The organism is Tsukamurella soli (assembly GCF_039541155.1).
Taxonomy (GTDB): domain Bacteria; phylum Actinomycetota; class Actinomycetes; order Mycobacteriales; family Mycobacteriaceae; genus Tsukamurella; species Tsukamurella soli.
In genome coordinates this window covers 1-57,232 of the sequence record NZ_BAABFR010000013.1, presented here as the reverse complement: position 1 = coordinate 57,232, position 57,232 = coordinate 1, and the positions used below count along the sequence as shown (strand labels likewise).

The window sequence follows — 57,232 nt, the reverse complement described above, 5'->3', positions numbered from 1 at the left end:
TGCGTGAGCTGATCTCCAACGCGTCCGACGCGCTGGACAAGCTCCGCCTGGCCGCGTACCAGGACAAGGACCTCGGTGTCGACACGTCCGACCTGCACATCGAGCTGGTGCCGGACGCCGAGGCGCACACCCTGACCGTCAAGGACAACGGCATCGGCATGAGCCGGGCCGACGTCGTCGACCTGATCGGCACGCTCGCCAAGTCGGGAACCGGCGAGCTGCGGCGCAAGCTCGCGGAGGCGCAGGAGGCGAGGGACGCCGGTGCCTCGGCCGAGCTGATCGGCCAGTTCGGCATCGGCTTCTACTCCAGCTTCATGGTGGCCGACAAGGTCACGCTGGTGACGCGCCGCGCCGGCGAGGACGGCGCGACGCGCTGGGAGTCGGCGGGCGAATCCACCTACACCGTCACGGATCTCAGCGCCGATGAGGCGCGCGAGGGCGTAGATGAGGGCACGGTACCCACGCAGGGCACGTGGATCACGCTGCACTTGAAGGCCGAGGACGCCGACGACAGCCTGCACGACTACACCTCCGAGCAGGTTCTGCGGGCGATCGTTCGACGCTACAGCGACTTCATCGCGTTCCCGATCCGCCTCGGCGACGACATCCTCAACTCGATGCGCGCGCTGTGGACCCGCCCGCGCAGCGAGGTGACCGATGAGGAGTACACCGAGTTCTACCGGCACGTCAGCCACGCCTTCGATGAGCCGCTCGAGATCATCTCGCTCAAGGCGGAGGGCACCTTCGAGTACCAGGCGCTGCTGTTCATCCCCACCACGCCTCCGTTCGACATGTTCTACCGCGGCTACAAGACCGGCCTGCAGCTGTACGTCAAGCGCGTCTTCATCATGGACGACTGCGAGGCGCTGATCCCGCCGTACCTGCGCTTCATCAAGGGCGTCGTGGACGCACAGGACCTGTCGCTCAACGTCTCCCGCGAGATCCTGCAGCAGGACCGGCAGCTGACGCTGATCCGCAAGCGTCTGGTGAAGAAGGTCCTCTCCACTGTGACGGCGCTGCGCGAGAACGACCGGGCGAAGTTCGACACCTTCTGGACCGCCTTCGGTTCGGTGTTCAAGGAGGGGCTGCTCGACGACCTCGAGAACCGCGAGGCGGTGCTCGAGGCGTGCGTGTTCGAGACCACGGCGCTGCCTGCCGACGGCGACGGTCCCACCCGGACATCGCTGGCCGAGTACGTCTCCCGGATGCCCGAGGGGCAGGACAAGATCTACTACGCCACCGGTGAGTCGCGCCGGCAGATCGAGGCATCGCCGCACCTGGAGGCGTTCCGGGCCAAGGGATTCGAGGTGCTGATCCTCACCGACCAGGTCGACGAACTGTGGGTCACCGGCGTGGGTGCGTTCGACGGGAAGGACCTCGCGTCCATCGCGATGGGCGAGGCCGACCTCGGCGACGACGCGGCTGCCGCCGGTAAGGCCGACGAGTTCGCTCCGCTCACCACGTGGCTGTCGGAGGTGTTGGCGGACAAGGTCAAGGAGGTCCGGCTCACCTCGCGCCTGACCACCTCGCCCGCGTGCCTGGTGGGCGACTCCTTCGACATGCCGCCCGCGCTCGAGCGCATGTACCGCGCCAGCGGGCAGGAACTGCCGCACACCAAGCGGATCCTCGAGCTCAACCCGGAGCACGCACTGGTGGCCGCGCTGCTGGCCCGGGTGGCGGCCGACGGTGCCGCGGCCCCGTCGGCGCCGACCGCCGAGGAGGAGTCAGGCGCGGCCACCGAGAACGCGAGCGCGGCCGACGGCGAGAACGCGAGCGCGGCCGACGGTGAGAACGCGCCCGCCGACGCCTCCACCGATACTGCTCTGGTCGACGCCGCCGAACTCCTCTACGGCTCGGCGGTTCTCGCCGAGGGCGGCGAGCTGGACGAGCCCGCGGCGTTCGCGGCGCGGCTCAACCGCCAGCTCGTGCGCGGCCTGTAGCCGGGTTCATACCGAACCGCGGTCGGAGAGCCGCGTTCCGCGCGCGATGCGCCGAACGGCGGCTCTCCGACTGAGATTCTCCGGTGTTCAGGCCCGCCGGCGGTCGGCGCGGTCGACCAACCGAGCCACGGCGGCCTCGCTCGCGGTGCCCGGCACCGCCTGATAGGCCACGACCAGCTGCCCGGGTGCCGCGGCCACCTCCAGCGTCGCCCACTCCAGCTCGAGCACGCCGAGCTCGGGGTGGGCGATGGTCTTGGTGCCGTTCGCCTTACCCACCACCTCGCCCTCGCCCCACAGCCGGGCGAAATCGGGGCTGGCGACGGACAGTTCGCCCACCAGCGCCACCAACCGTGGATGCGACGGGTGGCCGCCGGACAGCGACCGCAGATTGCCCACGGTCTCGCGTGCCACCCGGTTGTAGTCGAGGTACACCTCGTGGGCGCGCGGGTCCAGGAACAGCGAGCGGGCCATGTTGTCGCCGACCTCGAGCCCGATCCCGCGGTGCAGCTCCGCGCCGGACGCGTTGGTGCCGATCAGGTCGAGCAGTGCGTTGGTGACGATCGTGGGATTCGGCCACGAGTTGAGCAGGCGCCGCAGCACGTCGGACAGCTCGTCGACCACGTCGCCGCCGCGGCCGTCCGGCAGCTCGGCGAGCTGGGCGAGATGCGCGACACCGTCGTCGTCCAGCTGTAGCACCCCCGCCAGCGCCGCGACGACGGCGGGCGACGGCCGGCGGTCCCGGCCCCGCTCGAGCCGTACCAGGTACTCCACGCTGATGCCCGCCTGCGCGGCGACCTCCTCGCGACGTAGCCCGGGCGTGCGGCGCGTGCCCATGGTGCGTAGGCCCAAGGACGCGGGGTCGACGCGCTCGCGCCGCGCCCGCAGGAACTCGCCGAGCACGTTGTCGCTCACGGATCCGACCCTACCGAGTACGGGCCGCGACAGCCTGGTAGTGCGACTACCCGGGAGCCGCGCGGCCTGTATGGCGGGGCGGCGGCCGGGCACCGTCGTCAGGCATGACAGAGACCACGAATCCCATCGGTATCCCACTCGACCTCACTGGGCGGACCGCCCTGATCACCGGTGCCGGCAGCGGCATCGGGGCGGCCACCGCCGTCGCACTGGCCGGCGCCGGGGCCCGCGTGGCACTGCTCGGCCGCCGGGCCGATCGCCTCACGCAGGTCGCGCGGGGCATCGACGGTGCCGCCTACGCCGCAGCGGATGTCACAGACCGCGCGGCCCTCCGCGAAGCCGTCCGTGAGTTGCGTTCCACCGTAGGACCGTTCGACCTGGTATGTGCCAACGCCGGCGCGATGCTCGCGGCGCCGTTCGACACCGCCGACGAGCACGAATGGGAACGCATGGTCGCCACCAACGTGACCGGGCTGCTGACCACGGCACGCGCGACCATCGACGACCTGCTGTCCGCGGCCGCCGACGGCCGCCCGGCCGACCTGGTGCTCACCAGCTCGATCGGGGCGCACATGGTGCTGCCCGGGTATGCCGTGTACACCGCCACCAAGGCAGCGGTGACCCATCTGACCACCAACCTGCGGGCCGAGTACGGGCCGCGCGGCGTGCGGGTGCGGGCGATCGAACCGGGCATGACCGAGTCCGATCTCGGTCAGGATATGGCCGACCCGAGCGCGCGCGAGTTCCTGCAGGAGTTCATCGTCGACAATCCGCCCATCCCCGCCGCCGCGATCGCCGAATCGATCCGATGGAGTGCGGCACTTCCCGCCCAGGTCAACGTCGCGTCGATGATCGTCATGCCGACGGTGCAGGGATAGTGCGGCGCGGGCCGTTATAAGGCAAGCCTGCCTTAACTGATATCCTGCGTGCATGGCGAAGAGTCCTCTCGACGGCGGAGTCGCACGATTCCGTGGGGTAGCGAACGACGAAGGACGACAACGCATCCGGCCGGTCCTCGCTCGGCGTGATCCGTCCGAGGCCCCGCTGCCTGCCGCTGCGGTCGTGCGATGACGACGGTGGTCACCGGCGCCGCGTCGGGTATCGGCCGGGCGACGGCGCTGCGGCTCGCCGCGGGCGGGCCGGTCACGCTGGTCGATCGTGATGCGTCGGGACTGGCGGAGACCGCGTGCGCGGTGGTCGCTGCGGGTGGCGCGGCGACCACGTTCGTCGTGGACCTGGCCGACGCCGACGCGGTGGCGTCGGCGGTTGAGGAGATCGAGACCGTCGCACCGGTCACCGCGTTAGCGCACTGCGCGGGCGTCCTGGTGACCGGGCCGGTCCTGGACGCCACCGCCGACGACTGGCGTGCGGTGTTGGACGTGAACCTGATGGGAGTGATCCACACCGTCACCGCCGTCGCCCGGCGGATGGCGGAGCGCGGATCCGGTGCCGTCGTCGTGGTCGGCTCCAACGCCGGTGTCGCCCCCAGGGTTGGACTGGGTGTGTACGGCGCCGCGAAAGCGGCCGCGCACATGGCCGTTCGCGCTCTCGCTCTCGAACTGGGCGGCCGCGGCGTGCGCGTCAACGTGGTGGCGCCCGGGTCCACGGACACGCCCATGCAGGCCGCCTTCGGGGGCGCCGGTGCCGCGGCCGCCGCGGTGGCCGGGGATCTCGCGCGGCACCGGCTGGGGATCCCGCTGGGGCGGATCGCCGATCCCGACGACATCGCCTGCGCCGTCGAGTATCTGCTGTCACCCGGCGCCCGCCATATCACCGCGCAGGTGGTCACCGTCGACGGCGGGGCCACGACGTGACCGGTCGAGTCCCGCAGAGCCAGTGTCAACCCTGAGTGAGGAGCCATGAGCCTACCCGACGCCGTCGCCTACGAGCTGCCGCAGCTGGACGTCCCCGAGCGGGTGTCCTGGACAGTCGAGCCGCGCCGCGCGGTGCTGCTGGTCCACGACATGCAGCGCCACTTCATCCGGGCTTTCGCGCCGGGCGACGATCCGCTGCGCACGGTGGTGCCCAATATCGCCGCCCTGATCGAGGCGGCCCGAAGGGCGTCCGTGCCGGTCGTCTACACCGCACAGCCGGGGGACCAGGATCCGGCGGAGCGTGCTCTGCTGACGGACTTCTGGGGCCCGGGCCTGGTTGCCGCCGACGCGGACATCATCGACGCGCTGGCGCCGGAGCCCGGCGACACCCTCCTCACCAAGTGGCGCTACAGCGCGTTCGCCCGCACGGACCTGGCCGAGCGGATGACGGCCTGGGGGCGAGACCAGTTGATCATCACCGGCGTCTACGCCCACATCGGCGTGATGACCACGGCCCTCGATTCCTTCATGCAAGACGTGCAGGCCCACGTGGTGCGCGACGCCGTCGCCGACTTCACCGCCGACGACCACGTCCGGGCCCTGCAATATGTTGCCAGCCGATGCGGGAGGGTCTGCACCACCGACGAGATGCGGGCCGCGCTGGCTTGACCCTGGAGAGCCGATGGCGCCCTGTTCAGCGGGTCGTCGAGGCCGGGTGACTAATATTACGATATTAGGTGAGCCTGTCATAAGTTGGTAGCATCGCAGGGTGTTCTCCGATGGTTTCACGAACCGAGCAGCGTCCGGCGACGTGTCCGCACCGCGGTTCCTGCTCGCCTCCGGTGGCGACGTGCTGGAGGCGCGCGGCGCGCTGGTGAGCTACCGCGACACCGCCGCTGCGCTGGCCGCACTGCATCGGTCCGAGCAGCGAATCATTGTGGGGGCCATACCGTTCGACCTCGATGATCGGGTCGCTCTGGTGGCGCCCGAGGAGACGGCGCATCGGCGCGTCGGCCGTCTGGACGCGGGGGGAGCGCTGCCACCGCTGGTGGTGACGGCGCAGCGACCGGCGCCCGACGAGCACCTCACGCGGGTGGCCGAGGTGATCCGACGCATCGAACGTGGCCGCCTGGACAAGGCGGTGCTGGCGCGGGCCGTGGAGTTCGCGGCCGCGGCGCCGGTCGACCCGGTGCGCCTCGCGCGCGAGCTGGCCCGGCGCGACCCGGCGGGCAATGCGTTCCTGGCCGATCTGTCGGCCGCCGGCGGCGAATACGTCGGCCGATTCCTGGTGGGCTCGAGCCCGGAGGTGCTCGTGGAGCGGCGCGGCGCCGTCGTCACCTGCCACCCGCTCGCGGGCACCGCGACCCGCCCGGACGGCCTCCTGGACTCCGACAAGGACCGGGCCGAGCACGCCTACGTGGTCGACGCGATCGCGGAGGTGCTGGCACCGCTGTGCGACACGCTGGACGTCCCGCCGCGGCCGTCGCTCACCCGCGCCGGCGACCTGTGGCACCTCGGCACGGTGATCACCGGCCGGCTCCGCGACCCGGGCACGACCGCCCTGGACCTCGCGCTGGCCCTGCACCCCACACCCGCCGTGTGCGGGATCCCGCGCGTCGCCGCCGCCCGCGCCATCGCCGAGGTCGAGGGGCCCCGGGGCTTCTACGCGGGCGCTGTGGGCTGGACCGACGCCACCGGCGACGGGCAGTGGCGGGTGTCCATCCGGTGCGCCGAGATCGCACCCGACGGCCGGTCGTTGCGGGCGTGGGCCGGTGGAGGCATCGTGGCGGCCTCCGACCCCGCGACCGAGCTGGCGGAGACCGCGAACAAGCTTCGGACGGTTCTCGGACCGTTCGACATCGAGCAGTGGGTGGCGTAGTGCAGGCGATGGTGTTGGACGGCGTCGTCCCCTACCCGGACGAGTTCGCCGAGCGGTATCGCGAGAAGGGCTATTGGACGGGGCAGACGCATTCCGACCTGCTCTTCGCTTCCGCCGCCGATCACGCCGACGAGGTCGCGGTGATCGCGGGTGACAGACGGATCACCTACGCGCGGCTCGCGGCCGACGTGTCCCTGCTCGCAGGCGGATTCGACGCCCTGGGAATCCGGCGGGGCGATCGAGTCGTGGTCCACCTGCCGAACGTTCCCGAGTTCGTCGAGGTCGTGTTCGCCCTGTTCGACATCGGTGCGATCCCGGTGCTCGCGCTGGCGTCCCACCGGCGCTCCGAGATCGAGTACTTCATCGAGCACACCGGGGCACGGGCCTACGTCACGATCGATCGGCACGACGGGTTCGACGGCGCCGCGACGGCGGCGGAGCTGCGGGAGACGCAGCCCACCCTCGAGCACACGGTGATCGTCTCCAGCCATGGTGGCGGCACCGACCTGGCGCGGCTGATGGCGGGCCCGGCGCTGCCGCGGGCGCGGCGCTCCCTGCCGGAGGACGTGGCATTCCTGCAGCTCTCGGGTGGGACCACCGGCCGGCCGAAGCTCATTCCCCGCACCCACGACGACTATCTGTACTCCGTGCGCGAGAGCGACGCACTGTGCGGGGTCACCGATCGAACGGTGCAATTGGTCGGGTTGCCGATCTCGCACAACTTCACCATGAGCTCCCCCGGGATACTCGGTGTCCTCGCCGCCGGCGGGACGCTGGTCCTGGCCGCGAACGGGACCCCGGACGTGGCGTTCCCGCTCATCGAGGAGCACCGGGTCACGCAGGCCGCGTTGGTGCCGTCGCTGGCGCTGGCGTGGTTGAACTCCGCACTGCGATCGCGGTACGACCTGGGCAGCCTCGAGACGATCCTGGTGGGCGGCGCCAAATTCAGCGCGGCCGCGGCGCGGCGGGTGGGCCCGGAACTGGGATGCGGGCTGCAGCAGGTGTTCGGCATGGCGGAGGGGCTGGTCAACTACACCCGTCGCGGCGACGACGAGGACACGATCGTCGCGACGCAGGGCAGGCCGATCTCGCCGGACGACGAGGTGCGCGTCGTGGACGACGACGACCGTGACCTGCCCGACGGCGAGGAGGGGCATCTGCTGGTCCGCGGCCCCTACACCATTCGCGGGTACTACCGCGCCCCCGACCACAACGCGAGGAGTTTCACCGCCGACGGGTTCTACCGCACGGGCGACGTGGTGCGGCGCGATGCGCGCGGATATCTCACCGTGGTGGGGCGTTCCAAGGACCAGATCAATCGCGGGGGCGAGAAGATCTCGCCCGAGGAGATCGAGAACCTGATCCTGGGGCACGACGCGATTCACGACGTGTCGGTGGTGGGCGTCCCCGACGAGTCACTCGGGGAACGCACCAAGGCGTACGTGATCCGGCGCGACGAATCCGACGGGCAGCCATCGGTTCTCGGCCTGCGGCGGTTCCTGCGCGACCGTGGCCTGGCGCCGTACAAGATCCCGGACCTGATCGAGTTCGTGACCGAGTTCCCACTGACCGGTGTGGGCAAGACCAGCAAGCGCGACCAGCGCGTGAAAGGACGATGAAGATGTCTCGACCCGTGATCGATCGGGCCGTCATCCGCCGAACGGTCGCCGCCGCCCTGGGCGCGTCCGAGGACGAGTTGGACGACGACGAGAACCTCATCGCCCTCGGCTTCGACTCGATGACACTGGTCCGGATCGCTGCCGAATGGCGTTCCGACGGTGTGGACGTCGGGTTCGCCGACCTCGCCAAGGCCCCGACCATCTCCGACTGGGTCGCGCTGATCGAGCGCAGCGGGGTGGTCGACGGTGACGCCGCTCAGCCGGACGACGCCGCCGACGATCCCACCTTCCCGCTCGCGACCATGCAGCACGCCTACTGGCTCGGCCGGGCCGAGGGGCAGGCGCTCGGTGGGGTCGCCGCCCACCTGTACGCCGAGTTCGACGGCGCCGTCGCGGACGTCGAACGGCTTCGCCACGCGGCGGAGGCGCTGATCGCGCGGCACCCGGCCCTGCGCACGCGGGTCCTGGACGCGGGGGTGCAGGAGGTGACGGACCGGTCGGACCGCCCGGCGTTGTGGGTCGCCGACCTGCGTGCGAAGGATCCGGAGGAGGTCGCGGCCGAACTCGAACGACGGCGCGACGCGTGCTCGCACCAGCTGCTCGACATCGGGACCGGCCAGGTCATCGACATCGGCCTCACCCTGCTGCCCGGGGGGCGCAGCCGGCTGCACGTCGACGTCGACATGGTGGCCAGCGACGCGATGAGCTACCGCATCATCCTGTCCGACCTGGCGCTGCTCTACCGGGGCGCCGCCCGGGTAGACGAGCGGCTCGAGTACGACTACCGGACGTATCTGCGGCAGCACGACGCGTCCACAGAGAACGCGCGGGACCGCGAGAAGCGTTGGTGGGCCGAGCGCATCGTCGACTACCCGGCGCCACCGCAGCTGCCGCAGGCCGCCGAATCGTCTGCCGCGGATCTGCGCCGGTCGATCCGTCGCGACCACATGCTGGCGCCCGCCGCGCGAGCGGTCCTGTACGGGCGGGCGCGCCGGTACGGTGTCACCCCGGCGATGGTGCTCGCGACCGTGTTCGCGGACGTCCTCGGCCGGTGGTCCGGGTCGCAGCGATTCCTGCTGAATCTGCCGTTGTTCGATCGTGAGCCCCTGCATCCGCACATCGGCAGCGTGGTGGGCGACTTCAGCAACTCGATCCTGCTGGACGTCCGGGTCGATCCCGCGGCGAGCTTCATCGACCGGGTCACCGCGATGCAGGACAACCTGCACGAGCACGCGGCCCACGCCGTCTATCGCGGCCTGGACGTGCTTCGTGATCTGGGACGCATCAACGGGGCGCCGGTGGTCGCGCCCGTCGTCTACACCAGCGGTCTCAACCTGGGAGACCTGTTCGCCCCGGCGGTGACCGAGGAGTTCGGCGAGCCCTGCTGGATCATCTCGCAGGGCCCGCAGGTGGCCCTGGACGCCCAGGTGGTGGAGCTGTCCGGCGGGATCCTGCTGAATTGGGACGTGCGACGGGATGTGTTCCCGCCCGGCGTGATCGACGTCATGTTCGCGGCGTATCGGGACCTGATCGACCGGCTCGTCGCCGACGACGCCGACTGGGCGTCGAGCATGGAGATCCCGTTGCCCGCCGCGCAGCGGGAGGTCCGGGCGCGAGTCAACGACACCGGCATGGAGCTGCCGGCGCGCACCCTGCACGGCGAGTTCTTCCGCCGCGCCGGGGAACAGGGCGGCGAACCCGCCGTGCTGTGGGGCGAGTCGGGTGCCTACACGTACGCAGAGCTCGCAGACGCGGCGCTGCGCGTGGCCTCGGCGCTCCGCGCTGCGGGCGTCCGCCGTGGGGACACCGTGGCCATCCGCATCCGCAAGGGCCACCTGCAGGTCCCCGCGGCGCTCGGTGTGCTCGCCGCGGGCGCGGCGTACCTGCCGATCGGCGAGGACCAGCCGCCCGCGCGCCGCACCGTGATGCTGGAACGTGGCCGCGCCGCGGCGATCATCGTCGACCGCGACGTCACCGACCTGCCGCAGGGCCTCGTCGCCGTGTCGCTCGACGACGCGCTGGCGCACCCCGCGACGCTCGACGAGCCGGTGCTGGTGGACCCCTCGGACATCGCATACGTGCTGTTCACGTCCGGCTCCACCGGCGAGCCCAAGGGCGTCGAGCTGCCCCACAAGTCGGCCGCCAACACCCTGTACGGGGTGATCTCCGTCTTCGGTCTCACGGGCGCCGACCGGACCCTCGGACTGTCCGTCCTGGAGTTCGACCTCTCGGTGATCGACATCTTCGCCGCGTTGTCGCTGGGCGGTGCGTTCATCGCCGTCGAGGGCGACGCCGCCAAGGACGCCGTGGCCTGGGCGGACCTCGCCGATAGGCACCGGGCCTCCGCGATCACCTGTGCCCCCGGCATCCTGCGGATGCTGCTCGACGTCGCGACGGCGGAGCAGCTCCGGCATCTGCACGCCGTGATGCTCGGCGGGGACTGGGTGACCGTCGACCTGGCGGAGCGGCTGTTCGAGCTGTCTCCCGAGGCCCGTTTCGCGGGCCTGGGCGGGACCACCGAGACCGCGGTGCACTGCACCGTGTGCGAGGTCGGCCACGAGATCCCCGAGGACTGGCGGACCGTGCCCTACGGGACGCCCCTACCGAACTTCGTGTGCCGGGTGGTCGACGAGTCGGGTCGGGACTGCCCCGACTGGGTGGTGGGTGAGCTGTGGATCGGCGGCCCCTCCGTGGGCGCGGGGTACCGTGGCGACCCCGAGCGCACCGCGAGCCGATTCGTGCAGCACGCGGGCCGGCGGTGGTACCGCACCGGGGACCTGGCGCGATACCTTCCGGATGGTGGCCTCGACTTCCTCGGCCGCGCGGACCACCAGGTCAAGGTCCGCGGTTACCGCGTCGAGCTCGGCGAGATCGAGGCCGCGCTGCGCGGCGTCGACGGGGTGTCGCAGGCGCTGGCGGTCACCGTCGACGGGGCCGCCCGGCGGCTCCTCGCGGTCGTGACACCGGCGGGCGACCGTCGGTTGGACGGTGTCGCCCTGCGTGATGAGCTGTCGGATCTGCTGCCGCCGTACATGATTCCCGAGCGGATCGACGTCCTGGAGCGGATCCCGTTGACCCGCAACGGCAAACTCGATCGACGGGCCGTCGTGGCCGCACTACCGACTGCGGGCGACGTCGGAACCGCGGTCGCGCCGTCCTCGGCACTGGAGGCAGCGCTCCTGCACATCGTCTCCGGTGTGCTGCTGCCGAACGGACTCGACTCGGTGGACACCGACTTCTTCGCCGCCGGAGGGGATTCGATACTCGCCACCTCCGTGGTCGCACAGGTCCGGTCGCTGCTGCAGGTCACCACCGTCACCGCCGCGGACTTCTTCACCACCCGGACGGTTGCGGGCCTGGCTGCCCTGCTGGGCGATCGGGCGGTCGAACCGCAGCAGCTGCAGGCGGCCGCCGAGATCTACCTCGACGTCATCGGGCTCGACGAGGCGCAGGCGCTGGAGGCGGTGAGCGAGTCGCAGTGATGTAGGCCGGCTCCCGCGCGGGGAGGGGAGGAAGCGCGGTGGTCGGTGAGACGCTATTCGACGAGGCGGGCGGCGTGGCCGACGGTGTCTGCGGCCACCGTTGCGGCGCGGTGGAGACGCGCCGCAGCAGGAGTCGTGATCTCCTGCGCCGCAGGCACTCCCGTCATGCGGTGCTGCTGCAGGATGGTGGCCGTGGTGGGCGCGAGCAGAGGTAGCAGTAGGTCCGCGAGCGACGGGACGGTGAGGCCCGCGATGACCGCGCGCGTCGCCGGCCGCACCGCGGCGGACACGACGTCGGGTTGGTCGAAGCCGCCGAGGCGGCGCATCCAGCGCGGCAGGGTCGCGATCGTGGCCGGCGCCGCCAGGTGGCTCGCGCCCCAGAACACCGGCCCCGCCGCGCCCAGCGGCGTGTGCAGCACGTAGTGCATAGCACGCTGGGCACGCTCGGAGCAGCACAGCTGCGGCCGCACCGTGTCGTAGTAGGCGTGCAACTCGGCGCGGCTGCGGGGCACGTCCTCGGCGTCGCACGTCTGCAGCTCGGCGGCGACGGCACAGTCGGCCCAGTACCGCGCCTCGTCGGCGGGGGATAGGCGCCCGGGACCGTACATCTCGTAACACTTGAGCACCGAGTGCCAGCCCGTCACGTGGATCCACAGCTGCGACACCGGGTGGTCGGCGCGGTACCGCCGACCGGTGATCGGTTCGATGCCCGTGGCCCTCGCGTGCACGCCGAGCAGCGCCCCGGACATCGCGAGCGCCGTTCGCGAGTCCCCCACCGCCACCGTCAGGAAGTAGCCGAGCGTGCGGTCGAGGCGACCCCGGGGGTCGGTGTACATCCCGGCCTGATCGGCGACGGCGGCCGCGAGGTAGGGATCGAACTGCTCGAGCACCACCGACCGTTGGAAGCCGAGCAGTGCCGTCGGATGTGTCCACACCCGCCAGGTCACGGAGTCGGGGCCGAAGAAGCCGTAGTCGGCCGAGCGCAGCACGGGGACATCGCCGGGAGGATTCGGGCACTCGGATGTGTTCACTGGTCCTCCATCAGGCGCTCGCGAACGCGTGGTACATGGCATTGCCGAAGAACCGGCTCAACTCGTCGACGCGGTCGTGTCGACCGGCACCGTCGGGCTCGGGCGAGGCGAGCAGCAGGCGTACCGCCGCCTCGCAGGACGAGACGAACAGCTCGATCAGCATCGGCTGCTTGCGCTCGGCGGCGGCGATGTGCCAGCGCGACGTGAGCGTGGGGCCGATCCACGCCGACGCCTCACCCGCGACGTGGGCCCGCGCGGCAGCCACGCGCGCGGCGACCTCGGGGTCGTAGCCGGTCGAGAACACCAGCCGCCACGCGTCCGGTCGCTGTGCCACCGCGGTGAGCAGCGCCTGATAGCCGGCGACGAACGCGGCGACCATGTCGTCGGCGCGGGCCGAGTGCAGCGCGTCGAGTGCCATGGACGTCAACATCTCGGTCTCGCGGTCGAGCAGGGCCGTGATCAGCTCGATGCGGTCGCGGAAGCACGCGTACACCACCGGCCGCGTGACGTGCATCCGGTCGGCGACGGTGCCGACGGTGACCGCGCCGAGACCGTCGGAGGCGGCGATCTCCAGGGCCGCGTCCAGAACCTGTGGGCGCCGGCGCTCCGGACCCAGGTGCTCGGCGCGCGGCCGGCGGCCGGCCGTCGTGGTCACTGGCGCACCGTGCTCTCGTCAGGGCCCGTTGATCGGGCCGGTGGGCGATAATGCACAGGATACCGCCGAATCGGAAGAATGCTGCATAACTGTAGGAAGCGTCGTGTCGTCGCGGCCACGGTGGGGGGCTGCTGTTCATCCTGCGTTCACGTGGCGGACCGGCGGCACTCATAGCATTTCGCGCGTGATAGATCTTGACTTGCCCGTCGGAATCGACCTCAGTGAGATCAGCGGCCGAGAGGCGTTGCAGAAGATCGTCGACCTGCGAGCCACCGACGGTTTCACGGTGAACGACGATGACGACGACGATCCCGTACTACTGACGCCGGAGCGCCACGTCGTCGACACCTGGCGGGAGAGCTACCCCTACAGCGAGCGGATGCGCCGCTCGGACTACGAGCGCGAGAAGCGTCTGCTGCAGATCGAACTGCTCAAGCTGCAGAAGTGGGTCAAGGAGACCGGGCAGCGGATCATCATCGTCTTCGAGGGCCGCGACGCCGCCGGCAAGGGCGGCACCATCAAGCGGTTCATGGAGCACATGAACCCCCGCGGCGCGCGGATCGTGGCGCTGGTCAAGCCCAACGAGCGCGAGGCCGGCGAGTGGTATTTCCAACGCTACATCGACAACTTCCCCACCAAGGGCGAGATCGTCCTGTTCGACCGGTCCTGGTACAACCGCGGCGGGGTCGAGCGGGTGATGGGATTCTGCACCGACGAGCAGCACGACCGGTGGATGCACCAGGTGCCGCTGTTCGAGAAGATGCTCGTCGAGGACGGCATCTCACTGACCAAGTTCTGGTTCTCGGTGACACAGCTCGAGCAGCGCACCCGCTTCGCCATCCGGCAGATCGACCCCGTCCGGCAGTGGAAGCTCTCGCCGATGGACCTCGCGTCGCTCGATAAGTGGGACCAGTACACGGCGGCGAAGGAGGAGGTCTTCACCGGGACCGACACCGATTACGCGCCGTGGACAGTGGTCAAGAGCAACGACAAGAAGCGCGCCCGTGTCAACGCCATGCGCTACATCCTGAGCCGGTTCGACTACGACAACAAGGACGAGGAGATCGTCGCGGGCGGCCCCGACCCGCTGATCGTCGGACGCGGCAAGGACCTGATCGGCGATTGACGCCCGCTCCAGTAGCGTTGGAGCCGTGCGCGGATTCACTGCCTTCCTGCTCGTGATCGTGGCCGCGGTGGCCGTCTTCGTCGCCGTGCCCGCGAACTGGGCGAATCGCTACGTGGTGGACCAGGGCCGGTTCACCACATTGCTCGCGCCGCTGGGGTCCGATCCGGCGGTCCAGCAGGTGATGGCCACCGAGATCGCGGGGCAGGTGCAGCGGCTGCTCACCGAGCAGGGGGACAGCCGCCCGCCGCTGGAGACCATCACACCGTACGTCACCGCGTACACCCGTAGTGCGCAGTTCCCGCCGGTGTTCGCGGCCGCGGTCGGGCAGGTGCACACGTGGCTGTTCACGCAGCCGACCCTGGAGCAGCGGCTCGGGGGGGCCACCACCACCCAGGTCGATCTGGCGCCGATGATCCGGCAGATCGTCTCGGCCGACCACGTGCAGGTCAAGGGTGCCGACCTCGCGGTACCCGCGCAGGTCACCATCGATCTGTCGGGGACCGGCGCCAATCAGGACCTGTTCCGCGCCGGGCGCCTGCAGCCCGTCGCCGAGGATGTGGGCGCGGCGTCGTGGCTGGCGATCCTGGTCGGAGCGGTGGCCGCAGTCCTGGCGCTGATCGCCGGGCGGCGGCGGGGCTTCGTCCTGATGTTCCTCGGCCTCGGGGCGGCCCTCGCGGCCGGTGTCACGTGGGTGCTGTGCGTAGCGGCGCCGTCGTACGCCGCGCACCGCGGCGGAGGCGGCCTGAACATGACGGTGCTGAAGGCGGCGATCGACCAGGTCACCCACTCGATCGGACCCTGGGTGGGGACGGAGGCCGCGATCGGCGGCGCCGCGGCCCTGCTGGGGCTGATGTTCGGCGTGCTGGGCATGCTCGCCGGCCGTCGGCGCCGGCGCGAGGGCTGGTGACCGTGCCCGACACCGGGCCGACGATGTCGGGACCCGACCCGGCGGCTCGGGGCGGGCGCCGGCGGCCCACCGTCGCCACCCTGACGTACCGGGACGGCAGCACGAACCCCGTGCGCATCTACCGCGGTGCGCGTGCGGAGGCGCCGTGCGTGATCCTGTGGCCGGGCCTCAACGTGCCCGCCGGATACTTCGACGAGCTCGCGTTCGGACTCGTGGACGCCGGCTACAACGCGGTCGCCTCCGAGCAGCGAGGACAGGGCGATGCGCGCCCCGAGATCTCGGCGTCCAGCGACTTCGGATACCAGCAGATGGCGAGCGAGGACTATCCATCCGTGTCGGCGCTGGTGCGGCAGAAGTTCCCTGCTGCGAAGCGGATCGTCTTGGGGCACAGCATGGGTGGTCTGCTGGGGAGCATGTATGCGGCGCGGGCGCGGCAGAACATCGCGGGCCTGATCCTGGTCGCTTCGGGCACCGGCTACCACCGACTGGAGCCACCGCTGTCGGCGATGGGCAGGCTGATCGGCACGGGCGTCGCCGCGCGGACGGCGCGGGTGCGTGGTCATTGGCCGGGCGGCCTCGACGGGTTCGGGCCGCAGGCGCGGGGTGTGATCCGCGATTTCGACCGTCTCGTGCGCACCGGCCGGTTCGATGTGGCGGGTGCCGACATCGACTACGAGGCGCGGCTCGCGACCCTCTCCACGCCTGTCCTCGCGGTGTCCATCGCCGGCGACGACACGGTGTCGCAGCGGCAGGTGCACGGGCTGGCGGAGAAGTTCCGGGCGGCGTCCGTCACCGAGCGGCACGTAGGGGAGGCGTTGGGCCACAACCGCTGGATCCTGCGCCCCGACGTGATGGTGCCCGTCTTCGACGCCTGGATCCGCAGCGAGGTCCTCGGGCACCCCCCGACAGACCAGCATCGCTGAAGCCGACAGGATTTCCGACACCCCGGGGCCGGATCGCGGGCGAAGGTGGATTATTCGGTCGGTTTCGTTCCTGCTCGACGCCTGCGGGCCTTCACAGGCCGATCGAGATCACCGGCTGGTAGGCCGGGTTGAGCCACTTGAGCAGCGCGATCATCGATGCGCGGTCGACGGCGACGCACCCCTCGGTGGGTGTGCCGTCGGTGACGTGCAGGAAGAACGCCGAGCCCTTACCCGGTGTGTGGGTGGGGTTCTCGTTGAAGTGCACCGCGTAGTCGTAGACGGGTCCGGCGTTGTACAGGTTCTCGCTGCCCGGCCCGGGATCCGCGCCCACGACGTGCCGGTCGTAGGTGGGGGACTTCGGGTTGCCGTCCCACCAGTCACGCGCGGTGACCTGCGAGTACGGCATCGAGGTGCCGGGATTCGGCTGCCGGCCGAACGCCTCGTCCAAGCCGAACACGCCCATCGGCGTGCGGGGGACGGTGTCCGAGGCGACACCCATGCCCTGTGAACCGAGGCGGGCGTTGATCGGCCCGAAGACGCGGGTCCAGGTGCTGCTGCCGGGAATCCACGCGGACAGCTGCGCCGTGGTCGACGAGGTGCTCGGCGCGCTCACCGTGATGATCTCGCGCGCCGACGGTGCCGCCGCGACGGCTGCACGCAGGAGCGATGTGTCGTCGGCGTGTGCGGCCCCGGGAACAGCCGCGGCGACGCCGCCGACGGTTACGGCGGCAGCCGACAGCAGCAGGGCGGCGCGCCGGGACAGGCGCGTGTGCATCGCGGACATGATTCGAGTATGCCGGGACGTGTGTTATGCGTGCAAACCTCTGAGGCTGCTGTGATTGTGCTTGCCGTCAACCTGTGCACCGTTCCGTCGGCCGGTGTCCGCAACCTGTGCACCCTTTCGTCGGTGAGCGGGCGACGATGACCGACGGAACGGTGCACAGGTTGGTCGCGCGGCGACGGAACGGTGCACAGGTTGATCAGCGGAGGCGGCGTTCCACGCGCTCGATCTTCGCAGTCAGCTGGCCCGTGAACCCGGGGCGGATGTCGGCCTTGATCACCAGCGAGACGCGGGGCGCGGTCTGCGCGAGGCGGTCGACGCACGCCTTGATCACCGCCATCACTTCGTCCCACTCGCCCTCGATGTTGGTGAACATGGCGTTGGTCTCGCACGGCAGACCCGAGGCGCGCACGATGGCGACGGCCTCGGCCACCGCCGCGGATACGCCACCGTCGTCCTCAGCGGGACCACCCATCGGGCTGATCGAGAACGCCGCGATCATCGCTGTGCCCCTTCCGCCCTGTCGTTTTCCGCCCTGTCGTTTTCCGCCCTGTCGTTTTCCGCCCTGTCGTTTTCCGCTCTGTCGCTTCCGGCCGCCTCGGCGGCTCCGTCACCCAACTCCTCCCACAGGAACTCGTAGGCGACGGCCGACTTGAACGCCGCCTGCCGGTTGTCGGCGGCGCCGCCGTGGCCACCCTCGATGTTCTCGTAGTAGCGCACCGGGTAGCCCAGATCCTCCAGCGCCGCAACGAACTTCCGCGCGTGCCCGGGATGCACTCGATCGTCGCGGGTCGAGGAGGTGACCAGCAACGCGGGTCGGCGCACCGCCGCATCGGAATCCGCCGGCGCGGGAAGGTTCTGGTACGGCGAGTATTCGGCGATGTACGCCCACTGCTCCGGGTCGTCCGGGTCGCCGTACTCTGCGACCCAGGACGCACCCGCGAGCAGTTCGTGATAGCGGCGCATGTCGAGTAGCGGCACCTGACACACGATGGCGCCGAACAACTCCGGGTACCGCGTATACATGACGCCCATCAGCAGGCCGCCGTTGCTCCCGCCCTGCGCGCCGAGCAGGTCTCGCGTGGTGACCCCGCGTGCCACGAGATCCCTTGCCACAGCGGCGAAGTCCTCGTACACCCGCATGCGGTTCTCCTTGAGTGCGGACGTGTGCCAGGTGGGCCCGTACTCGCCGCCGCCGCGGATGTTGGCCAGCACGTAGGCGCCGCCACGCTCGATCCAGGATCGGCCCGCAACCGGCAGATAGCCCGGCGTGAGCGAGTTCTCGAAACCGCCGTAGCCGTACAGCAGCGTCGGGACCGGTTCTGGGGTCTCTGCTCCGTACGCCGCGCGGCGGACCACGAAGTACGGGATCGCCGTGCCGTCGTCACTGGTGGCGAAGAACTGCTCGGTCGTCACCCCAGCGGCGTCGTACATACGAGGCGCCGCCTTGAGGGGCGACATCTCGCCGCCGGCCTGCCCGTACAGCAGGGTCGAGGGCAGCGTGAACGAATTCGCCAGCAGGAAGAGCTCATCCGACTCGCGAGGGTCGGTGCCCGTCACCGTCAGCTCGGCGAACCGGGGCAGCCCCCGGGTCTCGCGGCGCTCCCACGTGCCCGGCCCGAGTGTGATCAGCTCGGTCCGCACGTCCCGCAGCGTGGCCAGCAGCAGATACGACTTCGTCCACGTCCAGCCCTGCAGTGAGGTGTGCGCATCCGGGGTGAAAACCGTTGAGTGCTCGCGTGACCCGTCGAGGAATGCAGCGAAGTCGAACGCCAGCAGCGAGCCGGGGGCCGCGGCGCCGCCCGGCAGTTCCCACTCGCGCTTCGGCGAGACCATCAGATAGCCGTCGTGCACACTGGTCGCGGCGTCGGTGGGGACCTCGATGAGCGTGGTGGCACCTGTCTCGGGGTCGAGCAGGAACTCCTCGGAGTTGTAGAAGTCGGTGCTGCGGCCGACGAAATGCCGCTCGTACCCAGGCGTGTCGTCGTATGCGGCGTACACCGACACGTCGGAGACCGCGCCCTCGAACACCGTCGTGGCCTCCTCGAGGGGGGTGCCGCGCCGCCACCGCTTGGCGATCCGCGGGTACCCCGACTCGGTGAGGGTTCCGGGCCCGAAATCGGTCTCGACGTACACCGAGTCACCGTCGATCCACGAGATGCTGCTCTTCGCCTCGGGGAGCTCGAAACCGCCCTCCGCGGCCGGGATCCACGCGCGGCGCGACAGCGAGAACTCCCGGATGACGGTGGCGTCGGAGCCGCCGTGCGACAGCGAGACGAGCGCGCGGTCCCACTCCAGTCCGTCGGGCCCCAGCGCGCGGAGCACCGTCGCCCCGTGCCACACCCAGTCCTGCGATTCCGCCCGCCGCAACTCGTCGACGTCGACCAGCACCTCCCACTCGGGGGAGTCGGTGGCGAAGGACTCCGGCGTCGTGCGGCGCCACAGCCCGTAGGGGTGGTCTCCGTCGACCCAGAAGTTGTAGAACAGCGGCCCGCGACGGCGTGGGTGCGGGATCCGGCGCTTGTCGTCGAGGATGGCGAGGGTGTCCGCCTCGAGGGCGTCGAAGCGGGGGCCGGCCAATGCCTTGCTCGTCGCGGTGTTGCGCTCACGCGCCCACGTCAGCGGCGCTTCGCCGGTGATCTCCTCCAGCCACAGATACGGGTCCATGCCGCCCACAATAGGACGGGCAGGGACTAGGGTGGTCCGCGTGGCTGATCACTTTGACACCGTTGTGCTAGGCGCTGGCCCAGGAGGCTACGTCGCCGCGATCCGAGCCGCGCAGCTCGGGCAGAAGGTCGCGATCATCGAGGAGAAGTACTGGGGCGGTGTGTGCCTCAATGTCGGGTGTATCCCGTCGAAGGCGCTGCTGAGGAATGCCGAACTGGCACATATCTTCTCCGCTGAGGCCAAGACCTTCGGGATCAGCGGGAACGCGACCTTCGACTTCGGTGCGGCATTCGATCGCAGCCGCAAGGTGTCCGAGGCGAGCGCAGCCGGCGTGCACTACTTGATGAAGAAGAACAAGATCACCGAGATCGACGGCTACGGCGTGTTCACCGACGCCAAGACCATCGCCGTCGGCGACCGTGTGGTCACGTTCGACAACGTCATCATCGACACCGGCTCCACCGTACGGCTGCTGCCGGGCGTGCAGCTGTCCGACAACGTCGTCACCTACGAGACCCAGATCCTCACGCGCGATCTGCCCGAGTCGATCATCATCATCGGTGCCGGTGCGATCGGCATGGAGTTCGGCTACGTGCTGCGCGCCTACGGCGTCGAGGTCACGATCGTGGAGTTCCTCGACCGGGCGCTGCCCAACGAGGATGCGGACGTGTCCAAGGAGATCCAGAAGCAGTACCGCAAGCTGGGCATCAAGATCCTCACGTCGACCAGGGTGGAGACGGTCACCGACAACGGCTCGTCGGTCACCGTGACCTACTCCGACGCCAAGGGGCAGGGCTCGCTGAGCGCATCGAAGGTGCTCATGTCCGTGGGCTTCGCGCCGCGTGTCGAGGGCTTCGGCCTGGAGAAGACCGGCGTCGCGCTCACCGAGCGCGGTGCGATCGCCATCGACGACTACATGCGCACCAACGTCCCCGGCATCTACGCGATCGGCGACGTCACGGCCAAGCTGCAGCTCGCGCATGTAGCCGAGGCGCAGGCCGTGGTCGCCGCCGAGACCATTGCCGGCGCCGAGACCCAGACCCTGGGCGACTACCGCAACATGCCTCGCGCCACGTTCTGCCAGCCGCAGGTCGCCTCGTTCGGGCTCACCGAGCAGCAGGCCCGCGACGAGGGGTACGACGTCAAGGTCGCGAGCTTCCCGTTCTCGGCGAACGGCAAGGCCCGCGGCCTCGCCGACGGTGTCGGATTCGTCAAGCTGGTCGCGGACGCCCAGTACGGTGAGCTGCTCGGCGGTCACCTGATCGGCCCCGACGTCTCCGAGCTGCTGCCCGAGCTGACCCTGGCCCAGAAGTGGGACCTCACGGTGAACGAGCTGGCCCGCAACGTGCACACGCACCCGACGCTGTCGGAGGCGCTGCAGGAGGCCATCCACGGCCTGGCGGGTCACATGATCAACCTGTAGACCCAACGCGAGCGGCCCATCTCCCTGCGGAGATGGGCCGCCCGTGTGTCTGTGGTCTGCAACATGTGCACCCTACCGTCGGCCCGACACCGTCGGCGCCATGCGCACGTCACCCGAGGGCGACGAGGTCGGCGTCGCACAGTGCGGCTCTGTTCGGTCGTCTTCGGCGCACCGTGGTCCGCAGTGACGCGGACCAGCCGGGCTGCCTCGCGGCCGGCGGCACCGTCGGGCAGGAGTGTCACGCCAGCTGCACCGAACGTTCCTCGTTACCGCTGCGCCCGATGTGGTAGACGGCGTCGTGGAACCAGGCCGCCGACTCCACGGGCTCCCGCTCGAACGGCGCACCTGCCTCGGCGCGCGACGAGCGCTGCGACCAGGTGCGTGACGGCGTGCCCCTGTCGGTGCGGTTCGCCCCATCGGGCCACCAGACGTCCTCGGTCGGTGATCGCGAGTCGGGTTGCAATGCAATCGCCTCCGCCTCAGCGCTCGGGCTCGATGCCGAGCGTCTCGATCGCGGTGGCCAGTCCGTCGTATTGGGTCGCGAGCATGACGATCTCGACCAGCCTACGGTCGTCGAAGTGCCGCGACAGTTCGGACCACGTGGCGTCGGTGACCGCCTTGGTCTCCACCAGCTCCGTTGTCGCATGCAGCAGGGCCCCGCTGCGCTCGTCCCAGCCCGTGCCGGCGAAGATTGCTTCCTGACGATCCCGGTCGAGGCCCGTGCGGGCTCCGATCCGGCGGTGGTGGCCGAGCTCGTACGTGTTGCCGCGCAGATGCGCGACCCGCAGGATCACCGTCTCCGACTCGGAGCGGCGTAGCGCCCCGAACGGCATCAACATCCCGGAGTAGCCGAGCCAACCGAGGAACAACCGCTTGGAGCGGCCGAGGGTGGAGAACAAGTGCATATCGTCCGCGCCGATCGCGTGCGCGCCGACGCGGCTGATGACGAAGTTGATCGGGCCCTGCTGCAGGAGTCCGCCCGGGGACACGCGAGGAGTCACCCCGTCCACGGTACGGACCGACGGTACCCGCGGTGTGGGCCGTGGGCGCGTGCGCCCGGTCGGACGACGGAAGGGTGCGCATGTCGGGTGGGGCGACGGAAGGGTGCACATGTTGGCTACTTCATGTGATAGGGCGACACGGTGCTGCGGTGCTCGTCGACGTCGAGTGACCGGCCGATCGGCGGGAACGCGCGCTGTGCGCAGTTGTCTCGCTCGCACACGCGGCAGCCGGCGCCGATCGGCGTCGGATCGCCGTTCGCGAGGTCGAGGCCGCGGGCGTAGACCAGACGATGCGCGTGGCGCAGCTCGCAGCCGAGGCCGATCGCGAAGGTCTTGGACGGCTGTCCGAACCGCGCTGCCCGGCGCTCGACGGTGCGCGCGACCCACAGGTAGTTGCGGCCGTCGGGCATCTCGGCCAGCTGCACGAGGATCTTGCCGGGCCAGGCGAAGGTCTCGTACACGTTCCACAGCGGGCACGTGCCGCCGGACGCGGAGAAGTGGAAGCCCGTGGACGACTGCCGCTTGCTCATGTTGCCGGCGCGGTCCACGCGCACGAACGACAGCGGTAGGCCGCGTAGGTTCGGGCGCTGCATCGTGGACAGCCGGTGCGCCACGGTCTCGTACGAGACGGCGAAGAAGGCGGACAGCCGTTCGATGTCGTACTGGAAGTCCTCGGCCGCCCCGTGGAACTGCGTGTACGGCAACACCACGGCGGCCGCGTAGTAGTTGGCGAGTCCGTGCTTGGCCAGGCGCCGCGCCTCGTCGCTGGTGAAGCCGCCGGCGTCGACCAGGGCGTCGATGGCCTCGCCGCACTCGAGGAACGCCAGCTCGGCGGCCATCTTGAAGAACTGTTGGCCACCTGAGAGGTGTGCGGAGATCTCCAACTCCCGGGACACCGGATCGAACCGGTGCAGCACGCCGTCCCCGAGGTCGACGCGGCGGCGGATGGACACGTTGTGCACGGTCTGCAGCCGGTTCTCGACGGCGGCGCGTAGGTCGGCGCCGTGCATCCGCATGCGGACCGTGAGCTCCTCGGCTGCGGTGTCGATCTCGTCGAAGTAGTTCTGCCGCTCGTAGAAGAAGTCCCGCACCTCCTCGTGCGGGTGCGAGATCGCCCCGCGTGCGTGCGGGTCACTGCGACCGTCGGTGGCCTGGGCGAGCTGGTCGGCGGCGTTGAGGTAGCGGCGGTGTAGCGACACCATCGCCCGCGCGAAACCGGCGTGGTCGCGTACGAGCTCGGACAGTTCCTCGGTGGGCGTCGGCGAATCGACGTCCATCGTGACCTCGCGCAGCTCGGCGATGAGGCGGGTCTCGTCCTGCGAGTTGAAGAACGAGGTGTCCACGCCGAACACGTCCGTGATCTTCAGCAGCACCGGAACACTGAGCGGCCGCACGTCGTGCTCGATCTGGTTGAGGTACGACGGGGAGATCTCGAGAGCCCCGGCGAGGGACGCCTGGGACAAGCCACGCTCTTTGCGGAGCCCGCGAAGGCGCGCCCCGACAAAGGTCTTGGACACGAGGGGCAAGTCTACTTCGACCGGGCGGTACCCGCGGGTTGCAGCACACCACGAGCCACCCATCTAGTGTGATGTGCATCACACCATCGTTGCGTTCGCGGGGCGCCGGTCGCCGCCGCCTCCAGTCCTGCGGCGTCCAGGCGCGCGGGTCGCCTCTGTTAAACACGCAGTACGTACGTACTTTTTGGTGTCGACCGGCGTCTCTGCTTCGCAGACTTCGCATCGATTCGGCGTCTTCGTGGCTCTGTCTGCCAACCGATTCGGCCTTGGCCTGCGTATTTGGGTGTGGCACAGTGTTGGCAGGCACCACGCCGGGAGGTCGGGAGAGCTTCACTTGATCCGCTGGTTTCGCGAAGCATTGCGAGCGGATCGGCCCCGGTAGCCGAATCAGTCAGTGTCAGTCACAAGAAACAGGGAGCCCATGAGCACCGTCGGAAAGCCCAGGACCGCGGCAGAGATCCAGCAGGATTGGGACACCAACCCCCGTTGGAGCGGCATCAAGCGCGATTACACCGCCGAGTCGGTCGCCGAGCTGCAGGGCACCGTTGTCGAGGAGTACACCCTTGCCAAGCGTGGCGCCGAGATCCTCTGGGAGGGCGTGAACGGCGACGGTTACATCAACGCCCTGGGTGCCCTCACGGGTAACCAGGCCGTGCAGCAGGTGCGCGCCGGCCTGAAGGCCGTGTACCTGTCCGGTTGGCAGGTCGCCGGCGATGCGAACCTCTCGGGGCACACCTACCCCGACCAGTCGCTGTACCCGGCCAACTCGGTGCCGCAGGTCGTGCGCCGCATCAACAACGCGCTGCTGCGCGCCGATGAGATCTCCCGCGTCGAGGGCGACGACTCGGTCGAGAACTGGCTCGTCCCGATCGTCGCCGACGGTGAGGCCGGCTTCGGTGGCGCGCTGAACGTCTACGAGCTGCAGAAGGCCATGATCGCCGCGGGTGCCGCCGGTACCCACTGGGAGGACCAGCTCGCGTCGGAGAAGAAGTGCGGCCACCTCGGTGGCAAGGTGCTCATCCCCACCGCGCAGCACATCCGCACGCTGACCTCGGCCCGCCTCGCGGCTGACGTCGCGGGCGTGCCCACCGTCGTCGTCGCCCGCACCGACGCCGAGGCCGCCACCCTGATCACCTCGGACGTCGACGACCGCGACAAGCCGTTCGTCACCGGTGAGCGCACCGCTGAGGGCTTCTACAACGTCAAGAACGGCATCGAGCCCTGCATCGCCCGCGCCAAGGCGTACGCGCCCTACGCGGACCTGATCTGGATGGAGACCGGCACTCCCGATCTCGAGCTGGCCAAGAAGTTCGCCGAGTCGGTCAAGTCCGAGTTCCCGGACCAGCTGCTGGCGTACAACTGCAGCCCGTCGTTCAACTGGCGTCAGCACCTGGACGACGCGACCATCGCGAAGTTCCAGAACGAGCTCGGCGCCATGGGCTTCAAGTTCCAGTTCATCACCCTGGCCGGTTTCCACGCCCTCAACTACTCGATGTTCGACCTGGCCTACGGCTACGCCCGCAACCAGATGTCGGCCTACGTCGAGCTGCAGGAGCGCGAGTTCGCGTCGGAGGAGCGGGGCTACACCGCCACCAAGCACCAGCGCGAGGTCGGCGCCGGCTACTTCGACCGGATCGCCACCACCGTCGACCCGGAGAGCTCCACCACCGCGCTCAAGGGCTCGACCGAAGAGGGCCAGTTCCACTAGGACGGGACCGCCTCCCCGGAACTCTTGCCGAACAGCAGGCGGCTCGCGACTTCGCGTCGCGGGCCGCCTGCTGTGTAGGTGGGCCGGTTCTGGGCGTACCCGAGCAGGGTTACCCTCATCTCACCGAATGCTGTTGTTACGTTGGGAAATTCCATGAGTGAAAAGATTTCGCGGGTCGGGGTTGTCGGCGCGGGACAGATGGGCGGCGGCATCGCCGAGGTGTGTGCGCGTGCCGGGGCAGATGTTCTGGTCTACGAGGCGACCGAGGAGCTGACTGTTGCGGGTAAGACGCGCATCCTCACGTCGCTCGACCGAGCGGTGTCGTCGGGGAAGCTCACGGAGCGGGAGCGCGAGCAGGCCAGCTGGCGCCTGCGATTCACCACCGACCTGGCGGAGTTCGCCGATCGCCAGATCGTCGTCGAGGCGGTGATCGAGAACGAGGAGGTCAAGACCGCGATCTTCCGCGAGCTCGATCGCGTCGTCACCGACCCCGACGCCGTGCTCGCGTCGAACACCTCGTCGCTGCCCATCACCCGGATCGCGATGGCCACCCAGAACCCGGGCCGCGTCCTGGGGCTGCACTTCTTCAACCCCGTGCCCGTGCTGCCTCTGGTCGAGCTGATCGCGTCGGTGGCCACCAGCGACCAGGCGGTCGCGCGTGCCGAGTCCTTCGCCGCCGATGTGCTCGGCAAGCAGGTCGTCCGCGCCACCGACCGGTCCGGCTTCGTGGTCAACGCCCTGCTCGTGCCGTACCTGCTGTCTGCGATCCGCATGGTGGAGTCGGGATTCGCCACCGCCGAGGACGTCGACAAGGCCATGGTCCTGGGCTGTGCCCACCCCATGGGCCCGCTCAAGCTGACCGACCTGATCGGCCTCGACACCACCAAGTTCATCGCCGACGCGATGTACGAGGAGTACAAGGAACCGCTGTATGCGCCGCCGCCGCTGCTGCTGCGCATGGTGGAGGCCGGCCGGCTGGGCAAGAAGTCCGGTCGGGGCTTCTACGAGTACCCCAGGAAGTGAAGTAGGGCCTCGGTTCCCGACCTCTCGTCCCGCCGGCGAAGCCGCTGGTCACAGCGATCGCTGCGCCCGGCGGTGGTGAGGTCGGGGCGCGCCGACGGTGACCGGTGCGGCCAGGCCCGGCATGTACGCTATGCCGGGTCCACCGTCAGGAGCGCAACGCATGTTCGAGCACCGTAACCCCGGCACCGTCGGCCCCCCGATCGCTGGGGCGGCCGCCGCCCTGCGCCGCATGACCGGCCGCGACCCGCACGAACAGGGGCGCGCGGCCACCACCCTCGAGCTGTTCTTCGATCTGACGTTCGTGGTCGTGTTCTCGCTGACCGGTGTGCAGTTCGCCGACTACATGGCCGAGGGTCGGTACGAGGCCGCGCTGGTGGGTTTCGGGTTCTGTGGATTCGCTGCCGTGTGGGCCTGGATCAACTTCAGCTGGATGGCATCGGCGTTCGACACCGACGACTGGCTGTTCCGGATCACGACGATGTTGCAGATGTTCGGCGTGTGCATCATGGCGCTGGGCTGCGAGCCCGTGTTCGCGTCGCTCGCCGAGCATGAGCGTCCGAACAACCGGGTGCTGGTGCTGGGGTACGTGGTGATGCGTGCGGCCATGCTGATCCAGTGGGCCCGGGTGGCAGCGTCGAGCCGCGAGTACCGGCCTGCGGCGGTGCGTTACATCGTCACCATCTCGATCGCGCAGCTCGGCTGGATCGCCGCCGCGTTGGCGGACGTCCCGCTGAGCGCGCTGGCTCCGATCGCCGTCGTGCTGTACGTCGTCGAACTCGGCGGGCCCGTACTTGCAGAGCGGGCCTGTCGGACGCCCTGGCACGCACACCACATGGCGGAACGATACGGCCTACTCACCATCATCACCCTGGGGGAGGGCATCGTCGGGACGGTGACCGCGCTGCAGGCCGTCGTGGGCGAGCAGGGCTGGAGCGTGGACGCCGCGCTGCTCGGCGTGGCGGCGCTGGCGATCAACCTGGCGATGTGGTGGGTGTACTTCGGGGTGCCCGTGGGGCGCGCCCTGCATGCCGCGCCGCGCCGCGGCTTCGGCTGGGGCTATGGCCACATCGTGATCTTCCTCGCGGTCGCGGCCTTCGGCGCGGGTCTGCACGTGGCCGCGCTGCACGTCGAGCACCACGGTTCGATCCGCGGCGGCGTCGTCATGGCGGCGATCGCCGTGCCGCTCGCAGTGTTTCTCGTATCGGTGTTCGTCATGTCGACCTACCTGACCGGCTACGACGGTGGCTGCGCGCTCGGTGTGGCCGTGGGCGTCGTGGTGCTGGCACTCGCGGTGGTGTGGGTGCACATCGGGCTGTCGCTGGTGGTGGGACTGGCGATCGCCGCGGTCGCCCCGGTGTTGACGGTGGTGGTCGACGAGGCCGGGGGTGCGGCCCGCCGCGAACAGCGGCTCGCACGTCTGGAAGGCGCGGGCGAGGCGGGCTGACGGCGCGGTGGCGTTCAGGTCAGCCCCCCACGAGGGCCGGCTGGCCTGAGACCGGTGAGGCGCTGGTGGGCCGGAAGCTGGATCGGGCGCGGGATCCGGGTACCCGAGTGGACCGGGCGGGTCGGTCGAAACCGCACGTCGAGCGCCTGGAACCGGCTCTTCCCACATACCGCTACCCGGACTGAACCCAGCGGTGGCGGGAACGGATAGCTCCGCTCCCGCCACCGCGGTGCTATGTGGATCAGTGGCCGCCGCTGTGGCCGGAACCGCCACCGTGGCCGGAACCGCCACCGTGGCCGGAGCCGCCGGTGGAACCGCCGCTGTGGCCGGAGCCGCCGGTCGCGCCGGTGGAACCGCCGCTGTGGCCGGAGCCGCCGGTGGAGCCGGCGGAGCTGCCGGTCGTGCCCGAACTGCTGTTGGTGCCCGCGCTCGAGTCGCTGGAACCGGTGCCCGTGCCCGTGCCCGTGCCCGTGCTCGTGTCGCTGGAACCGGTGCCCGTGCCCGTCCCCGTGCTCGAGTCGCTGGAGCCGGTGGTGCTGCCGCTCGTGCTCGGGCTGCTGCTGGTGCTCGTGCCCGAGCCCGTGCTCGAGTCGCTGGAACCGGCGCTGGTGCTCGAGGCGTCGGAGTCGGTGTTCGCTGTTGCCGCGGTCGGGAGGGCCAGGGCGCTCACCGTCGCCGTGTTCGCCGTGTTCGCTGCCGCCGTGGTCGCCGTCGAGGTGGCGACCGAGGTCGTGCTGCTCGCGGCGTCTGCGGCGGCGCCGTCGGCGACCGCGTCGGAAGCGGTTGCGATGTCCGACGGGGTGGTCGTGATATCGGTGGTCGTGGCGCTGCCGACGTTCACGCCGTCCGCGCCGACGGAGATGTTGTAGGTCGGGGTCGTGAACCCGAGGCTGCCGATACCGGCGTTGATGCTGCCCGTGTTGACCACGATGTCGCCGTTGTCGTAAGCGATGGCGGGAAGGGTGATGCCGCCGGTCACGCCCAAACCGAGGACCTCGAAGGTGGTCTGCACCGCGGGGCCGGAGACGAGGCCGAAGACGTTGTCACCGTATTCGACGGTGCCGGGGCTCACATACGCGGCACCGGACGCGAGATCGAACGGCGCGGTGAAGCCCGCGTTGACGGTGGGGGTGAATGTGGTGATCCCGTCGTCACCGCGGAGCCCGGTGAGCTCCGCCCCGCCCGTCACGTTGCCGCCGATGGGGCTGGTGACGGTGGCCTGATCACCCGCGTAACTCCACATGGGGAGCGCGGCGTATCCGGAGTAGTCGCCGTCTTCCGCTCCGTCGAGGGCGGTGGTGTACTGCGCCTCGGTGCCCCAGGTGCCGTACAGCCCGTAGACCTCGTTCGTGGTGTCGAAGCCGAGCACGCTGCCCAGGTCGGTGGTCGCATCGGTGATGGCGCCGATGGCCTTGTAATTCGCCTGCGTTCCGCTCGCCGTCGACTGGTAGAAGGTGCTGAAATCTACGGATGACCCGTTGACCGCGGCTGCGAGAAAGCCGGGGACCCCGGGCGCGGCGGCCGAGGCCAGCTGCAAGTACTGCTCCGGGGTCAGGCTGTCCGTGAGGCCGTCGACATAGCTGGATGCCGCTGCGTCGGCGCCCGAGGTTCCCTTGGTTGTGGGATTCGCGGTGACGACCTGGGACATGTCCAGGCCCGGCGGAAGGATCGTCGGTGTGATGGTGAAGGTGGCGGCGTTGGCGGTAGCCGGCACGGTGACGAGCGCTGCGACGGCAGCGGCAGCAGCGGCGGCCATTGTTGCGCGCTTCACCTTCACGGAGCGAGAGAGTGGGGTGGGGGAAGAGTGATGACCCATGTGCTTGGTGCCTCCATAGATTGCAACCAGTCCGTGCTTCTTCCGGATTGGTGAGGCTAACCTTACATAGGTCTAAGACTTGGCACTACATTTGCAATGAAATTGGTTCGAATGCGGTAGTCATGGGCGGGCTTCGAATTCCTGTGGGTAGGCTACCCTACATTGCATGCTGCGATGTTCCATCACCTGGGAGGCGGTGCCGTCTCCGCCGCCTCCCGCCGTGCCCGCTGATCGCGGGTGTTAGCGTCACCCCCGTGCTGCACACCCGGATTCGCCGCGTCACCGCGGCAGCTGTCACCGTCGCCATGCTTGCGCTCGGGGGTGGAGCCACCGCCACTGCCGCGCCGGCTCCCGGCACCGTCGACAGTGCGTCGGCGTTGGCGCTGCACACCCCGCGCCTGCAAGGGGCGGACAACTTCCGGGACGTGGCCGGCACCGTCGGCGCCTACCCGACGGCGGGCGGCGGGCACCTGCGGCCCGGAGTGGACTACCGCTCGAACGCGCTCATCCTCACCCCGGCCGATCAGGCGACGGTGACCCGGCTCGGCATCACCACCGACATCGACCTGCGTACCGCCAGTGAGATCGCTGCCGCGCCCGACCGTCTACCGGCCGGGGTGAAGTACGTCAACATCGACATCCTCGGGCGCAGCGCGTTCGGTACCGACCAGGAGAAGGCGTTCGCTTCAGTCACCTCCCCGGACGCCGCCCGGGAGGTGATGCGCAAGTTGAATATCAGCTTCGTCGACGACGCCTACGAGCGCGCCCAGTACAAGCGAGTGCTGCTGACCGTCCTGAACGCGCCCGGCCCGGTGGTCTTCCACTGCACCTCCGGCAAGGACCGCACCGGCTGGACCTCCGCGATCCTGCAGCTCACCGCGGGCGTCTCGCACGCCGACGTGATGCGCGACTACCTCGCCACCAACCGCTACTCCGCCCGCTCGATCACCGCCGCCACCACCGCGATCGCTGCGAAGAAGGGGGCGCGGGCCGCGGCGATCTATCACGTGGTGCTCGGCGTAGAGCCTTCGTTCCTGCAGGCCGGGCTCGATGAACTCACGGCACGATACGGCACCGTCGACGGCTATCTGACCCGCGGGCTGGGACTGTCGGCGGCCGACGTGTCCGCCTTGCGCGCCAAGCTGGTGGCATGAACTGCACCGGCGGGACCCGTCACGGCGCGGGCGGGGCCCCTTCGGTATTACTTATGAGGTGACCACGCCCCCCGTGACCACCACGCCGAGCCCGTTCGGCGACCCCGACGAGACGAAGCGGCGCGACCTGCTGCGGATGAAGGCGGTCGCGCTCGGCTTCCTACTCGGCGCGGCCGTCATCTATCTGGTGTGTGAGTTCCTCACGCACCAGGGCGACCGTGGCGGGTGGATCGGCTACGTCAAGGCGGCCGCCGAGGCCGGGATGGTGGGTGGCCTGGCCGACTGGTTCGCGGTGACCGCCCTGTTCCGGCATCCGATGGGCCTGCCCATCCCGCACACCGCGATCATCAAGAAGAAGAAGGACCAGCTCGGCGACGCGCTCGGCGGGTTCGTGCAGCAGAACTTCCTGACGCCCGAGGTGATCGCCGAGAAGGTCGGCTCGCTCGAGCTGTCGCTGCGGGTCGCCAACTGGATGTCCGCCCCCAGCAACTCCGAGCGGCTCGGCTCCGAGGCCGCGCGGCTGGTGAAGGTGATGTCCGAGGTCCTGCGCGACGAGGATGTCGAGCAGGTGCTCAACGCCACCATCATCAAGCGGCTGGCCGAGCCGGAGTGGGGGCCGCCGGTGGGTCGGCTCGTCGAGACGCTGCTACAGGAGAACCGGCATCTGCCCCTGATCAACCTGCTGGCCGAGCGCGCGCACCACTGGGCGCTCGGCAGCCAGGGCCTGATCGACAAGATCGTCGACACGGACGGTCCGGCGTGGTCGCCGAAGTTCGTCAACTCGCTGCTCGGCGAGCGGATCTACCGCGAACTGGTCGAGTTCACCTGGAAGGTGCGTAGCGACCCCGACCACGAGGTGCGGCACGCCATGAGCACGTTCCTGTGGGACTTCGCCTCCGACCTGCAGCACGACCCGCGGACCATCGCCAAGGTCGAGGACCTCAAGGCCGAGCTGATGGGCCGCGAGGAGGTGCGGACGGCCGCCCAGGCGGCGTGGCGCACGGCGAAGCGACTCATCGAACAGTCCGTCGACGACCCCGACAGCACGCTGCGGTCCAAGTTCAGCGAGTCGGCGGCGCGTTTCGGGGTGCGGCTGCGCGACGATGCGGCGCTGCGTGAGAAGGCCGATTTCTGGGTGGACCGCAGTGTGCGGGCCCTGGTCGCGAACTACTCGGGCCAGATCGTCTCGATCATCAGCGACACCGTCGCGCGCTGGGACGCTGACGAGGCCTCGCGCAAGATCGAGCTGCAGGTGGGTCGGGACCTCCAGTTCATCCGGATCAACGGCACGGTCGTCGGCTCGGTCGCCGGCCTGGTGATCTATGCGGTGACACAGCTGCTGTTCACGTGACGTTCGGCTCATCGTGAGCCAAGTGCTAACAGAGCGCTTGCAATAGTTAGCACATCGGTGTTAGCGTGGTAGACAGCTGCGAAGGAGTTGGAGAGTGGAGGACCAGACCGAAGGAGCGGGCAGGCCGGAGGGTAGGCCCGGAGCCGATATCGGAGAGTTCATCCGCTCCCAGCGACTTGCGGCAGAGGTGTCCATCCGGCAGCTGGCCGAGAAGGCGGGGGTGTCCAATCCCTACCTGAGCCAGATCGAGCGAGGGCTCCGCAAGCCGTCCGCGGAGGTGCTTGGGCAGATCGCCAAGGCGCTCCGACTGTCGGCCGAGGTGCTCTACGTCCGGGCCGGGATCCTCGAGGAGCGGCCGGAGAGTCCGGTCCGCGACGCGGTGATCTCGGATACGACCATCACGGAGCGGCAGAAGCAGGTCATGCTCGAGATCTACGAGAGCTTCCGCCGCGAGAACGTGACCGGCGCAACGCCGGTCGACCACAGCCCGGTCGACGCAGACCGGCAGGGAACCACATCCCCGATTTAAGGAGAACCGACATGACCGAGGTCAAGGTCGACGACATCCGTACCCCCCTGTTCGCCGCCCTCGGCGCCGGTGACTTCGCCTTCGAGGCAGTCTCCGAGGTGATCGAGAAGCTCCGTACCGCCGCTACCGAGGCGTCCACCGACCTGCAGGGCAAGGTCACCGAGGCGCAGGCCAAGGTCGCCGAGGCCCGCGGCACCGCCGAGACCAAGCTCACCGAGGCCCGTGACGCGCTGCCCAAGGACGTCGACGAGCTGCGCACCAAGTTCAGCCCCGAGGAACTCCGCAAGGTGGCCGCCGCCTACATCCAGGTCGCCACCGAGATCTACGAGTCGCTCGCCGAGCGCGGGGAGTCGACGTTCGAGCGCCTCAAGACCCAGTCGGTCGTCGAGGAGGCCACCGAGCAGGCCACCAAGGCATACAACAGCGCCGTCGAGCTGACCGAGTCGTCGCTCGGCCAGGTGGCGACCGCCACCCGCCAGGTCGGCGAGCGCGCCGCCAAGCTGGTCAACCGCACGACCGACACCGTCGCGGACGCCGCTGATGAGGCCGCCGACAAGGCCGGCGACGCCGCCGCGGAGTAGTCCCGCAGCAGGATGCGACGGGTGATCCGGCGCATTCTGTGACCCGCCGCCCGGCGGTCCCGACGTGGACCGCCGGGCGGCGGTGTTCCGGCGGTGGCCGCCGCGCTGCGGTGTTCCGCCGGCGAGTCCGATTAGGCTGGGGTGATGACGACTTTCTCTCTCGGCCTCGCCGGCGCCGTGGCCCTGGTGTTCTGGATCCTCGAGGCGGTCGTGCTACTGCTCGGCCTCTACGCGATCTACCACTGCGTCCGTACCCGCGAGGACGCCTACCGCGCCGTCGGCAAGTGGCAGAAGAACTACTGGCTCATCGCTCTGATCGTCTGCGAGCTGGTCGCATTCGCTCTGGGTGTCACCGGCCTGATCATCGGCGCGATCGGCATCATCCTGTACACGGTCGACGTGCGCCCCAAGGTGAACGCAGTGCAGGGTAAGCGCTACTGACGGGCGACAGCCCACGCCGTAACCACTGTTACCGGCGGGTACAGTCGCTTCCGACTACGAGAAAGCGGAGAACCGAAGCGACATGAAGAACTCCCTGAAGATCGCGCTGGCCGGAGCCGGGCTCACGGCCGTGACCGGTGCCGGTGTTGCTGCGGCGGTGGCCCGGTTCGCGCTCGCCGAACCCCGGCAGCCGGCCTCGGCCAAGCTGATCGAGGACTTCGACGGTGCCCACACCGACCGTTTCGTCTCCGCGGCGGACGGCGTACGCCTGCACGTCCGCGAGTGGGGCCCCGCCGACGGTCCAGTCGCGGTGCTCATCCACGGCTGGACCTGCAACGTCGCCAACTTCCCGCGGCAGGTCGAGCACCTCGTCGGCCGGGGCTACCGCGTGGTGGGCTACGACCAGCGCGGCCACGGCGAGTCCGAGCCGGGATCCTTCGTCGACTACGGCACCGATCTGCTGGCCGACGACCTGCACGTCGTCCTCACCGATGCCCTCACCGACACCAGCGGCCCGGCCCTACTGGTCGGGCACAGCATGGGTGCCATCACGATCATGGCGTGGGCCGGCCGGTATCCCGCGGAGGTGGCCCGGTACGCGCACCATGTCCTGCTGCTGTCGACGTTCGCGGACGACGCGGTCCCCACCTTCGTCGGCGCCACGCCGCTGTCCCCGGCCAACCGCGCCCCCGGCACGGTCCTACGACTGGGCGGCGCAGTCCTGGGCGCACCGATGCGGTTGCGGCACACCCGCCTCGACACCGCTCTGCTGCGCTACGCGGCGCTGTGCGGCTACGCGTCCTACGGCGCCGTCCGGTACACCGAGGAGATGGTCTCGCAGTGTCCGCCGCGGGTCCGGGCCGCGTGGGGCAGGGTGCTGGTCGATATCGACGTGCGCGACGGCCTGCGCAGCCTCACGGTGCCGACCTCCGTCGCCGTCGGACAGTTCGACCACCTCACTCCGCCCGCGCACGCCGAGCGGATCGCGGCTGAGCTGCGCCTCACCGGCCACCTCGACCGCTACGCGGTGATCCGCGACTCGGGCCATATGCTGCCGCTCGAGCAGCCCGAGAAGGTCAATACGCTGATCGACGCGATCCTCGGGAACCAGGTGCCTGCGCCGGCCTGATCGCCGGCCGCCGACCCGGGGGTCACGAGAACACCACCGTCTTGCGTCCGTGTACCAGCACGCGGTCCTCGAGATGCCAGCGCAGGCCGCGCGCCAGCACCAGCTTCTCGATGTCGCGGCCCTGCCGCACCATGTCGGCGATGGCGTCGGAGTGATCCACCCGGATCACGTCCTGCTCGATGATCGGTCCGGCGTCGAGATCCGCGGTCACGTAGTGGCAGGTGGCGCCGATCAGCTTGACCCCGCGGGCGAACGCCTGGTGGTACGGGCGCGCGCCCACGAACGACGGCAGGAAGCTGTGGTGGATGTTGATCGCCCGGCCTGCCCACGCGGTGCACAGGCCCGGCGGCAGCACCTGCATGAACCGCGCGAGCACCACCGCGGCAGGGGAGTGCACGTCGGTCAGCTCGGCCACCCGCGCGAACGCCGCGGCCCTGCCGGCGCCGTCGGGGTCGGTCCCTGCGGCCGGGAACGGCACGTGCTGGAATGGGATGTCCAGGCGTGTGGCGAAGTCCTCGAGGTCGGTGTGGTTGCCGATGACCGCGGCGATCCGGGCGTTGAGTTCCCCTGTGCGGATCCGGCCGACCAGGTCGTGCAGGCAGTGCCCCTCGCGGCTCACCAGCACGACGATGTCCTTAGGCTGGTCGCTCGAGCTGAGCTGCCACTCGGTCGCGGGCCCCAGCTCCGACGCGACGCGTGCCGCGAACCGCGCGCGTAACTCGTCGAGCGACACCGCGATCGAGTCGGCCCGCACCGCCTGCCGCGTGAAGAACCATCCGGTGTCGGCGTCGGAGTGGTACGCCGCCTCCACGATCCAGCCACCCTCGTCGGCGAGGAACGTCGAGATCTTGGCGACGATGCCCGTCGTGTCCGGGCAGCCCAGGGTCAGCACGTAGCGCGTTGTCACGGATAACAGTGTGGCACCGGCGCTTCGGCCCCCCGGCGGGCGGGCGGTGCCCGCAGCGCGCGACGGTGCCGGACCCGGGTCGTCGGCTCCGCCTGTGCGAGAGTGGACGCCATGCGCACCCGAAACGATGTCGCCTCGCTCGTCGACCACACCCTGCTCAAGCCGGAGGCCACCGTCGCCGATGCTCGGCTGGCGGTCGCGGAGGGCGTGGACCTCGGTGTGTTCGCCGTGTGCCTGTCGCCGTCGATGCTGCCGCTGCAGGTGGCGCCCGACGGTGCCGCGGGGCCGCGGACCTGCGTCGTCGCGGGCTTCCCCTCGGGTAAGCACCACACCCTGGTCAAGGCGGCCGAGGCGCGGATGGCCGTCGAGGAGGGGGCCGACGAGGTGGACATGGTGATCGACGTGGGGCTGGCGCTGGCCGGCGCGTTGGACCGGGTGTTCGCCGACGTCCTCACCGTTCGCGAGGCGATCGGCGCAGACCCGGTCCTCAAGGTGATCGTCGAGTCGGCCGCGCTGCTCGAATTCGGTGACGCGGCGCTGCTCGAGTCCGTGTGCCGGGCGGCCGAGCGCGGGGGAGCATCGTTCGTGAAGACATCCACCGGCTTCCATCCGAGCGGTGGCGCGAGCGTCGACGCCGTGCGGATCATGCGCGCGGCGGTGTCGCCGGGCATCGGGGTCAAGGCATCAGGCGGGATCCGCACCGCGGACGCGGCGGCGGCGATGCTGGACGCCGGGGCCACCCGGCTGGGGCTGTCGGGTACGCGCGCGGTGTTGGCAGGATTCCCCGCCTGACCTCGACGTCTGCCGGTAGGCCACGGTCAGACGTGCTTGCGCGCGCGTCCCAGTCGTACCTCGACCCGGCGGAAGCCGTGCAGCGTCACGTTCTGCGAGGGATCGGGCGCGGTGGCGAGCCCCAGGTCCGGGAACCGCTCGAACAGGGCGGGCAGCGCCACCGTCGCCTCCATCCGCGCGAGCGCCGCGCCGATGCAGGCGTGGATGCCGGTACCGAATGCGAGGTTGTCCCGGGCGTTGGTGCGGGTGATGTCGAACTCTCCCGGCCGGTCGAACACCGCCGGATCGCGGTTCGCGCCCGCCAGCAGGAGCGAGACGACCGCGCCCGCCGGCAGGTCGCGGTCGGCGAGCGTTACGGGCTCGGTGGCGGTGCGGCCGGTCATCTGCACGGGGCTCTCGAACCGCAGGATCTCCTCGACGGCGTTCGGCCAACCGCCGGGATCCTCGCGCAGCGCCGCGAGTTGCTCGGGATGCTGCAGGAGCAGCACGACTCCGTTGCCGATCAGGTTGACCGTGGTCTCGAAGCCCGCTCCGACGAGTAGCGCGGCGTTGGTGATCAGCTCGCGCTCGGTGAGCTCGCCGTCGCGGGCCAGGCGCGTGAAGGGATGCGCGGCAGAGGGATCCGACTCGCCGGGAGCGTCCCCGTCTGCCCGCAGCCGGGCGAAATGATCGCGTAGGTACCGGTCCATGCTGCGCAGTCCGCCGCACGCGCGCCGGAACGTCCGCCAGTCGAGCCCCACGTCGAGCAGCGGCGCCGCCTGCTCGCCCCATTCGATGAACGGCTCGTGCGCCTCGTCCGGGAGGCCCAGCAACTCGGCGATGACGGTGACCGGCAGCATGGTCGCGTACTCGCCGATCAGCTCCGCCGTGGGACGCTGCTCGAGCCGGTCCAGCAGGGTGCGGCTCAGTTCGCCGACCCGGTCGCGCATGGTCTCGATGGACCGCGGGGTGAAGCTGCGTGCCACCAGCTGGCGGTAGCGCGTGTGGTCCGGCGGCTCGCTGACCAGCATCGCGGGTGGCTCGACGGGGTTGGGCAGCCCGGGGTCGGTGCGGGCCAGGATACCGCGCAGTGGCCCCGGCATCCCCAGGTCGTCGGGGGTGACGGTGGCGAACCGCCGGTCGCGCAGGATCTCGCGGCACAGCGCGTGGTCGACGGTGGCGACGCCGAGCCGGCTGGGCACCAGGCGCCCCGCCGCGCGGATCGTCTCGAACGCGGGGTACTGCGAGCCCCACCCGCCCCGGCCCGTGAGGATCTGCGCGAGCGCGTCGCCGCGCTTGGCACGGGACGCGAGGACGGCCCTCGGGCCCAGGTCCATGAGCGCCCAGCGGGCCCACAGCACGAGCGCCCAGCGCGTTGCGTCCACCGCGCGTCCCCCGGCCCGAGCGACCCGGCCGGTCGCGGTGATCGGCGGGTCGGGTTCGGGGTGGGACGGGCTCATGCGGCTATACCGAGCAGTTCCCGACGCTGTTGCCGGTTCCGCCGCTGGCGATGTCGGCGGGTGTCACATTGTGGCCCGAGTACACGACGTTCACGGCGTTGTCGGTCACCTGCACGCTGTTCAGCGTCAGGCCCTTGGGCGTGGGCAGCTGGCCGCTGACCGCGTCGATCACCTGCTGGGCCAGGTTGTCCGGCACGCCGAAGCCCATCATCGAGACCTTGCTCGCGGTGAGCTGCAGCTTGTTGTCCACCATCTCCGGCTTGAGCTGCAGTTCCAGCGGCGCGAACAGCATGGTGCCGGTGATGTCGATGTCGCCGGCGGCGGAGTCGAGCTGCACCTTCGGGTCACCGATCAGCGGCACGCTCTTGACGCGGCTGAGGATGCCGTCGGCGCTCATCGAGCCCTGCACCGTGGCGCTACCGATCGTGTTGGGGCTGTTGACCTCGACGTTCGTCAGGTGCAGCCGCGCAGACAGGCCGGGGGTGTTGTTAAGGTCGTCCTTGATGTCGATGTCGATCGACGGCGCGGTGCCGCTGAAGTACTGGATCAGTACCGGCTCCTTCGAGAGCGACACCGACGCGTCCGCGCCCGTGGCGTTCTTGACCATCTTCGAGATGCAGGACGTGGAGCTGTGGCGGAACCACAGCTCCGAGCCCACGAGCACGATCACCAGCACTGCCACCAGGCCCGCCGCGATCAGCGCGACGAGGCGACCGGGCGAGCGTTTGGCCGCACCTCCGCGCGGGCCCTTGCCACCCCGGCCCCCACCCCCCCGAGACCCGCCGGGTCCTGCAGGGCCGCCCGGGCCCGCCGGGGGGATAGTCACCGGGCCCTGCGGCCCGGCAGGGCCGGCGGGCGCACTCCACTCGCCCTGAGGAGTGGCGCGCGGGAGCGGCGTCGTGTGCTCCGGGTTCGGGTTGTCAGGTCGCGTGTCCATCGGGCGCCATTGTGCCCTAAACCACGCGCGCGGCGGCGGGCAGGGAGAAGTCGCGGCGGTTCGCCAGGACCGGCAGCGTCCTCCGCGCCTCGGCTACCCGGTCGGTGTCGACGTCGACGAGCAGCAGGTCGGGATCGGGACCGGCCTGCACGAGCACCTCGCCGTCCGGACCCACGGCGAGCGATCCGCCCACGCCGAGCGGCGCGCCCTTCGGGTCTGGCGCACCCGGGTCCGCCTGCCCGCTGGCCAGCACGTACGCCGTGCTGTCCAGCGCCCGCGCGCGCGCCAGCGTGGTCCACGCGTCGAGCTTGCCCGGTCCGGCGCCCCACGACGCCGACACCGTGATCACGTCCGCGCCGGCCGCTGCGAGCCCGGTGAACAGCGCGGGGAAGCGCAGGTCGTAGCAGATCGCTACGCCGATCGTGACGCCGTCGATCGCGGTGGTGACGGCGCGGGTGCCCGGCGCCACCGTCCGCGACTCCGCGAAGCCGAACGCATCGAACAGGTGGATCTTGTCGTAGCCGGCGCGGTCACCGTCGGGCCCCGCGAGCAGCAGGGTGTTGGTCACGCGCCCGCCGGGTTCGTTCGGCCCGCTCGCTGCGCTCCCGGCGCCGGGTTCGTTCGGCCCGCTCGCTGCGCTCCCGGCGCCGGCGGGCGTGAACATGCCGGCGAACACGTGCACGCCGTACCGCTCGGCGGCCGCGGCCACCCGGTCGGCCCACGGCCCGTCGAGCGGCTCGGCGATCGGCTTCAGCGACACACCGAACCGGCACATCGTGGCCTCGGGGAACACCACCAGCCGTGCGCCCGCCGCGGCCGCACGAGCGGTGTAGACGTCCACCAGGTCAGCGTTGTCGGAGGGATCGGCGGTGGCAGAGATCTGCGCCAGCGCCACCCGCAGCGTGCTCATGCCGCCCACCCTACGACCCGTCGTCGGGCTGCAGCCGTGCAGATCTGTGGGGGACCGCCGCATCACGCCGGCGCGACCGTGTCCCACGGCACCGTCAGCACGTTGTCGCGGCGGTTCGGCACGGCCGGGACGCCAGTGCGCTGCTCGAGCAGCCGCGCCGCGGCGCGCCAGCGGACCCGGTTGCCGTACGGCGCGAAACCCGCGGCGTGGTCCCAGCACTCGTCGGCGCGCGCCAGCAGCGAGTGGATCCGCTCGCCCGGAACGTTGCGGTGGATCAGCGCCTTCGGCAGTCGTTCGGCGAGCTCCGACGGCCGGTCGGTGTGACCGGGGGCCCACGCGAGCGTCAGCGAGATCGGGCCGCCGGAGCCCAGCAGCACCCAGCAGCACCGCCTACCCAACTCGTCACACGTACCCTCGATCAGCCGCCCGCCGGGCGCGAGGCGGGCCGTCATCGTCGCCCACGCGTCGGCGACCTCGTCCTCGTCGTACTGCCGCAGTACGTTGAATGCGCGGATCAGGTCCGGCCGCAGACCCGCGAGCTCGAAGCCGCCGCGCGCGAACTCCACACCGTCCCGGCCGGGAACCACCCGCGCCGGGTCGATCTCCAGTCCCACCACGCGCACCTCGGGGCGCACGCGGCGCAGCCAGCCCGCCCACTCGAGCGTCGTGTCCGGGCGAGCGCCGTATCCCACGTCCACGGCCAGCGGCCGAGGGTCGGACAGGGCTGCCGCGACGTCGGGGTGATGTGCGGTCCAGCGGTCGCTGCGGCGCAGTCGGTTGCGGCCGGTGGTGCCGCGCGTGATCCGGCCCGACGGTGCCGCGCCGGTCCCGCTCGGCCCGGTCACCGTCGGCTTACAGGCTCTTGTCGACCCAGTACTTGGTGTACTCGGCCTCGGCGCGGAACAGGTCCACGAGGTTGATCAGGATCAGCTGCTCGAGCTTGTGCCCGATGAACGGTACGAAGACCTTGACGTAGGTGGTGTAGCGCATGGTGCAGCCGGTCTCGGTGTCGAACAGATCGGCGTCACCCTTCAGCGAGCCGGGGCCCGCCGGGATCGAGGCGGAGTACTCGCCCTCGGAGTGCTCGCCGTCCCAGGCGCCGTAGAACTCGTTGCGGGTGATGATCATGTCCTTCTTCATCACCGTCTGCGCGATCGGCGGCAGGTACTCGTGCGGCAGGTTCTGCTGCTGCACCACCGAGACGCCCTCGCCCGTGACCTCGAATTCGGCCAACTCGGACAGCGGGGTGAGGTTGCGGAAGTCCGTCATCTTCTCGTCCCAGTACGCCTTCTGCGAGTACGCCTTGTAGAGCACCTCCGCGGGGAACGGGAATCGCGCGGAGTAACTGAGCCGACGTGCCATGCAGGTCAGGTTAGCGGGACCGGGTACCGCGATTCCAAATCCGCCCCCGTATCCCGGGCGTCAGGCGTGCGCGTGCACCCACTCCACGGTGAAGTCGCGCTCGGACTCCATCAGCTCCTGCAGGTTCTCCACCACCAGCGATTCGACCTTGCCCGCCACGAACGGGATCCCCACCTGCGCGGTGCCGGAGGCGGTGATGCGGGCACCGTCGCCCACGGTGTCGAGCACCGCGGTGCCCGACAGCTGCGCAGGTGCGCCCTCGATCCGGGCGCTGAACGAGCCCGCGCAGCGGCTGCCGTCGAACGGCCCCCAATCCTCCTCGCGATGGATCTCGAGACCGCCGGGGCGGATCGCCGTCACCACCGGCGGCAGTCTGTCCTCGCCGATCACGTGCACCACGCGCACCCGCACCGAGTCGCCCGTGATCGCGATCTCGTCGACGCGTGCACCCTCGCCGCCCACCTCGGCCACGCGCTCGCGCCAGTACTGCTCCGTGAGGTACGCGGTGTGCAGCGCCTGCGCGGGGATCGGGTAGTCGAGGGAGCGCTCGAGACGAGTGGCCATGAGGAGACACGTTACCGTTGCGGCGTGTCGAAGCTGATATCGGAGCTGACCACCCTGCGGCTGGGCGGACCCGCCGACGACTACGTCGCGTGTGCGACGGCCGCCGACGTGATCACGGCGGTCTCCCGGTGCGACGCCGCCGGCACGCCGGTGCTGCTGGTGGGCGGTGGCTCCAACCTGGTCGTCGCCGACGACGGGTTCCGCGGGACTGTGGTGCACGTGCGGTCGGCGGACGTCCACATCGAGGGCACGACGGTGACGGCCGACGCCGGCGCGGTATGGGACGACGTGGTGGCGGCGACGGTGGCGGCCGGCCTCGGCGGGCTGGAGTGCCTGTCCGGGATCCCGGGTTCGGCGGGCGCCACGCCCGTGCAGAACGTCGGCGCGTACGGCGTCGAGGTGGCCGACCGCCTGACCGGGGTGCACCTCTACGACCGCGCCGGCGGGACCGACGCCTGGGTGGCCCCCGCAGATCTGGATCTGGGCTACCGGACGTCGCGTCTCAAGCACTCGGACGCCGCCGTCGTGCTCGCTGTGCGGTTCGAACTCGTCACAGGAACCAGCGCGCCGATCCGGTACGGCGAGCTGGCGCGCGCGCTCGATGTGGAGCCCGGCGGCACCGTGGAACCGGCCCGGGCGCGGGAGCGCGTGCTGGCCCTGCGGCGGGGCAAGGGGATGGTGCTCGACGAAGCCGACCACGACACCTGGAGCGTCGGCTCGTTCTTCACCAACCCGGTGGTCCCGGCGGCCGAGGCGGACGCGGTGCTCGCGAGGATTCTGCAGGTCACAGGTGCCGAGCCGCCCCGCTACCCGGCGCCCGACGGGGTCAAGCTGTCGGCCGGCTGGCTGATCGAGCGGGCCGGTTTCCCCCGCGGATTCTCGGGCGGACGGACGACGGTTTCGCTGTCGATGAAACACACTCTCGCGCTCACCAATCGGGGTGGCGCGAGCACCGCGGAGCTGCTGTCGCTGGCGGCCCAGGTGCGGGACGGCGTTCGCAATGAGTTCGCTGTCACCCTGCTGCCAGAACCCGTCCTGGTCGGAACGGCGCTCGATCGCAGATAGAATCTGAGCCATGCACGAACATCCTCCGGCGGAGGTGAGGCGCCGGACGGTGCTCGCCCTCGCCGCCACCACGGGCGGTGCCGCCGTCCTCGCGGCCTGCGGGACGTCTGGGACCGCGGCGCCGAAGAAGCAGTCCCCCAGCGCTGCGAGCATCGCCTTCATCCCATCGGACAAGGCCAAGGCGCCGTCGCCCGTCGACGAGATCGCGGTCACCGTCACAGGCGGGCACTTCAACCCCGGCGTCAAGCTGACCAACCCGTCCGGGAAGTCGGTGGCGCTGTCGGCGTCGCCCGACGGCCGGACCCTCAAGGTCGCCGAACCCCTCGGGTACGGCGTGACCTACACCTGGTCGGGCTCGGCGGTGGGCCAGGACGGCAAGACCGTCCAGCTCAGCCATCAGGTCACCACGTACCAGCCACAGGCCACCGTCAATGTGGTGATCAACGTCGCCGACGACGAGGTGGTGGGGATCGCGGCGCCACTGATCCTGCAGTTCGACCAGTCCTTCTCGGACAAGGCCGCGGTCGAGCGGGCGCTGGTGGTCACCACCACCCCGCCCACCGAGGGGGCGTGGGCGTGGTTGCCGGACGACAACGGTGCGCGGGTGCACTGGCGTCCCAAGGAGTACTGGCAGCCCGGCACCAAGGTGCAGATGACGGGTAAGCTGTACGGGCTGGACCACGGTGACGACATGTACGGCGCCGCCGACGTCACCAGCACGTTCAGCATCGGCCGGTCCCAGATCGTCAAGGCCGCCGCCCCGTCGCACGAGATCGTCGTGATGCGCGGAAACGATGTGTACCAACAGTTCCCGTGTTCGTACGGCGAGGCGGATCTGCCCCGCAACATCACGCGGACCGGTATCCACGTGGTCAGCGAGAAGCACCAGGACTTCTACATGAGCAACCCCGCGGCCGGGTACTTCAACGTCCACGAGCAGTGGGCCGTCCGGATCTCCAACAACGGCGAGTTCATCCACGCGAACCCGAACACCGTCGGCGATCAGGGCAACACGAACGTCACCAACGGCTGCATCAACCTGTCGTTGGACAACGCACAGTCGTACTTCGAGGGCGCGATCTACGGCGATCCGGTCGAGGTGACGGGCACCTCGATCGAGCTGTCCGCCGCCGACGGCGACATCTACGACTGGACGCTGGACTGGCCCACCTGGCAGTCCATGTCAGCGCTCGGGAAGTAGCGACCGGCAGCGTCGGGCCGCCCTCGTGGGGCGGGCTCGCCCGTGCACCTCGACGGAGTCGATCCCCAGCGGTGTCAATCCCGAGCGGTGCGCAGCCGCAACAGCTCTCGTAGTGCGTCGCGCACCGCTTCGGGGTCCGGGACGCGGTACTGCGCGGCGGTGTCGCCCGACCCCACCTTGACCCCGAGGTCGGGCCCGCCGTCGCGCGGCTGGCGCAGCACGGCGAACGCCCGCTCGTCGGTGACGTCGTCGCCGAAGTACAGGATGCCGCCCGCTCCGGTGGTGTCCCGCAACAGCTCCAGCGCGCGTCCCTTCGACGCCTCGATCACGGCGAGCTCCAGCACGGCCTTGCCCTCGGTCGGGTACACACCCGGTAGGGCTGCGGCCGCGTGCCGGGCCTCGTCGAGCGCCGCGGCGCCCGGGCTGCCGGGCGCGGTCCAGCCGCCCGACGCGTTGCGGACGTGGAGCGCCGCGCTGGTCGGCTTGGTCTCCACCACCGCGCCGGGGTAGCGCGCGGCGATCTCCGCGAGCACTCCGGCCACGGTCGTGAGCAGTTCCCGGCGGACCGGCGTCAGCTCGCGCGCGGTGAACTGGTCGTCGAACTCCCCGCCGTGGCTGCCGACGGTGACCAGGGGCCGCTCCGCGCCGGACAGCGAGCGCAGCGTCGTCCGGTCCCGGCCCGATACGAGGGCGACGGTGACCCGCGGCAGCGCCGCCAGCTCCAGCAGGGCGTCCACGGTGCCGGGCAGCGGGAACGCGCGCGCGGGGTCGGCGACGATCGGAGCGACGACACCGTCGTAATCCGTTGTCACCAAAAGGGTCTCGATCTGTGCGAAGGGGCGCAGCGCGCCTTCGAGGGCCGTCACCGGCTGAGTCCCTCCGGCGCTGGCGTCCACTGCGCCGGATCCTCCTGCGCTGAGTACTCCTCCCCTGAGTCGTCCTGCGCTGGTCTGTGCCACGCTGAGTCGTCCTGCGCAGAGCCCACCTGTGCGGGGTCGTCCTGTACCGGGCCGGTCTGCTCTGTGTCTCCCCGCCCGCCGGCCCCCTGCGCTGCGCCGCCGCCCCGGCGGGCGGGCTGCGCCGCGTCCTCCTGCTGCGCCGCGTCCTCCTGCGCCGTGTGTCCCCGCGCCGTGTCCTCCTGACCGCCCGCGGCCGCGCCCTCCGTCTGCGCGCTCCGTCCCTCGGGTCCCTCGACCACACCGATGTGCCCGGCGAGGGTCTCCAGGAACGAGCGCGCCCACAGGTCCACGTCGTACTGCAGCACCTGGCGACGCATGGCCCGCACCCGCCGCCGACCGTCGTCCCGGTCCTGGTGCACCGCCTCGTCGATAGCGTTCTTGACACTCTCGAGATCGTGCGGGTTGCACAGATATGCCTGCCGCAGTTCCGCTGCGGCGCCGGTGAATTCGCTCAGAACCAGGGCGCCGCCACCGTCGGGCCGGCAGGCGAGGTACTCCTTGGCCACCAGGTTCATACCGTCGCGCAGCGGAGTCACCAGCATCACATCGGCGGCGCTGTAGAACGAGATCAGCTCGGTGCGCGGGACCGGGCGGTGGATGTAGTGCACGGCTGGTCGGCCCACGCGGCCGTACTCGCCGTTGATCCGGCCCACCTGCCGCTCGATGTCGTTCCGCATCACCTTGTACGACTCGACCCGTTCCCGCGACGGGGTGGCGAGTTGCACGAAGACGTCGTGCTCGGGGTCGAGCCGGCCCTCGTCGTACAGCTCGTGGATCGCGTGCAGCCGCACGTCGATGCCCTTGGTGTAATCGAGGCGGTCGACGCCGAGCATGATCCGCTGGGGCCCGCCGAGATCGTTCCGCAGTGCCCGAGCCTGCGCCCGCGTCTGTGCCGTGCGCGCCAGTTTGTCCAGCTCGGCCGAGTCGATCGAGATCGGGAACGCACCCACGCGTACCGATCGGAAGCCCACGGACACGACGCCGAACTTGGTCCGGGTGCCCACGTTCCCCCGGGACGTGGGGTAGCCGATCAGCCGCTTGGCGAGGTAGAGGAAGTTCTGCGCACCGCCGGGCAGGTGGAAGCCCACCAGGTCGGCGCCGAGGATTCCCTCGATGATCTCGGTACGCCACGGCATCTGCATGAACAGCTCGACCGGCGGGAACGGGATGTGCAGGAAGAAGCCGATGTGCACGTCGGGGCGCAGCATCCGCAGCATCCGCGGAACGAGCTGCAGTTGGTAGTCCTGGACCCACACCGTCGCGCCGGGCGCGGCGATGGCGGCAGCCCGCTCCGCGAAGCGCCGGTTGACCGCGACGTAGCTGTTCCACCACTCGCGGTGGTATTCGGGTTTGACGATGACGTCGTGGTACAGCGGCCACAGGCTCGCGTTGGAGAAGCCCTCGTAGTACTCGGCGATCTCGGCCGCGGAGAGCCGCACGGGGACGAGGGTCATGTCGTCGCCCGCGAACGGTTCGTCACCGATGTCGGCGGCGCCGGGCCAGCCGACCCACGCGCCGTGTCGCGCCCGAAGGATCGGCTTCAACGCGGTGACCAGCCCCCCGGGGGCCTCGTTCCAGGTGAGGGAGCCGTCGGCCTCGCGTACCACGTCCACCGGGAGCCGGTTGGCGACGACCACGAACTCCGCGGTCGCGGTGTTCGGGTCGTCGATCGCCTGGGATTCGGTCGCAGTCACAAACAAGTCCTTGCTCGCAGGAATTGCCGGACCTCTGGGAGCACGTGGTGCTCGGTGTCGCCAGGGGCGCGGGTGGGCCGGGCCGGCCCCGTCGGCCTCGCCGGTGTCGCCCGGCGACCCGACGTAGTCAGGCCTCCTTGGGCCCGATGCCGAGCATCGCTAGCAGGGTCCGACACTCTTCGGCGTCGGTCGCGTAGGCAGCGACGACGCGCTGTGCTTGGCGTGCGGTCTCGTCCGCGAGGGGGACCAGGTCATCGTCGCTGATGTCCTGCGTGGTCTTCGGAGGCATGTACGCACCTGTTCGTGTAGCGGATTCGGCATGCATCTGTAAAGCGAATGCACAGCAATTCTAGCAATCCGGTCGCCACCTACCTGCGGCTGTCGGGATCGGCGTCCACGACCCGCCACCGTCGGGGCCGGCCGAGCCGCTCGGCGACCAGCCGGGGCCGGTGCACGTCGCCGAACCGCGCGCGGATCCGCGGGCGGCGGATGGTCCGCGCACCCCATTCACCCAGCGTCACTCCGGCGGCCAGCGCGCACCCGACGGCGAGGGCCGAGGCGAGGTCGGTCAGTGCGGCGGAGGTCTGATCGTCGAGGATCTCCGACAGCCCCCGGTACACGGCCAGGCCGGGGACCAGCGGCGTGATGCCCGCGACCGCGACGATCAGCGGCGGTACCACCGCGCGGCGCGCCAGCAGGCCGCCGGCCAGGCCCACGACGGTGGCCGCAGTCGCCGAAGCGACGACGGGGCCGAGACCGCTGTCCAGGAGCGAACCCGATACCAGCGCGCCCACCGCGCCGGATAGGAACGATGCCGTCAGCGCCCGGGCCTGCGCGTAGCAGGCGATCGCGAAACACGCCGACGCCGCGCCGCTCGACAGCACCATCACCGGCAGCGACGCGTAGCCGAACGCCGTCTGGTCGAGCGGCGGCAGGGTCGCGCCCAACTTGGACGCCACCCGCAGGGCCATGCCCACGCCCGCCACCACGCCCGCGGTGAACACCAGTACCTCGAGGAACCGGGCCGCGGCAGTCACCGGCGCGCCGGTGATCGCGTCCTGCACCGAGCCCACCAGCGACAACCCGGCCAGCAGGACGATGATCCCCGAGACGATCACCCGGTACGGCTCCACCCCGAGCGACAGACTCACGCCGATCCGATACAGCACGGCCGCGGGCAGGACAGCGAGGAACCCGCCCGCCACCTGCTGGTAGAAGAACGGCAGGCTGATCCGGGCGAGACCGACGTTCACGGAGTAGATGGCGGTGGTGGTCGCGAACGACAGCAGCGCCAGCCACCCCGAGCCGCCGATCAGGAATGTCACCGCGGCCGCCATGCCCGACCACCCGAGCGCCGCGACTGCGCGCGGGTAGGGGTGGTCCGCAGCCACGATCTCAGCGAGCCGGTCGCGCGCCTGGTCGGGACGCAGCCGCCCCGTCGTGATCCGCCGCACCAGGCTGTCGACCTCTGCCAGGCGGGTGTAGTCCAGTGACCGCTTCTTGACCCCCCGCATGGCGGTGACCGCGGGCAGGTTCGCCCCGCGGTCGGCCGACATCTGGATCGAGTCGTAGGTGACGTCCACCTCGCAGCGCGCGACTCCGTACGTCGATGCCACGAGCCGCACCTGCGCGGCGGTGTCGATCGCGCCTGTTCCCGAGTCCAGCAGGACCTCGCCGACGGTGATCGCCACGTCGAGGATCTCGGTGACCGCTGTCTCGTCGGTGAGGTCGACGGGACGCAGCGGCGAGATCGCGGGCAACGACGCCGTGTCGACGGTGGCCGTGCGCTCCCCGAGCGCCACCAGCCGCAGCCGGTCCAGCCTCTGCCGAACGGTCACGTCGTCCTCCTCGTCCTCGGCCTGTTCTTCGGTGTGTCGGCCGTCCCCGGCCGTCCCGGCCCAAGGATAGGGGCGGCGTCGCCTGCGCCGCGCCCAGCTGCCGGGCTCGCCGGGCCCGCCTGCCGGGAACTGCACAATGGGCGCGTGTCGTCGTTCGTCGCGCAGGTCGGCCCCGTGCTGGTGTTCCTGCTCGCCATCACCGTGGTCGCCGAGATCGCGCAGCTGGCGGGCGTGTTCGACGTGGCCGGCAACGCGGCGGTCGTGGCCGGCCGTGGTCGGGTGTGGGCGCTGTGGCTGCTGACGGTGGCGTTGGCGTGCGTGAGTACGGTGCTGCTGAGTCTCGACACGACGGCGGTATTGCTCACGCCTGTCGTGCTCGCTGCCGCGCGGCGGGTCCGGGCGGCGCCGCTGCCGTTCGCGATGACCACGGTGTGGCTGGCGAACACCGCGTCGCTGCTACTGCCGGTGTCGAATCTGTCGAACCTGCTGGCGGAGTATCACTTCCGTGCATGGGGCGGCGTGCACGGGTATCTGTCCACGGCATGGCGGCCGGCCCTCGTCGCGATAGCCGTCACCGTCGCCCTGCTCGCACTGCTGCACGGCCGGGCGCTGTTCGGGGCCGGGCGGTATGTGATCGCGCCGCCGCCGCGGGTCCAGGACCGGGCGCTGCTGTGGGTCGCCGGCGGCGTGTGCGTCGCGCTGTGCCCGGCGTTCGTCTCAGGCCTGCCGCCCGCGCTGCCGGCGCTGGTCGGCGCAGTGGTTCTGGTGGGCGTACTCGCGGTGCGTGACCCGGGCGCGCTGCGACGGATCGCGGTGCCCTGGCGGATGGTCCTGGTGCTCGCGGTGGTGTTCGCGGCCGTGCAGGGATTGCTGCACGCCGGTCTCGCCGCGGTGGTCGCCTCCGCCGCCGGCACCGGCGGCGGGCCGGCCGATCTGCTCCGGCTGGCAGCCCTCGGCGCGGCCGCCGCCAATGGGGTGAACAACCTGCCCGCCTATCTGGCGCTCGAGCCGGCGGCGCTCGGCTCGCCCCAACGCATGATCGCGCTGTTGGTCGGCGTGAACATGGGCCCGGTGGTCACGCTGTGGGCCTCGCTCGCGACGGTGCTGTGGCGGCAGCGGTGCGCGCGGGCGGGCCTGCAGATCCCACTCGGGCGATTCGCCTGGCAGGGGCTCCTGCTCGCGGTGTGTGTGGTCTGCGCGGCGGCGCTGGCGATCTGATGGGCGCAGCGGCCGGCCAGGGCGACGCCGGGGTGGGCACGTGCCGCGCCTGGTCGGTATGCATGGTCCGATCACCCGGCGGGTCGGCACGCGGTGTCGTCGACGGTGAGCGGTGCTGACGCAGACTGCTGCCGCCATGCTCCCGGCGGGGTGCCGTGCGCACGTCGGAACGCCGCGGTGAACGAGTACTGCGATGCGTAGCCGACCTCCGTGGCGATGCGGATCAGGCTCTTGTCGGTGGTGCGCAGCATGTCTCGGGCGACCGACATCCGCCGGTCGGTGACGTACTGCATCGGCGGCTGCCCGAGCACCTCGCGGAAGGTACGGGCGAATGCCGCCCGGGACATCCCGCTGAGTCCGGCCAACTCGTCGACCGTCCACGCGTAGGAGAGGTCTTCGTGAACCGCGCGGAGGGCGTCCCGCAGCCGCAGATCCGAGACGGCACGCCACCAGCGCGGCGCGGCCGGGCTGAGCTGCAGATCGGTGCGCAGCGCGAGCACCAGCAGCACGTCCAGAAGCCGGTCGAGGACGGTCTGCCGACCCGGGTCGCCCGCTGCGAGCTCACGGGAGATCAGGCCGATCACATCGTGCAGCGGCTCACCGGTCGCCGGCGCGAGGGTGAGTACCGGCGGCAGAGCGTCCAGCAGCCCGGCGGTCACATCCCCCGTGAACCGGTAGGCGCCGCAGAGGAAGACCGTCGCGTCCCCGTGGAGCGGCGCCGGCGAGGGTGCCTGCCTGCGACGGAACTCGTCCGGATCCAGACATGCTGCCCCGGCCTCGTGCGCGATGAAGTGCTCGACCCCGCCGCGGACCAGCGCGACCTCTCCCGGCGACAGCCGCACGGCGTCGGCGGCCGATTCGACCCACAACCACGCGGTGCCTCGGGTCACGGCGTGCACGGCGAGCTCGATCGAACCGCCCAACTTCACTCCCCACGGCGGCACCACCACGGTGCGGGCGAACTCGGTTCCCGTCGACCGGGCTTGCAGGCGATGGTCGTACAACAGATCCACCTGGACAGACTGCGCGAATCGCGCGCGGCAGGCAATGCGCTGAGACTCCTGCACAACGGATCGAGCGGGCGGAGCATTGCTGTGAACGAACCGGTGCCAGCACTCTTGACGCATGACACACGCCTCACCTTCGGTGCTCGTCCTCGGCGGCACGGGACGCACCGGCGCACTGGTCGCCGCAGCAGTCGCCGAACGCGGCGTCGCGGTCTGGACTGCGTCCCGCAGCGGCAGCGATGTGATCTTCGATTGGGACGATCCGACCAGCTACCCAGGGGCGCTGGCGGGCGTCGACCGCGTCTACCTCGTGCCCCCGGTGATGCGTATGCGGTACGCAGACCGCGTGGAGTTGTTCCTCGACGACGCAGTCGAGGCAGGAGTTGGGCACGTCACCCTGCTCAGTGTCTTCGACGCCGACCGCGCGCCCCGTGCGATCGATCTCGCGGCAGCCGAGGAGGCGGTCACCCGTCGCGACTCCCTCACCCACACCATCCTGCGACCCGCGTGGGTGATGCAGAACTTCACCGATGACCACCTCCCCGTGCGCGACGGGGCGCTGGTCGTACCCGGCCGGGGCGCGGAGGCCTTCGTCGACGCCGCCGACATCGCGGCCGTGGCGGTCGAGACACTGCTGAGCCCCGGTACCCACGCCGGGGCCGTCTACCCGCTCACCGGACCGCGGGCGCTCACGTTCGACGAGGTCGCAGCCACCATCTCGGAGGTCGGCGGGCGGCACGTCGCCCACCTGGACATCGACCAGGAGGCCTGGATCGCGGCGGCCGTCGCCGCCGGTGTTCCCGCCGACTACGCGGTGATGCTTCGATGGCTCACCGGTGCGATCGTCGACGGCGGCGGCGCCGCCCCGACGCCGGATGTCGAACGGATCCTGGGTAGACCCGCAACGGACTTCGAATCCTTCGCGCGCCGCCACGCCGGTGCGTGGGCCTGGGTCGAGGAGCTGCGATGACCAAGTACACCGATGACGAATCCAACTTCGGGGCACACGGGGCGTTCTTCGCGATCATCCGCGAGGGGCTCGACGGCGTCGTCGACGGCGAAGACTACTTCGACCTGCTCGCCGAGGACGTGGTCTTCGAATTCGTCATCTCGGTGCCCGGGTACCCGCGCCGCGTCGAGGGGCGACAGAACGTGATCGACCTGTATCACGGTTACGACGACTTCATGAGGGTCCGTGCGGCCGACGGGCTCCGGGTGTACCGGGCCGCGGAGCAGGGAGTGGTCGTCCTCGAGTACCGGGTGCACGGGGAATCGGTGCATACCGGCAGGCCGTACGACAACTGCTTCGTCTCCATCGTCACGGTCGACGGCGGCAAGGTCTCCCACTGGAGGGACTATCTGGACCCGGTCGCCGTCTTCGATGCGACCGGGTGGCCGGCGCAGCGCGACGTGTAGGCACTCTGGGGCACCGCTCGTTCGTGAATCGCTTCCGTTCGCGCATCGTGCGCTCCGGCCCGAGTAGGTATTCGCACGTCAGCGACTGACGATGGTCTGATTCCGGCCGCCGAGCTCGGCTGTGTAGAGGGCCTTGTCTGCCGCATCGATCAGCGTGGTCAACTGCGTGCGCGCGTCGCCGGCAGCGATTCCGAAGCTCGCGGTCGCCGTGGCGGTCCCGGTGCCGACATCGATGCTGTGTGAGGCCGTCCGCGTCCGCACACCCTCGGCCCATTCGACGGCAGCATCGAGATCGGAGCGCGGCAGGAGGACCGCGAACTCCTCCCCACCGATGCGGCCGACTATCCGACCATTCTTCGGAGACTCGGACAGTGTCCGCGTGAACGCGATCAGGACTCGGTCACCGCCTGCGTGGCCCAGAGCGTCGTTGACCCGTTTGAAGAAGTCCAGATCGGCCACGATCATGGCGCACCGCTCGGTGGTCCGCAGCAATACCTCTGCGCGGCGATTGAACCTCGCCGGTTGAGCACGCCGGTCAATTCGCCGCAATCCCGCTCGGATCGTAGATCCCCGGATCATGTCGATCACCACGACGGCAAGCGTCGTGACCATGAAAACGGGTAGCACGACGGTGCTCGAGACGACCAACGTCAGTCCGAGATCCGACGCCAGGTAGCTGTGCAACGTCGCCGCCGACGTGATCTCCCGCGGCATCGTCGAGAACAGTGCCACCACCACGGTGACGCAGAGGGCCGCCGCCAGCAGGTCCGTCACCGCCAGTGCAGCGCGGTCGGTGCCCCTCGGCACGCCCCGTCAGCGGGTAGACGTCGGAGAGGCACCACACGACCACGGTCATGACGACGACGTATCCGACGACAGACCAGCACGGTAATCGGTCGCCGACTCGTCGGAGCAGACCGTCGACGAGTAGGACCACACGACAGGAAGGAAGATCCCCTGGATCGACGAGGCGAGCGACCAAGTCTGTGTTGTCACGGCCCTCCTGTCTGATCCGCCCGGGTTCCGTGCCGCAGTGCCGGCGCGTCCCGCGGACACCGCAGAACTCGACCGGGGATCCTGTGGAGCCCCCTGTCGGGATTGAACCGACGACCTTCGCTTTACAAGGCGAGTGGAGCATACCAGAATATGCAGGTAGAGGCGGTTTTACGCGTCGATTCCGCCCTAGAGTGACACATAGTGACACGTAAACTTCTCCATCGGGTTCTAGAGTCAGTGCCGTGGCCAAGATCCCCGACTACGTCACCGTCCGCGAGACCGCCGCAGGTCGCCGCTACGAGGTGCGGATCGAGGTGGGTGGCGCCGATGGGAAACGCCGGCAGCAGCGACGCCGGTTCCGCACACTGCAAGCGGCCAAGGACGCGTACGCGGAGGGGCGCGGTGACCGGTCCCGCGGCACCCAGGTCTCGCCCACGGAACTCACGCTGCGACAGGCGATCGACAGCTACCTCGACGCGCTCCATGTTCGGCCCACGACGTTGACCGGATACGTGTGCTCGCTGCGGCCCGCGGTGGCAGTGCTCGGTGACCGGCCCGTGCAGTCCCTGAGGCGCGAGGACTTCGAGAAGCTCGTGCGCGATCTGCAGGCCGGGGGAGTGCCCTCGACCGAGTGGCGGAAGCCGCTCAAGTTGCGGGCGTCGGTGCAGGCCGAGTCCGGCGCGTGGAAGGCTACGACGATCCGGCCGATGCTGGCGCGGCTGCGGAAGGTGTTCGAGCGCCTGCTGCAGGACGGCACCGTCCCCCGGAACGTGGTGGCGTTGGTGACGCCGCCGCCGGCCGAGAAGTTCGAGCACCAGACGCTCACTGTCGAGCAGGTTCAGACGCTGTTCCGATCCCTCGAAACCGACCGGCTGGAACACCTGCATCACCTGGCGCTGCAGCTCGGTCTCCGCCGCGGTGAACTCGCCGGACTCCGTTGGGAGAACGTGCACCTGGAGGGCGCTGCGCCGCACGTCCACATCGACGCGACGCGCCTGCACACCGAGGCCGGTGCGCAAGAGGGCCCGCCGAAGACGGAGGAGTCGATCCGGGACGTGCCGATCCCGTCGACGTTGCTGCCCGTGCTGAAACGCGCCCGGAAGCGCAGTCGGGAGGAGCAGCTGGCTGCGGGAACAGAGTGGGTGGGCGTCGGTCACGTGATCCACAACGAGTTCGGGGCCGCGTACTATCCGACGTCGCTGCGGGAGTTCTGGGCGCGAGCCCTCCGGGACGCGAAGCTCCCCCATGTTCGGCTCCACGACGCGCGCCACACGTGCGGCACGCTGATGCACCTGAACGGGGTGCCCACCGCGGTGATCGCCAAGCTCCTGGGGCACACCGATCCGGCGTTCACACAGCGCACGTACGCGCACAGCCAGGACGACGCCGTCACCGCGGCGATGGCCACGTACGCGAAGGTGCTGGGAGCGAAGCCGAAACCCGCCCGGAAGTCGCGGCGGAAGGTGTGACGTTGCTACCCTGCTTGCGGCATCACCAGCGCCTCCCTAGCTCAGTGGTAGAGCAACGCTCTTGTAAAGCGTAGGTCGTCGGTTCAATCCCGACGGGGGGCTCCATCCACGGCTCCGGGCCTGCGTCAGTCCCGGAACCGTTATCGTTCGGCGTGTCGCGCCGGTCTACTGGCGTCGACCGATAACGCCTAGGACGATTTCCGTGTGAGTGAACCCGACCTGGCCGAGGCCCTGGCGCAGCTGGTGCGCGCCGCGGCCCAGGCCGCTCCCGCTGCAGCACCGGCACCGCGCCGGCTGCTGACGGTGGAGCAGGCCGCGGACCAGCTCGCGGTGTCAAGGTCTCACGTGTACGCGATGCTCAAGGACGGCCGGCTCCGCGGCGTCAAGCTCGGCCGTGCGCGGCGTATCGCCCAGGCCGAGATCGACGAGCTCATCGAGCGCGGCGGAGCGACAGGGTGGGACGGCCGACTCAAGGCCGCGGGCTGACCGGCGCCGATACGATGCCGTGGTGAGCACATCGAAGGGCTCGTCCGGGCGGCGGATGCTCACCAATGCCGCTGCGGGCGGCGGTGCGGCGATCGTGTCCATCCCCGTCGTGGCACCGCGAGTGGAGAATCCGGTGGTATGGCTCGGTCTCGTGGCTGCCGTCGTCCTGCTCGGCCTCGCAAACACGATCGCAGCGCGGGATGACCGCACGGTGTGGCGATTCCTGCGCACACAGTCTGGCAACCTGACGAGTGGGATCTGCGTCGGTCTGATCGTGGGCGCCTTCGACCGCCACGACCACGACCTCTTGCTCGTGGAGGCGATGGCCGCCTACTGCGGCCTTATCGCGGTGACGGTCGCCTTCGCATTCGTGATCGCGCGGCGCCGACGCGGCGAGCTGCGGCCGTAGCCGTTCTCACTGCCCCGCACCTCTCTATGCCCTGGACCTACGTCGCTTACCTGCGTCTTCGTTCGGCCGGCACCAGCGCCGAGTGCAGGTGGCGGCGGGTTAACTCGTCGCGCCCCGCCGCGCGTGGTGGGAGACTGGCCACGTAGGAGGTGGTCACGATGTCCGCACTCACTGACGGCACGCTCGGCTTGACGTTCATCAAGATGACGGCGGAGGAGGCGACGGAGAGTCGGCTCCACGTGTCGCAGCTGCTCGGGCGGCGACTGCCGGTGTCGATCTACGAGCGCGGCCTGTACGAGGCGGAGGGCAAGGTCCCGCCGGAGGAATGAGTCACCGCAGCCGGGGGTGTACTGAAACCCCGCGAAGGCCTAAGCGGCGCTTAGGGGTATGGCCCTGTCGCAGTACACATCCGCAGGTCAGCGCCATGACGGAATCGCCTCTTACCCGGACACCGCCACCCGGTTCCCATCCGGATCGATCGCAAGCCCCGACCGCTTCACCGTGAACCCCGCCCCACGCAGCCTCTCGATCGCGGCGGCCGGGTCGGGCACGGTCAGGCCGATCCGCACCCGGCTCGGCGGCATGCCTGCGGGGGCGGGGTACAGCTCGATCACGATGCCGCCGTCAAGCGTGGCGGAGTAGTGCACGGCGCCATCGCCATGCTGCTCCTCGGTCAGGGACAGGCCGAGGGTGGCGTAGAAGCGGCGGGACTCGGCGAGGTTGCGGACGTAGAGGACGAGCAGGGAGAGGGCGGTCACAGGTACGCCCCCGCACCGCTGGGCAACTCGGCCTGGTATCGCCCGCCCTTGACCTCGTTGAGCAGCGAGTCCGTCGTCACCTGGCCGCCGTCACCGGCCGTGAGCACAGCGCGCCGCACGATCTCGCGGAGATCGCTGCCGGTGGTCTCGGCGGGGAGGACCGCGGCGACGGCGTCGCAGTTCACGTGCGCGCCGCCGGGCAGGCCTGCGACCAACGCCATGAGGATCCGCGCGGCCGCATCGCGGTCGGGGTAGCCGACCTCGACGATCGAGTCGAACCTGCCGGTGCGCACCGCGGCCTTGTCCAATGTCGCTGCGTCGTTGGTGCTTGCGAGGGTGAGGATGCGTGCGTCGCTGGCGATGTCCATGGCCTGCAGCAGTACCGAGAGGCCGCCGCCCGCGCCGCGGGCGCGGTCCCGGCACCAGAGGTCCACGTCCTCCAGGACGAGCAGCACCGGCCCGCCGAGCTTCTGTGCCTGCTCGACCACGGCGGTGAGCAGCTCGGCGCCGGCCTGTGCCTCGACGTAGATCACGGTGAACTCGCCGAGCACCTCGCCGGCGATGACGGCGGACACGGCGCTCTTGCCGGTGCCGGGAGGTCCGACCAGCAGCACGCCGCGGCGGGACCCGAGTCCGTGCGCGTTGAGCAGCTGGTGGCGGTCGCGTACCGCGGTGACGCCCAGGTCGACTTCGGCCCAGACCTCGGCGGGGACGATCACGGCGTCCCGGGTGACGGCAGGCAGATCGATCACAGTGAGCGCCACTCCGCCGCGGACGTAGGTGGCGCGCACCGCCTTCCCGCGGTACGGGTTGAGCTGCTCCGCCCGGGTGAACAGACGGTCCAGCAGGTCGCGGGCCGAGTGCCGATGTTCGGGCGTGGTGTACGCCGTGACCTCGGCGTCGGAGAGCGTGCTGTCCCGCGCCTCGATGCCGAGCACCACGCCCGCCCCGG

The 57,232-nt window shown here is 70.2% G+C and carries 56 protein-coding genes, 1 tRNA gene and 1 pseudogene (1 of these 58 cut by a window edge); 31 read left to right on the top strand and 27 right to left on the bottom strand.

Features of this window, described 5'->3' with window-relative positions:
* Positions 1-1,940 carry the 3' portion of a molecular chaperone HtpG gene (gene htpG / locus ABD908_RS06285; RefSeq protein WP_344992470.1) on the top strand. The gene continues 91 nt to the left of window position 1, outside the view, so the window shows 1,940 of its 2,031 coding nt (coding positions 92-2,031); the start codon falls outside the window, past its left edge; the stop codon is at positions 1,938-1,940.
* 87 nt (positions 1,941-2,027) lie between these two features.
* Here the strand turns inward: htpG and ABD908_RS06280 are convergent, their stop codons facing one another.
* Positions 2,028-2,852, bottom strand: coding sequence for a helix-turn-helix transcriptional regulator (locus tag ABD908_RS06280; RefSeq protein WP_344992467.1), 825 nt, complete (start codon positions 2,850-2,852; stop codon positions 2,028-2,030).
* Positions 2,853-2,956: 104 nt separating this feature from the next.
* Here ABD908_RS06280 and ABD908_RS06275 point away from each other — a divergent pair, with 104 nt between their 5' ends.
* The 6 genes from ABD908_RS06275 (at position 2,957) to ABD908_RS06250 (ending at position 11,646) form a co-directional block, all read left to right on the top strand.
* Positions 2,957-3,730, top strand: coding sequence for an SDR family oxidoreductase (locus ABD908_RS06275; protein ID WP_344992464.1), 774 nt, complete (start codon positions 2,957-2,959; stop codon positions 3,728-3,730).
* Between the two features lie 189 nt (positions 3,731-3,919).
* A complete protein-coding gene (locus ABD908_RS06270; protein ID WP_344992461.1) occupies positions 3,920-4,666 on the top strand; it encodes an SDR family NAD(P)-dependent oxidoreductase in 747 nt (248 codons plus the stop codon).
* A gap of 45 nt (positions 4,667-4,711) precedes the next feature.
* Positions 4,712-5,335 carry an isochorismatase family protein gene (locus ABD908_RS06265; RefSeq protein ID WP_344992458.1) on the top strand — a complete coding sequence of 208 codons (624 nt, stop codon included), beginning with the start codon at positions 4,712-4,714 and terminating at the stop codon, positions 5,333-5,335.
* Between the two features lie 100 nt (positions 5,336-5,435).
* A complete protein-coding gene (locus tag ABD908_RS06260; RefSeq protein ID WP_344992455.1) occupies positions 5,436-6,545 on the top strand; it encodes an isochorismate synthase in 1,110 nt (369 codons plus the stop codon).
* A gap of 8 nt (positions 6,546-6,553) precedes the next feature.
* Positions 6,554-8,164: a (2,3-dihydroxybenzoyl)adenylate synthase gene (locus ABD908_RS06255; RefSeq protein ID WP_344992539.1), complete on the top strand. Its 1,611-nt coding sequence runs from the start codon at positions 6,554-6,556 to the stop codon at positions 8,162-8,164.
* 2 nt (positions 8,165-8,166) lie between these two features.
* Positions 8,167-11,646, top strand: a complete 3,480-nt coding sequence (locus ABD908_RS06250) for a non-ribosomal peptide synthetase (protein WP_344992452.1) — start codon at positions 8,167-8,169, stop codon at positions 11,644-11,646.
* Positions 11,647-11,699: 53 nt separating this feature from the next.
* Here ABD908_RS06250 and ABD908_RS06245 read toward each other — a convergent pair whose 3' ends face one another.
* Both ABD908_RS06245 and ABD908_RS06240 read right to left on the bottom strand, forming a co-directional pair.
* Positions 11,700-12,677 (bottom strand): oxygenase MpaB family protein, encoded by a 978-nt coding sequence (locus ABD908_RS06245; protein ID WP_344992449.1) that lies wholly within the window; start codon positions 12,675-12,677, stop codon positions 11,700-11,702.
* 10 nt (positions 12,678-12,687) lie between these two features.
* Positions 12,688-13,332, bottom strand: a complete 645-nt coding sequence (locus ABD908_RS06240) for a TetR/AcrR family transcriptional regulator (protein ID WP_344992446.1) — start codon at positions 13,330-13,332, stop codon at positions 12,688-12,690.
* A 184-nt stretch (positions 13,333-13,516) separates the two neighbouring features.
* Between ABD908_RS06240 and ppk2 the strand changes: the two genes are divergently transcribed.
* The 3 genes from ppk2 to ABD908_RS06225 are packed head-to-tail and all read left to right on the top strand — an operon-like array spanning position 13,517 to position 16,288.
* Positions 13,517-14,458, top strand: coding sequence for a polyphosphate kinase 2 (gene ppk2, locus ABD908_RS06235; protein WP_385922884.1), 942 nt, complete (start codon positions 13,517-13,519; stop codon positions 14,456-14,458).
* A 25-nt stretch (positions 14,459-14,483) separates the two neighbouring features.
* Positions 14,484-15,365 (top strand): hypothetical protein, encoded by an 882-nt coding sequence (locus tag ABD908_RS06230; RefSeq protein WP_344992443.1) that lies wholly within the window; start codon positions 14,484-14,486, stop codon positions 15,363-15,365.
* A complete protein-coding gene (locus tag ABD908_RS06225; protein ID WP_344992440.1) occupies positions 15,362-16,288 on the top strand; it encodes an alpha/beta fold hydrolase in 927 nt (308 codons plus the stop codon). The genes ABD908_RS06230 and ABD908_RS06225 overlap by 4 nt, the downstream gene beginning before the upstream one ends.
* 91 nt (positions 16,289-16,379) lie before the next feature.
* Here ABD908_RS06225 and ABD908_RS06220 read toward each other — a convergent pair whose 3' ends face one another.
* The 3 genes from ABD908_RS06220 to ABD908_RS06210 all read right to left on the bottom strand — a co-directional run bounded on the left by ABD908_RS06220 (position 16,380) and on the right by ABD908_RS06210 (position 19,736).
* A complete protein-coding gene (locus ABD908_RS06220) occupies positions 16,380-17,072 on the bottom strand; it encodes a L,D-transpeptidase family protein (protein ID WP_344992437.1) in 693 nt (230 codons plus the stop codon).
* 196 nt (positions 17,073-17,268) lie between these two features.
* Positions 17,269-17,571: a thiamine-binding protein gene (locus tag ABD908_RS06215; RefSeq protein ID WP_344992435.1), complete on the bottom strand. Its 303-nt coding sequence runs from the start codon at positions 17,569-17,571 to the stop codon at positions 17,269-17,271.
* The gene (locus ABD908_RS06210; protein WP_344992432.1) at positions 17,568-19,736 is read right to left on the bottom strand and encodes a prolyl oligopeptidase family serine peptidase; all 2,169 of its coding nucleotides are present in this window, start codon (positions 19,734-19,736) and stop codon (positions 17,568-17,570) included. Before ABD908_RS06210 ends, ABD908_RS06215 begins: the two co-directional genes overlap by 4 nt.
* 40 nt (positions 19,737-19,776) lie before the next feature.
* Here ABD908_RS06210 and lpdA point away from each other — a divergent pair, with 40 nt between their 5' ends.
* Positions 19,777-21,159, top strand: a complete 1,383-nt coding sequence (gene lpdA, locus ABD908_RS06205; RefSeq protein WP_344992429.1) for a dihydrolipoyl dehydrogenase — start codon at positions 19,777-19,779, stop codon at positions 21,157-21,159.
* Positions 21,160-21,397: 238 nt separating this feature from the next.
* On the opposite strand, the gene ABD908_RS06200 is transcribed toward lpdA, so the two are convergent.
* From ABD908_RS06200 to ramB, 3 genes are all read right to left on the bottom strand, one after another.
* Positions 21,398-21,622: a hypothetical protein gene (locus tag ABD908_RS06200; protein WP_344992426.1), complete on the bottom strand. Its 225-nt coding sequence runs from the start codon at positions 21,620-21,622 to the stop codon at positions 21,398-21,400.
* Positions 21,623-21,638: 16 nt separating this feature from the next.
* A complete protein-coding gene (locus ABD908_RS06195; protein WP_344992423.1) occupies positions 21,639-22,160 on the bottom strand; it encodes a carboxymuconolactone decarboxylase family protein in 522 nt (173 codons plus the stop codon).
* Between the two features lie 116 nt (positions 22,161-22,276).
* Positions 22,277-23,677, bottom strand: coding sequence for an acetate metabolism transcriptional regulator RamB (gene ramB / locus ABD908_RS06190; RefSeq protein ID WP_344992420.1), 1,401 nt, complete (start codon positions 23,675-23,677; stop codon positions 22,277-22,279).
* Positions 23,678-24,098: 421 nt separating this feature from the next.
* Here ramB and aceA point away from each other — a divergent pair, with 421 nt between their 5' ends.
* A complete protein-coding gene (aceA, locus tag ABD908_RS06185) occupies positions 24,099-25,385 on the top strand; it encodes an isocitrate lyase (protein ID WP_344992416.1) in 1,287 nt (428 codons plus the stop codon).
* Here the strand turns inward: aceA and ABD908_RS06180 are convergent.
* Entirely contained in the window at positions 25,382-25,504 is a 123-nt protein-coding gene (locus ABD908_RS06180; RefSeq protein WP_344992413.1) for a hypothetical protein, read from the bottom strand. The two genes, aceA and ABD908_RS06180, sit on opposite strands and share 4 nt — an antisense overlap.
* A 34-nt stretch (positions 25,505-25,538) precedes the next feature.
* Here ABD908_RS06180 and ABD908_RS06175 point away from each other — a divergent pair, with 34 nt between their 5' ends.
* Positions 25,539-26,408, top strand: coding sequence for a 3-hydroxybutyryl-CoA dehydrogenase (locus tag ABD908_RS06175; protein ID WP_344992411.1), 870 nt, complete (start codon positions 25,539-25,541; stop codon positions 26,406-26,408).
* 160 nt (positions 26,409-26,568) lie between these two features.
* Positions 26,569-27,852: a low temperature requirement protein A gene (locus tag ABD908_RS06170; RefSeq protein ID WP_344992408.1), complete on the top strand. Its 1,284-nt coding sequence runs from the start codon at positions 26,569-26,571 to the stop codon at positions 27,850-27,852.
* A 241-nt stretch (positions 27,853-28,093) separates the two neighbouring features.
* On the opposite strand, the gene ABD908_RS06165 is transcribed toward ABD908_RS06170, so the two are convergent.
* A complete protein-coding gene (locus tag ABD908_RS06165) occupies positions 28,094-29,629 on the bottom strand; it encodes a hypothetical protein (RefSeq protein ID WP_344992405.1) in 1,536 nt (511 codons plus the stop codon).
* A gap of 293 nt (positions 29,630-29,922) precedes the next feature.
* Here ABD908_RS06165 and ABD908_RS06160 point away from each other — a divergent pair, with 293 nt between their 5' ends.
* From ABD908_RS06160 to ABD908_RS06135, 6 genes are all read left to right on the top strand, one after another.
* Positions 29,923-30,822, top strand: coding sequence for a tyrosine-protein phosphatase (locus ABD908_RS06160; RefSeq protein ID WP_344992403.1), 900 nt, complete (start codon positions 29,923-29,925; stop codon positions 30,820-30,822).
* Positions 30,823-30,958: 136 nt separating this feature from the next.
* Positions 30,959-32,173, top strand: coding sequence for a DUF445 domain-containing protein (locus ABD908_RS06155; protein ID WP_344992533.1), 1,215 nt, complete (start codon positions 30,959-30,961; stop codon positions 32,171-32,173).
* Positions 32,174-32,267: 94 nt separating this feature from the next.
* Positions 32,268-32,702 (top strand): helix-turn-helix domain-containing protein, encoded by a 435-nt coding sequence (locus ABD908_RS06150; protein WP_344992400.1) that lies wholly within the window; start codon positions 32,268-32,270, stop codon positions 32,700-32,702.
* An 11-nt stretch (positions 32,703-32,713) separates the two neighbouring features.
* Positions 32,714-33,283: a heparin-binding hemagglutinin gene (locus ABD908_RS06145; protein WP_344992397.1), complete on the top strand. Its 570-nt coding sequence runs from the start codon at positions 32,714-32,716 to the stop codon at positions 33,281-33,283.
* Positions 33,284-33,427: 144 nt separating this feature from the next.
* A complete protein-coding gene (locus ABD908_RS06140) occupies positions 33,428-33,724 on the top strand; it encodes a DUF2516 family protein (protein ID WP_344992394.1) in 297 nt (98 codons plus the stop codon).
* An 82-nt stretch (positions 33,725-33,806) separates the two neighbouring features.
* Positions 33,807-34,853: an alpha/beta fold hydrolase gene (locus tag ABD908_RS06135; RefSeq protein ID WP_344992391.1), complete on the top strand. Its 1,047-nt coding sequence runs from the start codon at positions 33,807-33,809 to the stop codon at positions 34,851-34,853.
* A 22-nt stretch (positions 34,854-34,875) separates the two neighbouring features.
* Here ABD908_RS06135 and purU read toward each other — a convergent pair whose 3' ends face one another.
* Positions 34,876-35,769, bottom strand: coding sequence for a formyltetrahydrofolate deformylase (gene purU / locus ABD908_RS06130; RefSeq protein ID WP_344992530.1), 894 nt, complete (start codon positions 35,767-35,769; stop codon positions 34,876-34,878).
* Between the two features lie 102 nt (positions 35,770-35,871).
* Between purU and deoC the strand changes: the two genes are divergently transcribed.
* The gene (gene deoC, locus ABD908_RS06125) at positions 35,872-36,552 is read left to right on the top strand and encodes a deoxyribose-phosphate aldolase (protein ID WP_344992388.1); all 681 of its coding nucleotides are present in this window, start codon (positions 35,872-35,874) and stop codon (positions 36,550-36,552) included.
* Between the two features lie 26 nt (positions 36,553-36,578).
* On the opposite strand, the gene ABD908_RS06120 is transcribed toward deoC, so the two are convergent.
* From ABD908_RS06120 to ABD908_RS06095, 6 genes are all read right to left on the bottom strand, one after another.
* Positions 36,579-37,868, bottom strand: coding sequence for a cytochrome P450 (locus ABD908_RS06120; protein WP_344992527.1), 1,290 nt, complete (start codon positions 37,866-37,868; stop codon positions 36,579-36,581).
* A 127-nt stretch (positions 37,869-37,995) separates the two neighbouring features.
* On the bottom strand, positions 37,996-38,928 hold the full coding sequence (locus ABD908_RS06115) for an LmeA family phospholipid-binding protein (protein WP_344992385.1): 933 nt from the start codon (positions 38,926-38,928) through the stop codon (positions 37,996-37,998).
* Between the two features lie 16 nt (positions 38,929-38,944).
* Complete coding sequence (locus ABD908_RS06110; protein ID WP_344992524.1) at positions 38,945-39,829, bottom strand: carbon-nitrogen hydrolase family protein; 885 nt, start codon at positions 39,827-39,829, stop codon at positions 38,945-38,947.
* Between the two features lie 71 nt (positions 39,830-39,900).
* Positions 39,901-40,683, bottom strand: coding sequence for a class I SAM-dependent methyltransferase (locus ABD908_RS06105; RefSeq protein ID WP_344992382.1), 783 nt, complete (start codon positions 40,681-40,683; stop codon positions 39,901-39,903).
* A 7-nt stretch (positions 40,684-40,690) separates the two neighbouring features.
* On the bottom strand, positions 40,691-41,200 hold the full coding sequence (locus ABD908_RS06100; protein WP_344992379.1) for a DUF2505 domain-containing protein: 510 nt from the start codon (positions 41,198-41,200) through the stop codon (positions 40,691-40,693).
* A 60-nt stretch (positions 41,201-41,260) separates the two neighbouring features.
* Positions 41,261-41,764: a DUF2505 domain-containing protein gene (locus ABD908_RS06095; protein ID WP_344992376.1), complete on the bottom strand. Its 504-nt coding sequence runs from the start codon at positions 41,762-41,764 to the stop codon at positions 41,261-41,263.
* A gap of 24 nt (positions 41,765-41,788) precedes the next feature.
* Between ABD908_RS06095 and ABD908_RS06090 the strand changes: the two genes are divergently transcribed.
* Positions 41,789-42,829, top strand: a complete 1,041-nt coding sequence (locus tag ABD908_RS06090) for a UDP-N-acetylmuramate dehydrogenase (protein ID WP_344992373.1) — start codon at positions 41,789-41,791, stop codon at positions 42,827-42,829.
* Between the two features lie 10 nt (positions 42,830-42,839).
* Complete coding sequence (locus tag ABD908_RS06085) at positions 42,840-44,030, top strand: L,D-transpeptidase (protein ID WP_344992370.1); 1,191 nt, start codon at positions 42,840-42,842, stop codon at positions 44,028-44,030.
* 74 nt (positions 44,031-44,104) lie between these two features.
* Here ABD908_RS06085 and otsB read toward each other — a convergent pair whose 3' ends face one another.
* The 4 genes and pseudogenes from otsB to ABD908_RS06065 all read right to left on the bottom strand — a co-directional run bounded on the left by otsB (position 44,105) and on the right by ABD908_RS06065 (position 48,521).
* A complete protein-coding gene (otsB, locus tag ABD908_RS06080) occupies positions 44,105-44,896 on the bottom strand; it encodes a trehalose-phosphatase (protein WP_344992367.1) in 792 nt (263 codons plus the stop codon).
* A gap of 344 nt (positions 44,897-45,240) precedes the next feature.
* Positions 45,241-46,683, bottom strand: a pseudogene (locus tag ABD908_RS06075) (alpha,alpha-trehalose-phosphate synthase (UDP-forming)); the annotation flags it as partial.
* A 127-nt stretch (positions 46,684-46,810) separates the two neighbouring features.
* On the bottom strand, positions 46,811-46,972 hold the full coding sequence (locus ABD908_RS06070; RefSeq protein WP_344992365.1) for a hypothetical protein: 162 nt from the start codon (positions 46,970-46,972) through the stop codon (positions 46,811-46,813).
* A gap of 79 nt (positions 46,973-47,051) precedes the next feature.
* The gene (locus ABD908_RS06065; protein ID WP_344992362.1) at positions 47,052-48,521 is read right to left on the bottom strand and encodes a threonine/serine exporter family protein; all 1,470 of its coding nucleotides are present in this window, start codon (positions 48,519-48,521) and stop codon (positions 47,052-47,054) included.
* 144 nt (positions 48,522-48,665) lie between these two features.
* Here ABD908_RS06065 and ABD908_RS06060 point away from each other — a divergent pair, with 144 nt between their 5' ends.
* Positions 48,666-49,739: an ArsB/NhaD family transporter gene (locus ABD908_RS06060; protein WP_344992360.1), complete on the top strand. Its 1,074-nt coding sequence runs from the start codon at positions 48,666-48,668 to the stop codon at positions 49,737-49,739.
* 71 nt (positions 49,740-49,810) lie between these two features.
* Here the strand turns inward: ABD908_RS06060 and ABD908_RS06055 are convergent, their stop codons facing one another.
* Positions 49,811-50,752, bottom strand: a complete 942-nt coding sequence (locus ABD908_RS06055; RefSeq protein ID WP_344992357.1) for a cupin domain-containing protein — start codon at positions 50,750-50,752, stop codon at positions 49,811-49,813.
* 112 nt (positions 50,753-50,864) lie between these two features.
* Between ABD908_RS06055 and ABD908_RS06050 the strand changes: the two genes are divergently transcribed.
* Positions 50,865-51,716 carry an NmrA family NAD(P)-binding protein gene (locus ABD908_RS06050; protein ID WP_344992354.1) on the top strand — a complete coding sequence of 284 codons (852 nt, stop codon included), beginning with the start codon at positions 50,865-50,867 and terminating at the stop codon, positions 51,714-51,716.
* Positions 51,713-52,162: a nuclear transport factor 2 family protein gene (locus tag ABD908_RS06045; protein ID WP_344992351.1), complete on the top strand. Its 450-nt coding sequence runs from the start codon at positions 51,713-51,715 to the stop codon at positions 52,160-52,162. Before ABD908_RS06050 ends, ABD908_RS06045 begins: the two co-directional genes overlap by 4 nt.
* A 78-nt stretch (positions 52,163-52,240) precedes the next feature.
* Here ABD908_RS06045 and ABD908_RS06040 read toward each other — a convergent pair whose 3' ends face one another.
* Complete coding sequence (locus ABD908_RS06040; RefSeq protein WP_344992348.1) at positions 52,241-52,969, bottom strand: GGDEF domain-containing protein; 729 nt, start codon at positions 52,967-52,969, stop codon at positions 52,241-52,243.
* Positions 52,970-53,014: 45 nt separating this feature from the next.
* Entirely contained in the window at positions 53,015-53,158 is a 144-nt protein-coding gene (locus tag ABD908_RS06035) for a hypothetical protein (RefSeq protein ID WP_344992345.1), read from the bottom strand.
* Between the two features lie 242 nt (positions 53,159-53,400).
* Here ABD908_RS06035 and ABD908_RS06030 point away from each other — a divergent pair, with 242 nt between their 5' ends.
* From ABD908_RS06030 to ABD908_RS06010, 5 genes are all read left to right on the top strand, one after another.
* On the top strand, positions 53,401-54,627 hold the full coding sequence (locus ABD908_RS06030; RefSeq protein WP_344992342.1) for a tyrosine-type recombinase/integrase: 1,227 nt from the start codon (positions 53,401-53,403) through the stop codon (positions 54,625-54,627).
* A gap of 30 nt (positions 54,628-54,657) precedes the next feature.
* Positions 54,658-54,732 (top strand) — tRNA-Thr (locus ABD908_RS06025).
* A gap of 99 nt (positions 54,733-54,831) precedes the next feature.
* Positions 54,832-55,113, top strand: coding sequence for a helix-turn-helix domain-containing protein (locus tag ABD908_RS06020; protein WP_344992339.1), 282 nt, complete (start codon positions 54,832-54,834; stop codon positions 55,111-55,113).
* 22 nt (positions 55,114-55,135) lie between these two features.
* On the top strand, positions 55,136-55,522 hold the full coding sequence (locus ABD908_RS06015) for a hypothetical protein (RefSeq protein ID WP_344992336.1): 387 nt from the start codon (positions 55,136-55,138) through the stop codon (positions 55,520-55,522).
* A gap of 158 nt (positions 55,523-55,680) precedes the next feature.
* Positions 55,681-55,851 carry a hypothetical protein gene (locus tag ABD908_RS06010; RefSeq protein WP_344992333.1) on the top strand — a complete coding sequence of 57 codons (171 nt, stop codon included), beginning with the start codon at positions 55,681-55,683 and terminating at the stop codon, positions 55,849-55,851.
* 111 nt (positions 55,852-55,962) lie between these two features.
* On the opposite strand, the gene ABD908_RS06005 is transcribed toward ABD908_RS06010, so the two are convergent.
* Together ABD908_RS06005 and ABD908_RS06000 are read right to left on the bottom strand one after the other, a co-directional pair.
* Positions 55,963-56,280, bottom strand: a complete 318-nt coding sequence (locus tag ABD908_RS06005) for a VOC family protein (protein WP_344992330.1) — start codon at positions 56,278-56,280, stop codon at positions 55,963-55,965.
* On the bottom strand, positions 56,277-57,232 hold a 956-nt coding region (locus ABD908_RS06000), incomplete at its 5' end, for an AAA family ATPase (protein WP_344992327.1). The genes ABD908_RS06000 and ABD908_RS06005, both read right to left, overlap by 4 nt.

What these genes read in the sequence shown, in the direction of transcription:
- ABD908_RS06250 (WP_344992452.1), top strand. Translation starts at nt 8,167, where the DNA reads ATGTCTCGACCCGTGATCGATCGGGCCGTCATCCGCCGAACGGTCGCC.
- ABD908_RS06045 (WP_344992351.1), top strand. Translation starts at nt 51,713, where the DNA reads ATGACCAAGTACACCGATGACGAATCCAACTTCGGGGCACACGGGGCG.
- ABD908_RS06135 (WP_344992391.1), top strand. Translation starts at nt 33,807, where the DNA reads ATGAAGAACTCCCTGAAGATCGCGCTGGCCGGAGCCGGGCTCACGGCC.
- ABD908_RS06215 (WP_344992435.1), bottom strand. Translation starts at nt 17,571, where the DNA reads ATGATCGCGGCGTTCTCGATCAGCCCGATGGGTGGTCCCGCTGAGGAC.
- ABD908_RS06155 (WP_344992533.1), top strand. Translation starts at nt 30,959, where the DNA reads ATGAAGGCGGTCGCGCTCGGCTTCCTACTCGGCGCGGCCGTCATCTAT.
- ABD908_RS06070 (WP_344992365.1), bottom strand. Translation starts at nt 46,972, where the DNA reads ATGCCTCCGAAGACCACGCAGGACATCAGCGACGATGACCTGGTCCCC.
- aceA (WP_344992416.1), top strand. Translation starts at nt 24,099, where the DNA reads ATGAGCACCGTCGGAAAGCCCAGGACCGCGGCAGAGATCCAGCAGGAT.
- ABD908_RS06170 (WP_344992408.1), top strand. Translation starts at nt 26,569, where the DNA reads ATGTTCGAGCACCGTAACCCCGGCACCGTCGGCCCCCCGATCGCTGGG.
- ABD908_RS06095 (WP_344992376.1), bottom strand. Translation starts at nt 41,764, where the DNA reads ATGGCCACTCGTCTCGAGCGCTCCCTCGACTACCCGATCCCCGCGCAG.
- ABD908_RS06210 (WP_344992432.1), bottom strand. Translation starts at nt 19,736, where the DNA reads ATGGACCCGTATCTGTGGCTGGAGGAGATCACCGGCGAAGCGCCGCTG.
- ABD908_RS06115 (WP_344992385.1), bottom strand. Translation starts at nt 38,928, where the DNA reads ATGGACACGCGACCTGACAACCCGAACCCGGAGCACACGACGCCGCTC.
- ABD908_RS06010 (WP_344992333.1), top strand. Translation starts at nt 55,681, where the DNA reads ATGTCCGCACTCACTGACGGCACGCTCGGCTTGACGTTCATCAAGATG.
- ABD908_RS06220 (WP_344992437.1), bottom strand. Translation starts at nt 17,072, where the DNA reads ATGTCCGCGATGCACACGCGCCTGTCCCGGCGCGCCGCCCTGCTGCTG.
- ABD908_RS06255 (WP_344992539.1), top strand. Translation starts at nt 6,554, where the DNA reads ATGGTGTTGGACGGCGTCGTCCCCTACCCGGACGAGTTCGCCGAGCGG.
- ABD908_RS06145 (WP_344992397.1), top strand. Translation starts at nt 32,714, where the DNA reads ATGACCGAGGTCAAGGTCGACGACATCCGTACCCCCCTGTTCGCCGCC.
- ABD908_RS06175 (WP_344992411.1), top strand. Translation starts at nt 25,539, where the DNA reads ATGAGTGAAAAGATTTCGCGGGTCGGGGTTGTCGGCGCGGGACAGATG.
- ABD908_RS06275 (WP_344992464.1), top strand. Translation starts at nt 2,957, where the DNA reads ATGACAGAGACCACGAATCCCATCGGTATCCCACTCGACCTCACTGGG.
- ABD908_RS06085 (WP_344992370.1), top strand. Translation starts at nt 42,840, where the DNA reads ATGCACGAACATCCTCCGGCGGAGGTGAGGCGCCGGACGGTGCTCGCC.
- deoC (WP_344992388.1), top strand. Translation starts at nt 35,872, where the DNA reads ATGCGCACCCGAAACGATGTCGCCTCGCTCGTCGACCACACCCTGCTC.
- ABD908_RS06180 (WP_344992413.1), bottom strand. Translation starts at nt 25,504, where the DNA reads ATGAGGGTAACCCTGCTCGGGTACGCCCAGAACCGGCCCACCTACACA.
- ABD908_RS06270 (WP_344992461.1), top strand. Translation starts at nt 3,920, where the DNA reads ATGACGACGGTGGTCACCGGCGCCGCGTCGGGTATCGGCCGGGCGACG.
- ABD908_RS06100 (WP_344992379.1), bottom strand. Translation starts at nt 41,200, where the DNA reads ATGGCACGTCGGCTCAGTTACTCCGCGCGATTCCCGTTCCCCGCGGAG.
- ABD908_RS06050 (WP_344992354.1), top strand. Translation starts at nt 50,865, where the DNA reads ATGACACACGCCTCACCTTCGGTGCTCGTCCTCGGCGGCACGGGACGC.
- ABD908_RS06120 (WP_344992527.1), bottom strand. Translation starts at nt 37,868, where the DNA reads ATGGACCTGGGCCCGAGGGCCGTCCTCGCGTCCCGTGCCAAGCGCGGC.
- ABD908_RS06265 (WP_344992458.1), top strand. Translation starts at nt 4,712, where the DNA reads ATGAGCCTACCCGACGCCGTCGCCTACGAGCTGCCGCAGCTGGACGTC.
- ABD908_RS06140 (WP_344992394.1), top strand. Translation starts at nt 33,428, where the DNA reads ATGACGACTTTCTCTCTCGGCCTCGCCGGCGCCGTGGCCCTGGTGTTC.